Origin of the sequence: Nocardia sp. NPDC051981, assembly GCF_040680715.1 — a bacterium.
In the GTDB taxonomy this organism is placed as follows: domain Bacteria; phylum Actinomycetota; class Actinomycetes; order Mycobacteriales; family Mycobacteriaceae; genus Nocardia.
Map to the genome: position 1 here is coordinate 57,672 of NZ_JBFAXK010000027.1, position 57,671 is coordinate 115,342.

Genomic DNA, 57,671 nt, shown 5'->3' on the forward strand with positions numbered 1-57,671 from the left:
GGCGGAGCCGTGTCCTAGCACGGCGGCCGCGTGCTCGCGGACCAGGTCGAGCACCACCCCGGTACGGTCGGCCTCGGGTACCCGGCTCAGGCGCGCGCCCAGCGAACTCGACGGGGCCGCAGCCTGAGTCGTGGTGCGGGGCAGGAAACCGTGGAGCACCGACGGCACGGCACCGGTGCCCGCTTCGCGGCGCAGTTCGGCCGGGTCGAACCGGATCGCCGCCAGGTGCGCGGCGGCGCGGCCGGTGGCCGCATCGAACAGCCGCAGGCCTGCGTCGTGCGCGAGCGGGTGCAGGCCGAGCCTTTCCCAGCGGGCGAGGGCACTGCGGTCCAAGCCACCGGTCATGCCACCGGCGGAGTTCCAGGGCCCCCAGGCCAGGGACATCGCCGACAGCCCTTCGGCGCGGCGGCGGTGCGCCAGGGCGTCGAGGAAGGCGTTGGCCGCCGCGTAGTTGCCCTGTCCCGCCGAACCGATCGTTGCGGCGGCCGACGAGAACAGCACGAAGGCGGACAGGTTCCGGTCGCGGGTGAGATCGTGCAGGTGCCAGGCGGCGGCGGCCTTCGCGGTGAACACGCGCCGCAATTGCTCGGCGGTCAGGCCCGCGAGGGTGCCGTCGTCGAGGACGCCCGCGGCGTGGATCACGGCGGTCAGCGGATGATCGGCGTCGAGGGAATCCAGCAGCGAGCCGATGGCCTGCCGATCGCCCACATCGCAGGCCGCCACGCGCACGGCAGCACCGGCTTCCGACAGCTCGCGCACCAATTCGGTTGCGCCGTCGGCGGTTTCGCCGCGCCTGGACGCCAGCATCAGATGGCGGACGCCGTGCGTGGTGACCAGATGCCGAGCCAGCAGTGCGCCGAGGCCACCGGTGCCGCCGGTGATCAGGACGGTGCCGGTGCCGAACGCGGATCCGGGCGCGGCGTCTTGGTCGGCGCGCGTCTTCGCCAGCCGGGGCACGAGCAAGGCTCCGGCGCGCACCGCGACCTGCGGTTCGGCTGTCGCGATCACTGCGGCGACCAGAGCTTGGTCGACAGCAGGCGCGTCGGCCGACGGGTCGGTGTCGAGGAGAACGAATCGGCCCGGGTATTCGGTTTGGGCGCTGCGCATCAGGCCCCAGACGGCTGCCGCGGCGAGATCCGGTGTCTCGCCGGTCAGCGCGGCGCCATTCGAGGTCACCACGACCAGCCGGGTGTCGGCCAGACGGGGTTCCGCGAGCCAGGACTGTACCGTCGCCAGTGCCGATTCCAGGTAGCCACCGACGGCCGTGGGATCGCTGTCTCCTTGCAGAAGCCAGGTCACGATATCTGGAATCGATTGTGCTGCAACAAGTTCCGAGGGAGTCGACGCATAAGTGGCGATACCGGCGACCGGCGCTGAACCGAGCACAGCCATCCGGTCCACGGCGGGATCCGGTGTCGCTGCTGCTGTCGGCGTCCACTGGATGTCGTAGAGGTCGGAGTCGTCGGCGGCGAGGGTGCCGCGCATCTGTTTCACGTCATAGGGCCGCATGACGACCGCGTCGACGGAGACCACGGGCCGCCCCGAATCGTCGACGGTCGCAACGGAGATGGTCTCCGGGCCGCTCTCGACCGCGATGACCCGCAGCGTCGTCGCCTTGACCAGCGGCTGGTGCAGTCGCGCGCCGCCCCAGCGGAACAGCAATCGGCCGGTGTCGGGGTCGCTGTCCTGATCGCGCCAGATGAGCCCGGCCAGCCCGGCATGCATCACCAGGTCGAGCAGGGCCGGATGCAGATCGAATCGCTCCGGTTCGGGCGCGGCGGCCGTATTCAGGGTGATCTCGGAGAAGACGGCCCCGTCCCGCTGCCAGGCGGCGTCGACACCGAGGAATGCCGGGCCGTATTCGAGTCCGGATCCCTTCGCGATTCGCTCGGGAATCCATGCGGTGTCGAGGGTTTCGGCGTCGGCCGGCGGCCATGCCTCGTCGCGCAGCTGGTCCAGCAGGGCGTCATCGCCGTCCCAGGCGGGGGCCAGGACACCGCTGGCGTTGCGAACCCATTCGCCCGCGCGGCCGGCCTTGCGGAAGTAGAAGCTGAACTGGCGTCGGCCGGTCGGTTCCGGCTCCTGCACCGACACCTGAAGTTCGACCTCGTCGGTTTCCGACGGGAGGATCGGAGCCTCCAGGGTCAGCTCCTCGACGACGCCGCAATCGATTCGGCTGCCCGCGACGAGCAGGAATTCGATCAGGGTCGCACTGGGCAGCACCACGGTGCCGTAGGTCATGTGGTCGGCGACCCACGGGTCGGTGGGCAGCGAGAACCGGCCGGTGAAAACGAACTCGTCCTTACCGGCCACCGGGAACACACCGGTGAGCAAGGGGTGAGCTTGGGAGTCGCCGGTGGCTTCGCGACGCGGCGGCAGCCAGAATCGCTGATGCTGGAAGGCGTAGGTGGGCAGGGGAATTCGCCGGTTCGACCGGCGACCGAGCAGGGGTGTCCAGTCGACCCGCACACCGGCGGTGTGAGCTTGCGCCAGCATCGTCGAGAACTGTCGGGGCTCATCGTGATCCCGGCGCGCGGCCGCGGCCACCACCGAAGCGGACTCGGCGTCCTCGGGAAGGGCCTGCCGGGTCAGCGCCGCCAGCACCGCGTCGGGGCCCACCTCCAGGAATCGGCGCACCCCCGAGGCGATCAGCGTCTGGATACCCGGCGCGAATCGCACCGCGCCCCGAAGCTGGCGAACCCAGTAGGCGGGCTCCATGATCTCGTCTCCGGCCAGCTGGCCGGAGACGTTCGAGACCACCGGAAGCCGGAGCGGGTTGTAGGTCAAATCCTGTGCGACAGATTCGAATTCGGCCAGCATCGGCTCCATTCGATGCGAGTGGAAGGCGTGGCTGACCCGCAGCCGGGACGTCTTCGCGCCGCGCTCGGCGAAACGGGCCTCGATCTCGGCAACGGCGTCCTCGTCACCCGAGACCACCAGGGCCTGCGGCGCATTCACGGCGGCGACCGAGACGCGGCCCGGATAGGCGGCGACGACCTCGTTCACCTCGGATTCGGGCGCCCCGACAGCCAGCATCGCACCACCCTCGGGCAGCGCGCCCATGAGACGGCCGCGCGCCGCCACCAATCGGCAGGCGTCCTCGAGCGACCACAGACTCGCGACGTACGCGGCCGCGATCTCGCCGATCGAATGACCGATCAGCACATCCGGGGTGACGCCGAACGACTCCAGCAGGCGGTACAGGGCCACCTCGAAGGCGAACAGGGCGGGCTGGGTGAACTCGGTGCGATTCAGGACCGCTTTACCGCCATCGGCGGAACCGTTGAACATGACGTCCCGGAGCGAGCACTCCAGCAACGGATCGAACTGGGCGCACACCGAATCCAGGGCTTCGGCGAACACCGGGAATGCCTCGTACAGCCCGGCTCCCATGCCGATCCGCTGTGCGCCCTGCCCGGTGAACAGGAAGGCCGTCGTCCCTGTACCGATCGCGCCCGTGACGACACCGGCGCCGGTCCCCGATTCGGCGAGATTCGCCAACTGCCCGAGCAACTCCGCGCGATCGCGACCGAGGATCACCGCGCGTGAATCCAGCTGCGCCCGCGAATTCGCCAGCGCCTCGGCCGCATCCGCGATGTCGATGTCGGGCCGCTCGGACAGCCAGGCACCCAATCGGGCGGCCTGCGCGCGCAGACCCGCCTCGCCCTTACCCGACACCAGCACTGGGATGGGCGGTGCCACGCTGTCCGGCTGTGTCTCCGCACTGTCACTCTCGGCAGGCGCCGCCGGTGCGGCGCTGCCCGGCTGCGCCTTCGCAGTGCCGCCCGCGGCAACCGGTGCGGCAGGCGCTTCCTCGAGGATCACGTGCGCATTGGTGCCGCTGATCCCGAAGGACGACACACCCGCCCGGCGCACCCGATCGCCCGCGGTCCACGGTTCGGCGGCGGTCAGCAGGCGTACCGCGCCCGCGGCCCAATCCACGTGCGGCGACGGCATTTCGGCGTGCAGCGTCCGCGGCAGGCGCTCGTGCCGCAGCGCCTGCACCATCTTGATCACGCCGGCCACACCGGCGGCGGCCACCGCATGGCCGATATTCGATTTCAACGAGCCGATCCGCAGCGGTTCCCGCTCGTCACGATCCTGGCCGTAGGCCGCGATCAACGCCTGGGCCTCGATCGGATCGCCCAGGGCGGTGCCGGTTCCGTGCGCCTCCACGGCGTCCACGTCGACCGCGGTGATGCCCGCATTGGCGAGGGCCTGGGCGATCACTCGCTGCTGGGACGGACCGTTCGGCGCGGTCAGGCCATTGCTCGCGCCGTCCTGGTTCACGGCACTACCGCGGACCACGGCCAGGACATGGTGGCCGAGTCGCTGCGCGTCCGAGAGTCGCTCGAGGACGAGCACACCCGAGCCCTCCGACCACGCCACACCATCGGCGGCCGCCGAGAAGGCCTTGCATCGGCCGTCCGGCGACAGGCCGCGCTGGCGGGCGAAGTCCACGTACAGGTACGGGCTGGCCGCGACGGTCACGCCACCGGCTAGCACCAGCGAGCTGTCGCCCTGGCGCAGCGCCTGGCAGGCCAGATGCAAGGCCACCAGCGAGGACGAGCACGCCGTATCCACCGTCACCGCCGGGCCCTCCAGGCCGAACGCGTACGCGACGCGGCCGGAGATGACGCTGTGCGAGGTGCCGGTCAGACGGAAGCCCTCCAGGTCACCGGTCACCCGGCCGGCGTATCCGGACGAGCAGGCGCCGGCGAAGACACCGGTGTCGCTGCCCCGCAACGACACCGGGTCGATGCCCGCGTCTTCTAGTGCTTCCCAGGAGGTTTCGAGCAACAGCCGCTGCTGCGGGTCCATCGCCAAGGCTTCGCGCGGGCTGATGCCGAAGAATCCGGGATCGAAATCGCCTGCGCTGCCGAGGAATCCGCCGTGGCGGGTGTAGACCTTCCCGGGCTTGTCGGGGTCGGGGTCGAACAGCCGATCAAGGTCCCAGCCGCGATCCTCGGGGAATTCACCGATCGCGTCGCGGCCCGCCGCGAGCAGGTCCCACAGGTCCTCGGCGGAACGCACACCGCCGGGGAATCGGGCGGCCATGCCGACGATCGCGATCGGTTCGTCCGTATTCGCGCGCCGCGAGACCCGGCGCTCGCCCCGATCGGTCCCGGTGACCCGGGCCTGCAGTAGCGCCGCCACCGCAGTCGCGGTCGGGTGGTCGAAGATGAGCGACGACGGCAGGGGCACACCGGTGGCGCGGGTCAGGCGGTTCTGCAACTCCACGCCGCTGACGGAGTCGAAGCCGAACTCGGTGAAGGGCAGGTCGGGGTGGATGGATCGGGCCGACTCGTGGCCGAGGATGGCGGCGGCCTGCTCACGGACCAGGTCGAGAACGACGGCGCCGCGCTGATATTCGGGGGTCGCCTGCAGTGTGCGTGCCAGCGGGCTGTCATCCCACGCCTGCTCACCGCCCTCGGGCGTGCGGTCTTCGGGGACCTCGACGATGTCGGTCGGGCCACCGGAAATGGCCGGCGCGCCGGCCCAGAAGTTGCGACGCTGGAACGCGTACGGCGGCAAGTCGATCCGCTCCCCGCCGGAGACCAGCGCACGCGGATCCACCTGCACGCCCGCGCAGTACGCCTGTGCCAGCGACGCCAGGAAGCGGTCCGGGCCGCCCTCGCCACGCCGCAACGAGCCGACAACGGCGACGCTCTCGGCCGCGCCGGCGGCCTCGGCGGTCACGCCGATGCCCATCATGAGCACCGGATGTGGACTCGACTCGATGAATCCGTTGATGCCGTCGGCGATCAGCGCCGTGACGGCATCGGCGAATCGGACCGGTTCCCGCAGGGATCGATACCAGTATTCGGCGCTCAGTTCCGCGGTATCCAGCCGGTCGGCGGAAACCGTGGAGAAGAACGACACCGACCCGGATCGCGGGCGGATGGGCGCCAGTTCGGCGAGCAGGCGATCACGCAGCCGCTCGACCGCCTTCGAATGCGACGCGTAATCCACCGGAATCGGGCGGGCCCACACGCCGTCGCGGGCGCAGGCGGCGAGGAAGTCCTCCATCGCGGTGACATCGCCGGCGATCACGGTCTGCGCCGGACCGTTCACGGCCGCGAGCGAGAGCCGATCCCCGTACGCCGCCAACCGTTCCCGGACCGCATCCGCGCCGAGTCCGATCGAGGCCATACCGCCCTGACCGGCCAGTTCCTCGGCGACCGCCCGCGATCGGAGCGCGACCACACGCGCCGCATCGGACAGCGAGAGTCCGCCGGCGATATAGGCGGCGGCGATCTCGCCCTGGGAGTGGCCGATCACCACGTCCGGCTCCACGCCGGCCGCTCGCCACATCCGGGCCAGGGAGACCATCACCGCGAACAGCACCGGCTGCACCACGTCCACGCGATCCAGCGGGGGCGCGCCGGCCTCGCGGCGCAGTACCGCGGTCAGCGACCAGTCCACGTACGGCGCAAGCGCCGCTTCACATTCCGCGATCGATTCCGCGAACGCACCACCCGCGTCCAGCAGGCCCAGCGCCATACCCTCCCACTGGCTGCCCTGCCCCGGGAAGACGAACGCGATGCGACGCTGCTCGGCCCGCCCGGTGGCGGGCTCGATCGCCACGGCGGGCGCGGTCGGGTCGGCCAGGGCCGCCAAACCGGCCAGCAGCTCGGAGCGATCCCGGCCGACAACGCTTCCGCGCCACTCCATCTGGGCGCGCGTGGTCAGCAGTGAGTACGCCACATCGACCGCGGTCGAATCGGGATGGCGGAGCAGCCACTCCCGCAACCGGGCCGCCTGCGCACGCACACCGGCCTCGCTACGGGACGACACCACCCACGGCACCGCACCGGCCTCACCGGCGGCTGCGGCGGACCCGATGGCGGGCGCCGCCTCCACGATCACGTGGGCATTCGATCCACCCATGCCGAACGACGACACGGCCGCCCTGCGCACATCGGTCACGGGCCAGTCCTCGGTGCCCGTCACCACCCGTAAACCCAGGTCCGCGAGCGGAATTCGCGGATTCGGCGTCTCGAAGTTCAGGCTGGCCACCAGTTCCTGATGGCTCAGGCAGAGCACCGTCTTGATCAGGCCCGCGATACCGGAAGCACCTTCCAGATGCCCGATATTCGTCTTGACCGATCCGACGGCCAACGGGGCGTCCTGCGCCCGGCCTACACCGTAGGTCTCGCCGAGCGCGGCGGCCTCCACCGGATCACCGGCGGGTGTGCCGGTGCCGTGCAATTCGACGTACTGCACCGACGGCGCCTCGACGCCCGCCGCGGTCAGGGCATCGCGAATCGCCGCGGCCTGCGCATCCCGGCTCGGGGCGCTCAGCACTCGGCGTTCATTGCCGGTGTTGATCGCGCTGCCACGAATGACGCCATGAATACGGTCACCGTCCGCGATTGCCTGCGCGAGGGGCTTCAGCAGCACCATGCCGCCGCCCTCGCCACGCACGAACCCGTCGGCGCGCGCATCGAAGGTGTAGCAGGCGCCGAGCACCGACTGCGCGCCGAACTGCTCGATCCGCTCACCGCTCGTCGGCGACAGAATCAGGTTCAGACCACCGGCCAGGGCCACATCGCTCTCGCCGCTGCGCAGGCTCTCACAGGCCAGATGCACCGCGACCAGCGATGATGCCTGGGCGCTGTCGACCACGATGCTCGGGCCGCTGAAACCGAAATAGTTCGAGATGCGGTTGGCGATAATGCCGCGCCCGACACCCCACAGCGAGTGGCGGCTGACCCCCGGGCCGCCCCGCGAGGCCAGAATTTCGGCGAAATCGCTTCCGGTGCAGCCTAGGAACACACCGCAGCGCCGAGCCTCGCGCGCCGTGGCGGCCAGGCCGGCATCCTCGAGCGCCTCCCAGCTCAGCTCCAGCGCCAGCAACTGCTGCGGATCGAGTGCCCGCGCCTCATTCGGCGAGACCCCGAAGAAATCCGCGTCGAACTCCCCTGCGGTGCTGACGAATCCGGCTCGCTCGGTAATACTCCCCCGGCTCTCGGGAGCCGCGCCGATCGCGGCGCGCCCCTCCGTGAGCAACTGCCAAAAACTATCGAGATCGGCCGCCCCCGGCATCCTGCAAGACATACCCACGATAGCGACGGCAAACGCCGATCCGGTCACCTCTGCAAATCCTTCCTCATGGCACGCACCCACTTCGCGCCCTCATCCACCGCCGAACAGTCGAAGACGACCGCGGCCAACAAGTTCCGTTCTTCTACCCTGGCCAACCCGTGGCCAAACACCATCGCACCGAGCGCTCAGCGTCCGGATCCCGTCGACAGCAAAGCGACGACACAGATGATTCCTCTTTCGACACAACGGATTTCGATGCGACAGCGACCTAGAGAAGAGCCCGCATGATATGGGGTGCTTCCACAGGGACCCTGGCCGAGGAGATGTTTCAGACCAGGTCAACTGACCCAGCTGTGCCGCCAGGATCAGTGCAAAAAAAATTGATCAGCAACGAATGCTGAAGACTGCCACGCTACGTGGCCATGCCAACCCAATGAGGCATGTGTACCAGGGGTTTTCGAGCGGCGGGGGTCATCGTACTGAACAGTAGTTCGAACGATCTTGACTTGTCAATCGTCCAATTGCCCCCGAAACCACCGGCAGCACAGCCGAGGCAATCCACCCCACGCGACCCCGAGAGCGGCGATGAAAACCGCACCCTTTTGCACTTTATTACCCTGCGGCACAAACGATTTCGAACATATGTCGAAAATATTGCCGTCCCATGACCGCCGCCGCAGGCACGCGGGTCCCGGCCGACACATCGAGCACCCATGCCGCACCCCTCCGGCACATGGAACCGCCGTCGTTCGCCAAGGCATCCGACCACCTCGCCGGCGAACGATCGCGCGCCACACCGAAGCCTCGGATCACTCTCGGCTCGGTATGCCCGCCCGACACCGAGACCATCCAGGACGACGGGACCACGCGGTGCGCGCAACCCGAGCACCAGGAGCCCAACCCGGTGACCACTCGACCCCCGGTCACGTCCGTCCCACCACCCCCACCACACGCCAAGTACCAGCCGATTTGGATGTTGAGGGGGGTCCTGGGGTAATCTCATCGAGCACGAGCGAGAGCGAATGCAACGGGCTGTGGCGCAGCTTGGTAGCGCACTTGACTGGGGGTCAAGTGGTCGCAGGTTCAAATCCTGTCAGCCCGACAGGCAAAAAGCCCCTCTGACCTTGGTCAGAGGGGCTTGTGCTTTATTTCACAATCCTGAGATGGTGGCCATTCGGTGGCCGTTGGGGCGCTGCCAGGTGCAGTGAGAGCAGATTTCCGGCCTGCTGCAGCGCCGCAGTGTTCGGGTGGAGATAGAGCTGGGTGACGCGGGGGTCGGAATGGCCGGCGATCTTCTGTAATAAATGGCCGCTCACGCCAGCGTCGGCGAACCAGGTCAGCCCGGTGTGCCGAAGACTGTGCCGCCGGAGATGTTCGTAACCGAGCTCGGCCACCACTTCGTCCCAATGCGTTGCGCGCCGCAAAACGGTGATCTGAATACGACCACCACGCGGTCCGATGAACAACCGAGCATTCCGGTACGCCTTGGCACGGGTGGTTACGTCGGCATCCTTCATCGCGGGGTCTGCGTCAACGCGCGCCCGTGCCCGAGCGATTGCCCTGACCACAATGGGACGAAGCTCCTCGATGATCGGAATGATCCGAGCACGTTTGCCTTTCGTACCTTTGTCCTTCAATCCACCTGGGCCCGGCGTCGTTTGCCGGCGCAAAGTCCATATCCATTCCTCGGTGTCGACGTCTCCGACGCGGCAGCCGGCCACCTCACCGATACGGGCCGCGGTGCAGGCCTCGTAGATGACGACTTCGCCCCAGACCTCGTACCGATCCGATGACGCGGCGACCAGGGCGTCGGCCAGTTCGGTGAGTGTCTGCCAGTCCGGCAGCGCGAGCGCGCGGGGATTGTTCAGCTCATCCTCGTGCCGCTCGTACTGCCGTTGCCATCCGGGAACTTCCACCCTGTTGCGATCGATCACCTCGTCGCGCACGGCCTGGTCCATGATCCGCCCGAGAGCGGCCAGGGTGTTCTTGATCGTGGACCTGCCATTGCCCTCGGTGATCCACATGCCGACCGCGCGATCGGCGACACCGGCCGTGATCATCGTGATCGGCAGATGCCCGAGAGTCGGAACGATGCGCCGGCGCCACCCCGCCCGGTATGGGTCGAGAGTTTTGGGCTCTACGCCGCGCATCGCGAGGTCCCAGTTCGCATCCCCATAGTCCTTCAGGGTCGCTGTGGCCATCTTCGGATCGACACCGCGCGCTGCGGCGTCCTGGATCCCTTCGATCCACGCTTCGGCGTCGGCACGGTTCTCGAAGGCTTGCGACTTGCTGTCTCGCTTCCCCGTAGCCGGATCCGTCCACCGGACCCGTGCCAGGAATGGCCTGGCGCGCTTCCGTTCCTCGATGCTGCCGCGGATCTGCACGCCCAGCGGGATCCGGCTCACCGCGTCGGCCATTAGGCCACCGCCGGATCGATGCGCTTGCGCATCAGATAGGCGATGACGTCGGCGCCGCTGTACCGGGTGACGCGGCCGGAGATCTGGACGAATGGCGGGCCTTGCGGTGGCCGAGCCGTTCGCCACCGTCGAAGGCTCGACGGGTCGACCTTCAACAACGAAGCGACCTCCTCGGTTGTGTACCAGCCGGATTCGAGAATCTCGTCCGGAGACCATTCAATACCGGTCATGACGCGGTTTCCTCCCCATTTGCGCGGGTCTGGATCAACCGCAACCCCGACAGGGTGTCGCGGATGGTGTCGCTGCCGCCGTAGCGTGCGACGACTCGCGCGACAGTGGAGTGATGGACACCGATTTCGTCTGCGATCTCACGTGTGGAACGGCCTGCGGCGTGCAGCGCCAGGATGCGCTCGTCGCGTGTGATCGGATCGTCGCTGTCGCGGGTTGTCGCAGGACTGTCGCCTGGTGTCGCGCCCGTCGCGTCGGGCTGTCGCAGCGTCGCATCCTGGTGTCGCACAGGCAATTCCGACCCGAGGACACCACCAGCGAACACTTCAGCGCTGTCATGGGGGCTTACCGCGTTGACGGATGCGGCAGACGGTTCGCCTGCCTCCGCGGCCGGAACTCCGCCGGGTACCGGGGGCGCGGGAACATCGACCACAATCGGAGGAGTGGGTGCGGCATCGCTGCCGGTGGCGGAGGAGCTGGATTCGGAGAGCAGGGCGAAGCCGCAGGCGACCATCAGCCCGTCCAGCACCAGAGGGCCGACGGCGGAGCCGACGGTGCCGTACTCCCAGCTTTGCAGGACGTCGTGAACGTGGCCGTAGGAGATGAGTGCCGAGCCGGCGGCGACGGTGCCGACGCCGCCGTAGCGGGCCAGTGACCATGCCAGGCCAACCTTCCAACGTACGCGTGAGAGCGCTTCGACGGCCAGCAACAGCGTGACTGGCCATACGGCGGAACCGATTTGCGGCCACACTCCCGGCGACCAGCCGTGCGGCTTGGATGCGGCGGGCAACCAGGTGTGCAGCCAGTTCATCACGATCGACAGCACCGACCCGAAGATGAATCCGGCCCATGCGACGACCTTGCCACCGCGGTCTGTCGCATCGGTGTCGCGTGTGCGACGGCTATCGTGCGGCTGCTGCGACATGGTGTCGCGGTTGTCGCGGGTGGTGGTCATGATCGCCTCCTCGCGGAAGGTCGTGAGCGCCTCGTCCGGCTCTGGGCGGGGCGCGGATGGGGTAGTGTCGCGTTCGTGCTGGCCGGTTGCTGGTGGTGCGACAGTGTCGACGCGGGGCGCGCCGTGGGGCGCAACGGCATTGGTGCGCCCCACGATCGAACCGGCGTCGTTGCCGGTCACCTGCCACCGCCATTCGCGAGTACGGCGGGGGTGTACTTGGCGGTGTAGAGGCGGGCTTTCTCGTTGTCGGGGTCGGGTCCGGTGTAGGTCACCGACAACGTCGCGCCGACATCGAAACTGGTCGCGCCGGCGGAGTTCATCGCCTGCCCGATGGCCTGTTCCATGCGGCTGGTCGGGTACAGGTTCTTTGCCCCGGTGGGGGTTTCGAGGGTGATGAACAGCTGCATGACGGTGTTGCCGTACTCGTCGGTGTCGATCTCACCCGGGGCGCCGCCGTACTTGAGCTTGGGCTGCTCGCCGATGGAGTGGATCCGCCCGTAGACGGTGGTGCCGGGGGTGCTGTTCTTGCCGAACGCGGACGGGATCTTGTTGGCGGCGTTGGTGAATCGCTGGCCGAAGTTGGTGCCGGACATGGCGGGGTTTCTCCTTTGTGGTGTATCTGCGATAGGTGGGTTCAGCGGCTGCGGGTGGTGTGTCGCTGTTGGGTTCGGGGTTGGCGGTAGTGGCGGTCGAGGTAGGGCACCATTTCGAGGTCGGCGAGGTCGTGGCCGGCGTCGACGTGGTCGGATAGGTCCTTGCCTGCGGCGGCTTGGAGCACGCGGACTTCCCCGACGTGGCCGTGGAGGGTGTCGGCGACCTTGGCGGCGTGCAGGTAGCCGGGACGGTCGCGGTCGGCGACCACGATCACCCGCCCGGCGCCGTGGAGCCATCGGGCGTGTTCGGCGGTCCAGGAGCCGGTGCCCATGGCGTTGCAGGTGGCGATCTGTCCGGCCTCGATCGCCCGCGTGACGTCCTTCTCGCCCTCGCATACGTAGATCTCGCGCCCGCTTGCGATGCCGTCGAGGACTTCGGGTAGCCGGTACGGGATGGGCGCGAATCCGGTGGGTTCCCAGTCGGTTCCGTTCCAGTGGGCTTGGGTGAACGACTTCTTGTCCCCGTACTCGTGCGGGGTGGTTCTGCGGGTGACCGCGCCTTCGACGTGCCCATCGGCGCGGCGGTAGATGTAGGTGCACACGTTCTCCGTCGGCCCGATCGCTTCTCCGAGATCGGGTTTGGACGGGACCGGCAACCGCGCGTAGTCGATCGCCTTGTCCACCAACGACACCCGCTGCTGATGCGCCCGCGCGGCACCCGACGATGGGCGCCGCTGCCCATGCTGCTCACCCTGACGCGGGCCGCGTTCGGGTAGCCGGTCCCACATGTCCCGTACGCGGAGTCCGACGCGGTCGAGGACTTCTTTGTCGTCGCAGTGGGCGAAGCATCGGACGATGGTTTTGCCCTGGGTGGCGTCGTAGCGGACTCCGAGGGAGGGGGTGTGGGGTTGTCCGTCGGCCTCGTGGACCGGGCACAGGAACACTGTCCACCGTGCCCGGTCCCGGCCCGGACCCATGGCGGCGGTCAGGGCAGCGGTGATCAGCTGCCATGAACGCCCCTGAGCCGGATCATGATCCATAACCGATCAGCGCTCCCGCTGGCCCCGGCCGCGCGGACGTACCCGGTGCGGCTCGGTCAACTCGCGGGCCTGATAGAGGCTGCGACGCTGCACCTCGTCCAGGCCGAAGTCGTCGTAGCCCTTGGCCCGGTTGAACTCGATGTTGTCGATGAACCGGTCCATCGTGTCGGGGGCATCGCGCCAATCGGCGTAGGCGTCCGACAGATACCGCCACTGATCGGCGTGCGGGCCGGCGTTCCATCGGTCGTCGATCTGGCGGGTCTTGGTGTAAACTTCGTTGATCTGGTCTTCGGTGACGTCGGGCTGGTAGGCGGAGTGCTGCAGCGCGGTCCGTTCCCGGAAGTCCGACCGCATGGCTTCCTCGTGCTCGGCTTCCATGGCTCACCGCCCCCACTGCATCGGCTGACGCTGGACCGGCGGCTTCAATGCCTGCATGGCGCAGCGTTCTTCGCGGGCGATGTTGTGGGCCTGGTCCAGGCTGCGGGACTGGATGTCGGTGAGCCCGTGGTCTGCGTACATGCCCGGGTTGGCGCGCACGTCGGCGACCAGCTTGGCCATCGCTTCGGGCTGATCGCGCCAGTCGGTGTAGGCCGCGTGCAGGAACGCCCATTCCTGGGCGTGCGGACCCGACAGCCACCGCTGGTCGAATTCGCCGACACGGCGGTAGATTTCGTCGGCTTGGTCGTCGGTGAGCCCGGGTGCTAGAGCGGTCAGGCTGATCCCGATGCGTTCGGAGAAATCCGAGCGCATCGCTTCTTCGTGTTCGCGGTGCATGATCAGCGCTCCCGCTGCAGGGGCGGACGCGGCTGGCTGGCACCGTTGGCCGGCGGGACGGTCGAATCGGTGCCCTGCTGCTCGCGGGCGATCCGCTCGCTGCTGCCGTAGCGGTCCTGCTGCGGGGTCGCGTGGGCGAGCTTGCGCACCGCCTCGTCACGCTCCCCGCGGTAGCGGTCGCGTTCAGCGGTGGCGGTGTCACGCGCGGTGCGGGCCTCGCGCAGCTCCTGAGTGGTGCGCAGCTGGGTGTTCTTCAACCCCTCCAGCTCCGCCCGGACCGCGTCGATCTGGTTCTTGTGCTTGTCACGGTCGGCGGTGACCGCGTCCAGGCCGCGCTGCAACAGCAGTACCCGACGCTCCAGATCCTCCGAACTTGCTGCGGCGGAACTGTTCTCCCGGGTTCTGTCCTGGTCGGGAGGCTGGGTCTGCTCCCGGGTGGTCACGCGCTGCCACTCGCTGGTGCTGTGGCCGACCTCGACCTGATTGCCCTCGGCGATGTAGAACGGGTGCCGGCGCCCGGTCTCGCGCGCCCGCACACTCAACGTGGTCCCGGCCTTCCACTCGTTGTGGTGCACCACATCCCGCGTCCACGCGGCGGCCTCGGCCTCGGACGGGTGATAGGCGCGCATCAAGTGCTGGGCGCCGTCAGGGGAGCTGGAGCCCACGGTGACCTGGCAGCGGAAGTTGGTTTCGGCGTTGGCGAACTCCCACCGAATCTCCTCCACGCTCATTCCCGCCTTGGTGGCCAGCTCGGCGGCCCACCGCCGCGACAGGCCCGCGCGGGCGTTCGGTGTGCCGTGCGCCTGGTCCCGCAGCCACGTGTACTGGGCGTGGCGGATCGCCTGCACCGCGTTCGTGCGCGCCAGATCGCGATCCAGCACCGCCTCCTGCTCGACCGACGACAACGACTGCGGCCCCACCGATTCCCCGCGCCCGCGGTCCTGGGTCTGTGTGTCGGTCCGGGCCGTGGGCTGGTGCAGGGTCATCGATTCCACCTGCTGATCGAGTTCGCGGGTGCGGGCGGTGACCCACTGTTCGGACTCGATGGCAGCGGCGCGGGCCTCGCGCATCTGCTCGGCGTCCATCACCGGGAACACGGCCTCGAAGCTCGGATTCATCTGGTAGGGGTGGCGGCCGGCGCGGTCCAGTGCCATCACCACCTGCCCGCGGTGCTCGATCCGCAGCGGCGAGGTGCCCAAGCTCTCCTCGATCCGCAGCCGCATCGCGTCCAGACGCTCCACATCGGAGGCGGCGTCGCGGTTGGTGTAGAACGGGTCGCACTCGCGCCGGAACTGGGCCATCACGTGTTCGGTGCGGTAGTCGGCGACCCGTTTGGTGTACCAAGCGCCGGTGACCTTCTCGGCCTTGACCTGGGCCATGATGTGCTCGCCCAGCTCGCGACGCTGCTTGCGAGTCAACCGGCCCGTGGCGCCGTCGTGGCTGCGCAGGGTCCGCAGCCACTGCCCGGCCACGGTCAGCACGTCACGGAAGGTGCGGCCGGTGTCGCGGGCGATCTCATCGATTTCAGACATGAGGGTAGGGATTCCTTTCGGTAACAGAGGTTTTCGTCACTCGGGCTGCTCGGCGGTCGCCGTGCAGGTGGTGGTCAGATCCTGGATTTCGGTGTCGGTGGGCTCGTCGAAACCGTGCACGGCGGTGTAGGCGGCCTGCCAGCGCAGCCGGTCCAGCCGCGACAGGGATCGACCGGCACCGGCGTTGCGGCGGTCGAATTCACTGCGCAACGCGTCGAGATGACCGGCCCACCGGGTTCGTACGGCGTAATCGCCTTGGCCGGTCTGCGGATCGATGCCGAATCCACCGGCGAAACCGGCCCGGGCGTAGAGGATTTCGGTGATCAACTGCGGCAACGTCAACGCGGTCAGCTCGCTGTCGACACTGGTGAGCAGGTCGTGGCAGAACTTCGACCGCTTGTCGCGCTCGGTCTTGTCGCGACGCGCGCGCCGCTGTTCGTTCTGATGCGCCAGCAGAGCCTTGGTGGCGTCCAGGGCGATGCGCTCATCAGGAGTCATCTGCCACCGCGTGATGGCCTCGGCCACACGGGTATCGAGATCCCACTCGTCGACCGCGATGATCGTCGCGATGACAGCGACCCCGGCGGCGATGCCAGCGGCGGCACCGAGACCGATCACCCGGGAGGTGTTGATGGACATGGTGTTTCCTTTCCTTTTGGGGGTTGTGATGTGGGTGGTCAGTGGGTGTTGCGCTGGGCGCGGGCGGCGCGGTGTTCGGTGAAAGCGGCCAACGCCAGCGCCAGCGACGGGCGCCGCGCGGCGTTCCAGCTCAGATAAGCGATCCAGCCCAGCCCGTAGACGACGACGGGGACACCGACCTCGGCGGGCTGTCCCCACGCCGCTACCGCAGCGAGACCGACCACAACGAAGGAAACCGCCGCGCTCGCACGCCAGATCTGGCCCCGCGTATGCGGTTTCGCTGGCGCCGGTGCGGGTTCGCCGGTTTCCACGGGCGCGGCCGCGGTGGCCTGCTCCGGCGTGGTGAGCGGCGGGACCAGCCGCAGGGTCGGTGTGGCCGGTGGACGCTGGTCGGCGTCATCGGCGGTATCGGATAGGAATTTGGCGATCTCGTCTGCGAGGCGGTCGGCTTGGTCGGCGATCTCGTCGCGACCGAAGCTCTTGCGGGGCTGTTCATCGTCGTGGTCGTCGGCATGGTCGCGGAAGATGCGCATAGTGGTTGTGCTCCAATCAGATTCGTGTCGAAGAAAAGGTGTTAAGCGGTGGCCGGCGTCGGATCGTCGCCGGTGCGCAGGGCCGGGGCGGGTGAGGTGCCGGGCAGGCGGGATTGTTCGGCCTTGTTCAGTGGCACGACACGGCCGAAGCGGGCGTGGCCGCGTTTGAAGAACACGAAGTCACCGGTGTCGAACTGGCGAACCCGGTCAGGGTCGACCAGCCACTTCTCACCGACCGACACCTGGCCCTCGTCGCCGTGGCGCTGGCCCTTGATCAGGTGCCGAGACGGCAGCATGACCGGGATGGATCCGGCGTGTTTGCACAGATCGCCCGCGTTTTCCAGGTAGCCGAGGATCACTCCTCCGGCGCAGGTTTTGAGGAGTCGTCCCAGCGACCAGGCGTCGGGGGCCACCGATTCGGGGGACTGGCCGCAGAAGACCATGGCGATCTTCTGGGAGCGGCCGCGCTCGGCGATGTCCTCGACCCCGATCGATCCCTTCTTCGTGGTCAGCGCGGAGAGTTCGTCGATGAACAGGATCACGCTGCGCCGCAGGTCTTTCGCGGTCCGCCCGGCCCGTTCGAGCAGCAGCTGCAGGGTGGTGGCGACCTGGGCGCGGGCGGCGTCCTTGTCCAGGGCGGGCACGGTCATGAACAGCACGTCGAGGTCGTTGATGTCGTGGCCGCCGTCGAACACCATGCGCCCGCTGGTGTCCTTGAGGTTCTCGAACAGGTTGGTGCACTTGATCAGCGCGTCATCGAGCTGCGGCACCTTCTCGGCCTGCATCGCATCGATCTGACGCACCACATCGGGAGCGTTGTTCCAGATCTCCTTGAGCTTGGTCTCCTGCAAACGCTCCAACAGCTCGATGTGATTGCGCGGCTTACCCACCGGCGCATCCACCACCAGCGACGCGATGCGAGTCTGCATGCTCTCAAAATGCTGACCCTCAGCGGTGGTGGCCTCCGCGGACGCCGCCAAAAGAGCACCGACCATGGCCCGCAACTCCCGCGCCGGCGTGTTCTCCCAGATATCGAGGGTGTCCATCTCCGGGATCACCAGCGCGATCCGCTTCGGGTCGACGCCCTGGGCGAGCATCGATTCGCGCAGGCTCAACCCAAGTTCACGGTCGTCCTCGCCGCCCTTGCACGAGATCATCACCAGCAGCGGCCGCGCATGCTTGCCCGCCATCCCCGGCACCCCGGTCCACTTCTGCCAGGCCCGCCACTCGAAATCGAACAAGGCGGCGGCATACCGCTCCATCAGCACGGTCTTGCCGCTACCGGTCGTGCCGAACATGGCCTGCTGCTTACGGGCATCGGCGTGCGGGATAGCCAGCCACGGTTCGTGACGCTTCGACAACGACCGCCACACCCCCGGCGCCTTGTGGCTGGTGGTGTCGGCGAGGGTGCCGAGCACGATGTCGTGCCCACGGTGCAGGGGCGCACCACTTTTCGCCGCGCGGGCCGCAGCCTGCTGCCGGCGAGCCGTCAGCGAGTCCCGGACACGCGTGGTGCTGCGCAGCGACTTCAACCCAACGGTCTCGGTCTTGATCAGGAAATGCGCCCACCACAGCGACGCCACCACCATCGTCGACGGCAGACCCAGGACCAGCATCATCGACAACCCACCCAGCTGCCCGTGAGCGAGGTGTTCGGCGCCGTCCCACAACAAGCTCAACGGCGTCGACCACGACCCGCCCGCCAGCACCGACGTCAGCGGCAACGCCCACGCAGCGGCAGCAAAGTTCCGCAGCCGGTGCGGCTCAACGGGTTTGATCGCAGCCACGGCCACGATCAGCACGAGCATCGCGGCCAGCACCGCCCCGCACACCAGCGCGGTCTCCGCGGTCGCGCCGGCGTGGGACAGGCCGTGATCGGACCAGTGGGTGAGAGGGTCGGTCACGTCCCGAACGACGGTCGGGGTTCCGGGCGGCGCCTCGGCAGTGATCGGCGGAATGGTCGTCGCTGGCGCGTCAGCCGGGCCCGGCGCGGTGGCGAGGGGGCCGCAGTCGGTGGGGGTGATCAGTGGGGTGCAGTCGGTGGGGCTCATGATGCTTCCTTGGAGATTTCGAAGATGGTGTGGCGCTGGCGTTTTGCCTCGCGCGCCGATCGGCGGGCGGCCAGGAATGCCTTCCACTGCTTGTCGAAGTCCTGGATCTGCAGATCCAGCGGCAGCGAGGCGAGCTCGGCCGGAAGCCGCCCCGCAGCGGCCTCCACGTTGTTGAGGACCGCGTCGGACCGGCACAGGTAGAGCAGGCCGACCATGGTGTAGGGGTGGGCGTCACGGGCAGCGCGGATCGCGCCCTGCAACGCGGTGTCCATGTGCGCCTTGTCCTTGACGCTGAGCTCGACTTCGAGTGCCCACCAGCCGTAGTTGCCGCCCACCACGCCCAGGAACCGGCCGTCATGCAGGTGCGGGCGCCCCGGCAGCGGGTCGATGCCGGTGGAGAACTCCAACACTGCTGTGCCACGCCGCTTCTCAGCAGCGATACGGACGGCGGTGGTGGCTTCGCGACGCAGAGCGCGTTCGGAGATGAACGCGGCCGGGTCGTTGCCGACCAGCATGATCCGGGCCTGGGCGACCGCGCGGTAGTGCTCGGCGTACATCAGCGGCGGGGACCAGGCCGCCGGCCGCCACCCCAGATAACGGGCCTCGACCCGCGGCGGCGCGAACACCCACGCCCGCCCGCGCTGCACCTTCTCCAGCTCGCACAACAAGCCCTTGGCGATCAGCTCCCGCACGATCGCATACGCGCTGGACTCCAAGACGTTCAAATATTGGGCGAGGACATCGACCTGCATGCCGCGCATGTCCGAGACCGCGCGCAGTACCTCGGACTGGCGTTCGGTGATCGTCGCGCGCCGCGTCGGCGGCAGGATCCGCCCCAGCGATCCTGCGGGCACCCCGAGCTCGGCGGCGATCTCCTTGGCACGGAAACCACTCGCCCGCAACGCTTGTCCTTCGCCCAGGACGGTTTCAACCTGACGCAGACTGACCCCGAGCAAGGTGCGGATCTGGGTATAGGTCAGCCCAGCATCACGCAGGCCGCCGATGATCCGGGGCCGGTAGCGGCGCTCCAACCCGGCATACCGGGTGTTGTCTTTGTTGTGGTTCATCGGGTTCGCTCCAATCCCCTGCCCCGTCCGCGCTGACGGCGCGCCGCGATATCGACGCGGGCCTGGGCAGCGAGTGCGCCCATCGCTTCGACCTCGCCGCGCGAATACGGTTTCCGGGCAGCTGATTCGGCCGCAGTCGCGCCGGTGGGGTCGGTGTGCGGCGTGGCGCGGTGGTGGGCTCGGTCTCGTTCGACCAGGCGGGTGTTGATTCCGAGCCGGTCGGCGATCTCGTCGTTGGTCAGCCCCTGGCGGACCAGCTCGTCGACGTGTTCTCGGCGTTCTTCGCGCGCGGACGCCGGTGTCCAGCGCGCCTTTTCGGGGCAGCTGTTGGGGTCATCGATCGCGGTTTCGTCCCACTCCATCGGCAGCGCCCACCCACGCCGCTCCCCCAACGCGCGCGCCTGAGCCGACGGACCAGGCACCAACTGCAGGCGGTCGAACAGCTCCTTGACGGCCCGCTCCCGATCCGCGGCGATGTCGTGGGTGAACCGGCCGGTCTTGTCGGCGCGGTTGCCCATCAGTGACCGGATGGTGCGGCTCCGCTCGCCGACGCCCAACTCCCGCGCCAGCTGCGCCGCCGGATACCCCGACGCCACCAGCGCCTGGAACCGGCGCCGCGCACCCAGGATCGGGACCAGCGCGGTGCCGGTGGTGACCTCGGCGGCACGCTCGGGCACCTCGACCGCCAACACGGCCTGTTCCAGCCACGCGGCGACCTGCTTGTCCGGGCCGGCCGCCATGATCTGGCTCAGCCCGGACTGACTGACACCGGCCAGCTTGGCCAGCTGGTTCGGCTTCACCCCGGCCGCGCGCATCGCTTCCATATGGGCCCGCACCGCATCAGCCGCAACCCTGGGATTCCAGCGCCCGTAGGCGATCTCACGGCTGCGGAACGCGGCATAGTGCCTTGCGCACAACCCGCGGCCCTGAGCCTCACCGGTCCCGCAACCGCAACTCACCGCGATCGCCTCCGATCACGCCCATCAGCCGAACCGCTGATCTGACGGCGGGCTGCCAGCTTGGTGCGGGCCGCCTCGATCAGCTCCCGCATGTCGGCCGCGTCGATCCCTCGCCGTTCGCACGCGTCTGCCGAGCGCACCCAGCGAGCGATGCGCAGCGACTCCAGCTGCGCCGGTGAGCATTCGCGCTTGGGTTTCGCCTGGGCCTCGTCGTACAGGTACGCCTGCACCTGCCCGAAACGACGGCTGGTACCCAGCACCTGGGCCTGCGCCTCGTCACCCGGGCGCCGATTGTTCTGCGCCAGTTGACGTTCGGTCCGCAGATGCTGCGGAGCCATCCGCCACGGGAATGTCGGAATGCCGTACTGGCGGCCCTCGGGATCATGGAATCGGGTACTCACCGCGACCGCCGCCGATCACGTTCCACCGGCTCAGCAGACTGGTGGCGCGCCGCCAGTTCCGTGCGGGCCTTCACGATCAGCGCACGCATGTCCGGGTCGTTCGCGTAGGCCCGTTCGATCGCGGCGCGGGATTCGGTGACAGACTCGCTGCCCCATCGCGCCTCGCGGTAGGCATCCCCGGCGGCGAGAAACTCGGCCAGGACGGGTTTGTGAACCGCCTGCCAGTGGTCACGTTTGGCATCCTCGGCAGCGCAGTCTCGGTAGCCCTTGCGCTGCGCCATGTCGCAGGCGGCGTTGACGATGTCGGACAGGACGGCGGCCACCGTGTCCAGACGGTCGCGTTCAGCATGCAAAGCAGCGAGTTCCGCAGATTCCCTTCGCTGCGCGGTCATCTCGGCTCCGGGAAGTTCTCGGAGGTGAATCCCCCCTTGGGGCGCTGCAGCTTGGTGACCGCGCGTCCACGACGCCACAAGTTCCAGGCGGTGACGATCAGCCCGATCTGCTCGCGGTCGCTGATACGCAGCCGGTTGACGCGGATGGAATCGAGACGGTCGCGCAGCGCGAGGATCGGGGAATCAGCGGCCAGGCCGGCGCCGCTGTCCCACAGCCGCACGAACTCCGCCGCGGCGGCCGCATCGATCTCCGACAGGCGCATCGCGACCGCACACGCCACCGCCGGACGAGCCTTCAACCGCTTCGCGACCACGGTGAACCGGTCGGCGATCGTGACCAGTTCCGGGTAGGCGGTGGCGAATTCGACCACCCGCGTGGTGGACACACCGGCGCCGCGCACGATGTCGCCGAAGAGGTTGCCCTCCATCCACACCATGTAGACCCGCAGCGCGGCCGCGACCATCGACGTGTTGTGGCTGGTGATCCCGGTGATGGTGAGCTGGTCGCTGGGGGTGCGTTTGGCGCCCTGGTCCATGGTGACCTGGCTGTCCGGGGACAGGCCGCGCACGATCAGCAGCGGGAACCGCATGCCGGTGGTGCGGGCAATGGCCTGCAGGCGGTGCTGGCCATCCAGCAGTTCCCCGTCGGGACCGAACTTGATCGCTTCACCGTTGAAACGCCAACGGCCCGAGACCATGTCGTCGTAGTACTGCTGCACCCGCGCCTGCCGGATCGGCCGGTTATTCGGATTACGTTCGAGCCAACGACGCGCCAGGGCGCTGTCGACATCCATGACCTGGCTGGTCACGGGAGTGTGATCGGGGTCGACCAGATGCATGGGTTATCCCTCCTCGGGACGGTCAGAGAAATCGGAGAGCCGGTCGATGACCTGGTTCAGGGCGTCGCGGGCGCGCAGCAGATCAGCCAGGAACCGGTGCGAGAGCTGCCCGGCGTGCCGGTCGAACCGGTCGTCACCGGTGAGGCGGACCAGCGTGTTCGTCTTGGTCAGCAGCTCCCCGCGCGCGGTGTCGAACGTATCGGTGATCGGACGCCGCCGGCGCGACGACGCTGCTGACTCACCGGTTTCGGTGGGGCTCGACTCGACGCCGTCGGCGGTAATCGGCTGGCGGTCAATGGGTTTCGGCTGGTAGGTCCGGCCGTCCAAACCGACCACCGAGTCAGGTGATTCATTTGAATCACTCGACGACAGCTCCCGAGACACCGTCGGCTGGCTCAAACCGGTCGCAGCCGCGATGGCGCGGGTGCTCATGCCGATGTCGCGCAGGGAGGCCACGACTTCGGCGCGGTCCTCGCGCGGGATACGCAACTGCGCGCCGTCGAACTCCGCGGCACAGTAGGCGTCCCAGCTGTCGTAGCCGAGCACCGTCCAGACCTGACCGGTATAGGCGTGCCGAACCAGCTCCCACACCTGCGCCACCCGGGCACGGATGTTGTCGGTGAGCTCGCGCACGGCCTCCTCGGTCAGCGGCTGGTGCTCGGTCGTCGTCTCGACGCTCATCGTGACCGCCTCCGATCCGGCGCCACGGACACATGCGCGGCAGTGGAATCCAGCTCCCGCAGCCACGGCCGCACGCTCACCTGCGGCGTGACAGCGCGGACCTCACGGTCGACGGGTGCGAGGTGCTGGGCGCGGCCCTGGCCGACCCGGTCGAGCACCGCGGCCGGTGTCAACCGCTCATGCGGGGCCGACAACGAGTGCAGCTGCTCCCGGTCCAGGGCATCGTCCAGCGCGGTCGACAGCTCGGCGACGCGGGCATCCCGCTCAGACAAGGTGCGGCGCAGACGTTCGTTCTCGGCCTCCAGCACCGCTTTCGGCCCGAACAAGGCAGTCCAGTTCATCGCGCCACCCCCGGCGGGGTCGGCGCGACCGTGGCGGCGTGCACGCAGTCGATCCGCGAAACCTCGTCCGCGCGGCACACATTCGGCGAAACCTCCCGCGTGCCGCCCTGACCGAGCATTACCCCGACCACCACGCCGGCGCCGAACACCACAGCGACCCCGGCCAACACCAGCCGCCACCGCAACGACGCCACGTACGCGTCCGGATCTATCAGGCCGGCGGGGTCGTAATCGCGTCCCGACAGCGCCGGCATCCCGGAATGGGAGCGGGCGAAATCCAGAGGATTCATCGCCGCCACCCCCTCCGCGACGACCGTACGAACCAGCGCAACCCGAACACGATCACGCCCGCACCGATCAGCACGCTCATCACGAACTGCGGCGCGATCAGCAGTCCGACACCCAGGACGACCAGAGCAAATAGGAAAATGTCGAAGCGGGTCATGAACGTTGCTCCTGCCCGACTTCGCGGCGCAAAGACAGATGCCTGAGATCCGCACTTACCTCGCCCAGGTCCCGCACAACCATCGACATGTCGTCGCGGGCCTCGACCAGCCACGACGCGACCTCCTCGGTCGCGGCCACCGCACGGGTGACGTTGGCGCGGTCACGGTCATCGGCCAGCGCGGGGTTCTCGGTGAGCCGCTGCGCCCAATAGGACAGCTGACCCAGCACCTGATCCGCGGAACGCATGCCGGCGACGAAGTTCCCGACCGCCACCGACACGTCGGCCGGATCAGTGAGCGCCTCTGCGGTGCTGTAGCGGGTGGCGTGGGCCAGATACCGCCACAACTCGGCCACCGCCATCGACGCGGCGACCACCGACTCCCCGGTGTGCGGGCCCTCCAGTGGGAACAGCGCATGCACCATGTCAGTGCGATCGATCTTCCGCAACCCGCTCACGACGCCACCGCCTCGCCATCGGGCTCGACTGTCGGAATCTCATGCACCGCATCGTGTTCGACAAGCACACCGGGCAGAGCCTCCAACAACGCGCGGGCGTGCTCGATATGCAGCGCCAGGTAGCCGGACGTGCCTTTCAGCGACACGTACACGTAGGCGGGGATCTCCAGGCCAGCGTCCGCGGTGTGCGCGGTCTGGTACCGAACCTCGATGCCTTCCACGGCGTAGCCGGGAGACGAAACCGAGACGTACGACATCAGGCCACCCCCTGGCCATTGACCGGGGTGGCGAGTGCCAGCAGCTCCTCGCGGTCGACGCGGATGATCTTCGGGCCGAATCGGTAGCCGGTCAGGAGACCGTTGCTGATCCAGTTGCGAACCGTGCGTTCGGTGACGCTAACGGTCTTCGCGGCCTCCTGGATGGTCACCAGTGGCGCGCCCCCAGGCGTCGGCTTGATGGGGACTTTCAGGGAACTTCTCGAACGGGTCACTGCCTCGGCTCCTTCGGTACCAACGAGCGAAAACTGTTGGTATTCAGGAGAACTCGGGGGCGATGTCTTGAATCAGTGCGCAAGGTGAGGCGCGCGGCGCGCAGGGGGGCGCACGCACCCTACGTCCGTGCGCCCCCTGCGCGCCCCCATTGGATCGGCGATCCGAACAAGGGGGAACACGTATGTTGGTCAGGTGAGGGATCTGCTAACGACCGCAACGTCCGAAGATGTCCGGAACCTTGAAAGGCACATCGCCGTGCTGCCTATCGGCAGCCTTGAGCAGCACGGCCGATTCCACCCTTTGACCACAGATACGGTCATCGCCTGCGCTATCGCACAGCGCATCGCCGATGACTACGGTCTCTTTCTGCTCCCACCGATCACCTTCTCCTGTTCGCATGAGCACGCAGCCTTCGCCGGGACGGTCAGCATCAGTCCTTCGACGCTTATCGCCGTGATCGAGGACATTTTCAGCTCGCTACGCACATCCGGCATCCGCAAGATCGTGATCGTGAACGGGCACGGCGGGAACTATGTGCTTCAGAACGTCGTCCAGCAGGTCAACGCCAGCGGACCACAGATGACCTTATTCCCCGGCCGGAGCGACTGGGACGGCGCGCGCACCGACGCCGGGATGCAGACGAGCGGCCACGAAGACATGCATGCAGGCGAGCTGGAGACTTCGATCCTGCTCCATACGGCACCTCATCTGCTTCGCCCTGGCTACGAGACAGCGGATTGGCGTGCAGATGAGCGACAGTTCCTCCTTGTGGGAGGGATGCAGGAATACACCGACACTGGCGTAATCGGTTTCCCATCGCTAGGCACGGCCGACAAGGGAGGGAAGACCTTGAGTTCGCTTTCAGGGGCGTTCAAGAAGCATCTTCAGCGTTTGGTCGACTGAGCGGACAATAGATCGACTGCGGCAGACTCGAACTCGCGAAGAGCCTCATTCCGCACAGGCCGTACCCGTTTCGATAGCTCGCGAAGAACTCCGATGGCACGTGCCGACGGGGCGCAGCGAATCAAGCTTGCGGCCTTCATCCCGGTTTGGGCCGCCAGCTCGAATTCGTTGGCGTCGATGTACGCAGACGCGAGCCTGGCCGCGCAGAGCCCCTGATCGCGACGCTGCGACTTCGGCCATTCGTCAAGCCCCATCGTGTAGGTCTCGATGGCACGGTACGGCTCACCAAGCCTCGCCCAGCTGTGCGCTGCTTCCATCTCGATGTAGGAAGGCGTGCAGTACAACGCCAGTGGGCTTGGGTCATCAATGGCCAGAACCTGCTCCATCGCTCGATCCAGCGCCTTGCGGCATTCGTCCGCCTCCCCGGTCATTGCATAGGCATTCGCCTGTTGACGCAGCGCCACCGCGCGCAGCTCCGGAGTGATTTCGTCCCATCCACGAAGTGCGGCATTGGCCAAACCCAATCCTTGTGGTGCATAGCCGTTCTCAGTGGCGATGTTGCTTCGCCGCTGAAGGATGTACGACATGAGATGCGGGTCGCCGATTTCCTCGGCGTAGTCCATCGCGTTCATCGTCCAATGTCGCGCGCACTTCAGGTCACCCGAGTCTTGGTACAGCCACCCGGCGAATTCACAGAACCGAGCACCCACTTCCAACAGCTCCGAACGCATCTCGCCGCGGGCCTTGCCACACAAGTCCTGAACCAGCTGGAGCTCGCTCTGGAGAGTTCCAAGTACGTAGCGAGGGCCGGTAAGTGCGTCCATACGGGCCCGCGCGTCCAACATCTCCTTGAGATGATCGACATACTCCGAATCGACGGTTTCGAAGGGCAATGCGATGAGGTCCGCCGGCGGCGCCGAGGGCTTGACTTCGTCCTCAAGCTTCCCCGACGGCTCGTCGAGATAGCCGATATCAGCGGCCGAGAGAGGACGGCGGGCTTCGATACTAAGCACGCTGAGCATCACGTCCAGACTTCGCTGGCTCGGCCGGTTCACGCCGTCGATGTACCGGCCGACATTGGTGTGCTTTGGATGCACAGGACGGCCGCCATCCTGCTCGCTGTACTGCCGCATCCTGTTGGCAAGCCCTTTGGGTCGAAGCCCCACCTCGGCCATCACGGCAGCCAACCGCTCGTTCTTTTGCCCCGCAGCAGATACGCCTAGACCTGCCGCCGAATCTCCTGTCGCCCAGGAGCGAATATCGCTGTCCTGCATAGGATTTCTCCAGGATTCCTGGCGTTTCCACCCGTTTCAGGCATCGTATCGCAGTAGGCCGACAGTCGTGCGTGACCGCGACCGGAGACCCTCAAGAAGTCCTGCGCGATGTGCTGGAGGTGGAATCCGCTGCAGGACAGTCGGTTCCCTCAACCACCGCGCCCAGGCACCTATGCATTGGAATGACGAACCAACCCACCGGTCCCTGGCGGGTCGTCGCGGACAAGCGGGTGCCTCGGAAGTTAAGCGGGGTGGCCAACCTCCAACGCGGAGCAGGTTCGAATCCTGCCGAGGGCACACCTTGACCTGCACATTTGCACACAGGCGCGCCTCAATGCCAGATACGTGCCAGTTCCACGTGTTCGACGGCCGCAGAACTGGACATTCCGGCACAAGGCGGAGCAGTTCCGTGCCAATGGCGGACATTCGCGTGTCCGCAGCAACGCCCAGCCATCGCCCGCCGTCAAACCAACCATGAACGACGAACGGAGCCAGCGCCTTCGGCGGGCAGGACTCGACCCGACCGACCCCGTGCACCGGTGGCGATTCCATCAGATCCGGATCCTGATCATCACCACCATGCCGGGCGGACTTCGGTGCGGACGGCGATGGCCGGCGCCACCCGGTCGGCATCGGTAGCGCCGTGATGCCTTTCGGCGCGTTCAATACCGGTCGGCCAGATCCTCGTCATCGGCCGCGCGTACGTCCTCGGCGAGGCGCCGCAACCGCGCAACCACGGTCTCGGTCGCCGCGCCGGTCCGATAGACGCCGTCGCACACCGCGACGACACCGCCGAGCATCGGCAAGGCGAGCAGCGCGAGCACCTCGTCAACCTCGTCCAGGCCCGGCGGCGGGTCGACCGCCGGGCGGACCGCGCGCAGCACGTCGCGCCTGTCGAACATCTCGGTCGGATCGACCTCGGCGAGGACGTCGAGGACCGCGGTGAGCAGGTGGTCAGATGTCATCGTTGACACCGTCCCGGCCGTCGAACGCCAACGGGCTACACCCCGGGCCGAGTTCCGGCTGATACACATGCGCCCCGCACTGGCCGAGGTGTGGACGAGATGACCGCGGGAGCATCCCGCGAGGCGACACGCGGTCCATCCGAGGACCGACCGGCTCGCCGCAAGTACGTGGCGTTCTGGGCCCGAGCAGAAAATCGGCGTCGGCAGAACCCACCCACGCGCAGTCTGCACCAGCTCGTCGTTCTCGATGGCGTAGCCGTCCGGGTGCAGATACCAGACACTCCGGTTATTCGAACCCATGTGCGAATGATAGCCGAGCGGTCGCTTATGATCTGCGCGTGTCGGACGATCAGAAAATGTGCCAGATCTGCGGCGAGCGCCCGGTCGGCGAGGGCTACATGTCGATGATGTGTCCGGAGTGCCGGGCACGGATCGAGGAGCAGAACCGCACGCGGCCGTACCCGTTGCTGCCTCCGCCAGAGGACATTATCTAGCGCGCTGACGTAACGCCCTGGCCGGTTCGGTCAGCGCGGTATGCGGCAATGTAGTGTGTTTCCCGGAAGCGTTCCGTCGCGCGTGACGAGGACCCATTCGTCCATCTACAGGCTCTTTAGACCAGCTTGCCATCATTCGGCGGCTCGGTGATCTCATATCCAAGACGCCGCAACACCTTGACCGCCACCTCTGGGTGGTTCCGTACCGCGGCCCGCAACTGGATCTCCTGGAACTCCTGACGCGACTTCTCAAGAACCTCCTCCCAGCCGCTGCGCCCCTTCGCCAGCTTCTCAACGATCAGAAATTCGATGACATCTTCAAGCGTCGGCCGGAATCGGCGGCCACCCACTGGTAGATGCAGCTTGAGGAGCGGCTTGTCACGGCCGGCGAGGGCACCATCCCAGTCGACGGAAGAGGCTTTGACCTGCACGTGGGCTTCCGGGTAGCCGTGCTCCTTGTTCCGCTCGTAGTCGTAGTGGAGCAGTTCGCGCTCACCGCAGGCGTCGGCGGCGAGCATCATCACCGATGATCTGACCATCAGAAATTCGCGTGATTCATCGGGCTGCAGGTTGATCTGCACGCCGACATAGAGCGTGGGGTTCTCGTTTCCAATCCGGACGGGCACGCAGTTCATGCGAGGGTCATCCGGGTCATTGATCTTGCCGGCGAGACTGATCTGGGCTTGGCCGCCATCGTCGATCTGTGTGACGAGGCGAGCGTTGTTGCAGATCGTGCCGTTGAGCAATGTATTCATGTGGGCCGTGAACTGCTTCGCTTCGGGCACGAACCTGAACCTGGCCAACCCGAACCCCTATGACTTGTAGTAGCCGCCTATCCGGCCCCATGCGAGACGGTGCCGCATGGTCGGGTAGTCGCGGGTGCGGGCCATGTCGGCCAGCTCATCGAAGCTACACCCGAGGTTTGCCAGAATCCCCTCTATCATGTCCTTGACCTGGGTTTCGCTGAGCTTTACGACTTCTACTTCCGGTTCCAGTGTGGCGGTCATCACGTGTCCCTCCTGGTGGTAGCCGCAGTCTAGGGTGCCCATATGACAAGGGAGTCTCGTTCCGGCGGGCCCATCCGTATCGTTACGTTTGGCCGCAATTGGAACCTTCGGTGTCACGCCATGTTGCGACACGCCGTCGACACGCTGACCGGGCGGTTCTCCTTGGGGACGCTTCGGAATATGTGCCTTAGATCACTGTCAATGTGACTACCGACACAACAATTATGCGTAAACCGAATCACTATTAGACACACCACAGTCCTGCGGCCGGCCACCCCGCCTCCCCCGCTGTGGCAGATACGGGGACCGGAGGACGCGGGGTGCATCACTCATCACGAACCTGCAGAATGCGGGTTTCAGTTCAGCGATCACGGCGCGCCGATCACGGTCGAGGCCCGGATCGATCCGGTACCCGCCAGGCATCACGGTCCCGGATCTCAGATCCTCAGCGCGGGCGCCGCGCCGAGGCACGCCGGAAAATCGGGTGTCGGCCGGTACCCAAGTACGGCATGATCGCCGCCATGTTCTCCACCGCCCGGCAGTGGGAGCTCGCCCATTTCAGCGAATTCGACCAATGGCGCAGCCGCTCAGGCGGTCTCGCTAAATGGCAGCTGGCCACATTGCTCGACGCGGTACGCACGACGACCTTCAGCTGGGGATCGGTGCGTGAAGGCCGGGCGCTCTCCGACTGCTTCGACGATGTCCTGACCCGCTGCAACGATCTGATCTTCGACGACCCGGCCGAAACCTCCGCCTATGCGCTGCTGCACCTGGCCGACCGCTACGGGCGCGCGTGCCAGGTCCTCGAACATCTCATGAGCGCCGGGCAGCTGCCGTTGCGGCGTAAGCACCTGAAAATCCTCGACGTCGGATGCGGTCCCGCACCCAACCTGTACGCGGCCTTGGACTTCTACACCGGGATCAACGACTGGGTGCGCCACAGCGGCCAGGACCTGACCTTCGCCTCCAACATCACAGTCCACTCGATCGACCGCGGCCCCGGCTGGAAACGCCTGATTCACTACCTGTCCGAGCACCTGCTCCTGACCCGTAACCACCAGACGGTGCCCGGCATCGTCCCGCCCTTCGGAATCACCTTCGACGACCTCACCGGATTCGCGCCCCGCGAGAACACTCGCGAGGCATACCGAGCCGCCGTACGTGCGGTCGACCGTTTCTGCGGCTACGACGACGAATACCTCACTGACGCCGAAGTCCGCGCCATCGCGTACCACAGGGTGGCCGATAGCGCCTACGACCTGATCTTCGCCTCCAACTTCCTAACCCAGCCCCACATGATCGACACCTTCGAACACGAGATCGTCGCGCTGTCCCGATCGCTTTCACGTGGAGGACTGCTGATTATCACCGGATCGGCTAGCCATCAATACCAACCGATCTGGGACCGGCTCGCCACCCAGATGAGAGCCCCTGGTCTGGTCCGCCTGCACGATTTCGCCGAACCAATTGCCACCGCGCGAGGCCGTTACGCTCGCCCGGTCCGCGAGCACACTCTCGCCTCGCTCGATCTTCTTCGCGCCCAGGGTCTTCCGGTCAGCGACACACTCTATGTCCCCCGCTTCCCTACCTTCCAGGTCATGGCCTGGAAACGGGTATATACGCCACGCAGAGCCGCTGTTCACCGCACGCCCTTTTCCGACGCGATTCGACCTTGACGATTATCAAGGCCGACCACCTGCCGGTGTGGCGAACCGGAAACTGCGACGGTGGAGTTCCAGTCGCTCGGCGAGACTCCAAGCCGAAGCCGCCCCCTTCCTCTCCTCCGTCGCCGCCGGTTTTCCCACTCGTGACAACTTCACGGTCCCCGGAGGCATCGGTATCCACACCCACCCCGACGAGTAAGCCCTCCCGACCCCAACCGACGTAGACACGGCAAACGGAAATCGGCAGTAGCGGATGTTCCTGCGCCGCAGTCGGTCTCGTCGGCGTCTGCCCCGCGCTGGCCGGTTCGGTCAGCGCGAGTCGCGGCCTGACAGGATATTCGGTTCCGCGATCGCGGCAGGAAAACGGGTCGCTCGGCTCCGATCACCGGTCGATACTCTGTTCGTGAAGAAGAAGACCCGCGCAGCTGCAAACCGCGGCGAATCGGTTGGCGGATCGCTGCAATCGACCGTGGCGAACGCTGCGCTTCTGCTCGAGGAGGCGATGTCGGCCGCCGATCACGCCCTCAGCATCGACCTCCGCCCAGTTATCGCGTTGGACGGCGAACTTCTCATCCGCCGTGAGCCGCTACCGGATCGCATACGCCGCATCATAGCGGAGCCCATCCTCAATATCCGAGTGATACAACCAGTTTCGCGCTGGTCGGAGTACTTCCGAAGTGCCGTCCGGCGGATGGACCCACCGCGAGGACCGAAAGCCCATACCGCCGCGCTGGACGCCCTCATCGACGACTTCACCCGGGACATCGAGAACCTGCTCGGCACAGTCGGATTCGCGGCACAGGTCGAGACCCGACCGGAAGGCTACTACGCAAACATCTGGGACGATTTTGTCCTGATCTCTCACACGCACCTAGCCCGCTTGTCCCTGACGGTCACCGATTGACGGCCAGTGGCATGGTCGGCTCGAATCCCCGTGCGACCGTCACCAGTGCACGAAATTCGGCAATAGCGTGCGTTCGCCGGCTCCGAGCCGCGGATTTGAGTCCTACGCAACAATTTTCGCTGCTGGCATCAAACGACGTCCCTGCCTTCAGCCGGGCTGCCCGATCAAGGTTGCCGGATCGAGCGCCAGCAGCGGCATGGCGGCAATGGCCGACCGCAGCGAGTCCACCGCGTCCTCAGCCTGCGCGCCAATCGCGGCGACCGTGTCGGTGACCGACTGAACGACGGGACTCACAGGTGTCGGTTCTGGCGAATCCGGCACCGGGACGGCAACATCGATCAGCGGCGGCACGTCTGGTTTCGCCACGTCGACACCGCCACCGAGCGCGCCGGCGGCGGCACCGCCGAGCACAGCACCGCCGGCGGCACCGACTGCGATAGCGGGCACGGCAGCGGCGGCGATACCTACCATGCATCCCAGTCCGGCTCCGATCCCGGCACCAATGGGCATTCCGACTCCGGCTGTAGCGGTGCCGATCGCGCCGCCGGCGATTCCACCGGCGACAGCCCCGATTCCGCAGCCGATGCCTGCGGCGGGCACGGACACGACTTCGGCGCCCACGATCGCGGCGATGGTTCCGCCGGTGATGGTCGAGGCTGCGCGTCGATCCGATTCTTCGCGGGGGAATCCGAGTGCGTCGTATCCGGCGGCGATCTGCCACTCGGCGTAGTCCAGGTACGCCTGGGCTTTGTCGCGGGTCTTCGCGTCCACCCAGTACGGTACCGCTAACACCGTGTCGCCAGCTCGGACGGTATGCGGATCAGCTTGTGCCTGGGGAGGTTCCGGCTCGGTGTGCTCGGCGTCCGGATCAGTGGCTGCGGGCTGCTGGATCACGGAGTCGTTGTGGGGGCTGGGCTGTTGGCTGGGTCGTGGGCGCGCCGGTGGTGGGGGCGGATCGGGAATGTAGTCCGCGACGCTCGGCGCCGGGGCGGTGCTGAGGCCCGGTTGTCCGTCTCCGGGGGCTGCCAGACCGGGCTGGCCTGTGGCCGCTGCGATGCCGTGGCTGGCGGTGGCCAGCATTGGTAATGCGGCGAGTGCCGCGATTATGCGTGTCATGGTCATCTGCTCACACCTCGATCCGACCGGATACCGCCGGATCGATCCTCGAGAGCGGAACCGAACTCGCACGGTGATCACGCTGTGGGCGAGCCTACTCGGAACCGATTGGGCGGCAACCACGCCCGCGAACCTGGCACGGAAGGTCAGAGCCTGGTGCCGCGGCGTCGGTCGCTACTCGGGTCATTGCTGCGTCCGTGCCCGGGCCGGTCGTTGAGGAAGTCGACGACGTCGCGGGTGCGGTAGCGTCGGCGCGCGCCGCGGTCCTCGTAATCGGCGACTTGGTCGATGAGGGCGCGGTATTGGGTGACGGTCGCGCCGGCGACGCCGACCAGGCGGGCGATCGCACCCAATGTCCGGTATTCCTCAGGGTTCTCGGGCATCGCGAGCCGGGCGGGCCGGCCCTCGGCGTGCCAGCGCGACAACCAGTCGTCCAGGTGCGCCAGGTCGTATTCGCGGCTGCGTCCACCGCTCCCGGTGCCCGCGGCACGGTCTTGATGCCCCACGGGCTCAGGGAAGCCCTGGAGGTAGACCCATTGGTTGCGAACCGTGGTTAACGTCAGCCCGTGCTGTTTCGCCCATTCGGCAAGGGTCACCAACTGTGCCATGGCTTCATTGTCGGCGGCTGGCGCCCCTGTCCGCACACCGGCGGACCGCGGGTGTCCGATCATGGTGGGCTCCTGGGGTTGTCGCGCCAGCGCTACAGTGGCGGTGCCTTCCTTTCGTGGGGGCACCCGGGCGGCTGGTATGTCCAACCGTGGCCGCACGACCACGGGTTACCAGCCGCCCTCCCCCACACTCAAACAGCCCAGCGGTCGATGTCCTCACCGGTCACGGCTTCCACCAGCGCCGAGACCAGGATCTCCGCAACCGGAGGTGTGACGGCGTTACCGTACTGGCGGACCTGCTCACGCTTGGTCCCCAACACGGTGTAGCCGTCGACAAACGCCATCGCCGCACCGATCTCGCCCGGCTGGAACATCCGGAACCGAACATCGGCGATATCGCAGTCGGTGAGCGCCTCGACCACCGCATAGCGGTCCCGCGTCGACAGCGCGCCCATCGGCCGGTCGACCGGGTACGCGGCACCGGTGCCGTAATACGGGATCATCAGTGCCCGCCACACCTGATGCGGCACATCGGTGGGCGGGGACACCAGTCCGTGGTGGTTGCCGCTGGCGGTCACCGTCGAGAGGGCATCGGTGACAGGGCGGGCGTCGCTGCTGCCGCCACGCAGCTCGGTCACGAACGGCAAAAACGCCAGCCCAGTCTCAGCACGGGTGGTCTGGGTGCGCAGCGGAACGCTCACCGGCTGAGGCTCTTTGCCGTCACGTCCCTCCATCGGCACCACCAACGCCGGTGGCATCGTCGCCGCGTCGGTCGTCTGTAGGCGCTGGAAGAAGCGGGGCGGGATCATCAGCCCGTCGTTCTCGCGCGTCGTGCGCGCCGGAAGCGGGCTCGTGACAGGTGTTGCCTCGTCACGCCAGGTGCCTCCGGCGGGAACCGTCATCGGCAGCTGGGCGGCGTAGCGGCGCAACCCGGTCATGATCCGCGCCATCGTCTTGTCCGCCAACGGTTTCACACGATCCCCGATGCCCTGCCCGGACAGGGTCCAGTCGATCGCTGCGGCGGCCGGAAGGGCGGGCGGCTCGAGGACCTGGTTGCGGCAGCGCACGCGCGGGCAGCGGTAGAGGTACTGCTGGCGGTAGCGGCCCATATCGGCACCCTCGGTCTTGAACACCTGCATCGCCGACACCCACTCCCCACAGTCGGCGCAGAATGCCAGCGGGCGCAGCCACTTCGACCAATCCGGGCTGCGCCCCAGCGACGCGTCCCAATACGCCACATACAGCCGGTCGCGGCTCTGCGGCGCGACCGGGGTACGGATCGGCTGGGCGTGCATCGAATTCAGCGCGATCACCCGTGTGTGATAGCCCAGGGCACGGATCTCCCCCAGCCACCGGTTCCACTGATCCCACGCCCGAACCTCGACCACGTTCTCGACCACCCCGGCACGGACCCTGCCACCGCGCTCGATCACCCCGCGCAGATACATCGGCACCTCTTCCATCAAGGCGCGGCTGCGGTCGGCCTCCTCGTCACGCGGGGTATCGAACAGGTCGCCCTGCATCGTGTGGTCGTAGTCGCGGGCCTTGCCGCGTGCCGAGGACCACTGCGGGCATTCCGGGCTGGCCCAGAACAGATCCGCCGCAGGCCACCTCTCCACCGGCGCCTCACGAATATCACCCAGGTGGTGATCGGTCTCGGGGAAGTTCGCCGCGTGCGTCTCGATCGCGCGCGCCCAATGATTCGCCGCACGCGAGACCCGCACCCCGGGCACCGCGTGCGCACCCTGACTCGACCCACCCGCACCACAGAACCAATCCATCAGATCCAACATCGCTGTCTTCCTTCGACTTTCGTGGGAGAGAGGAAGTGGCCGGAGTGTCCAAGGCCCGACCAATTCCACTTACTAGTTTACTCGTTTTGATCGAATATGACTGGCGGCAAGCATGATCCGGAATCCTCGCTACCTCATCGGCTGTGCGCCCGCTATTGATGCGTAGGCATCAACGCGTTGATGCTCAGCCATCAACCCTCGTCGGCAGTGGCGGCGGTGAAGGGTTCGCGGCACACGCCGCACAGGATCGGGCCGGCGTCGATGGTCTTCTGCGCAGCCCGCACCCGCCGCACCGGCGTGCACGTACAGACCAGGGCGCGCCCGTTACGCGGGGCCTTGCCAGACTTGCCACCGTCCTCGCCGTCCTCTCCCTCGCCTTCGACGGGCTCGTGCTCGCCGCGGCGATAGGCGACGATGGCCGCGTCGAGTGTGCGGATCTGCCGCTGGTAGGTGTCGGCAGTGGCATCGGGCACGACCGTGACCGTCCAGCCCCGAAAGCGGTCGCGCTCGACCGTGAGCCCGAATTCGCGGGCGATGTCGCGGAACTTCCCGTTGTGGTAGGCACCGGCGCGGCTGGTGTCGTCGATCCCGCGGGTGCGCGCGGCACCGTGCACGGCTTCGTGCAGCAGCGTCCCGAGCACATCACGCGCGCCCATCGCCAAACCCTCTCCACCGACGAACAATTCGGGCATCACCTGCTGGCCGACCTTCCACCGGTCGGGGCCGAAATGTCCCAGCTTCAGCACGCCGCGCCGGCCCATCGATCCCGACGCCATCGTCACCACCACGTCGGGGATATCGGGATGACGGGCGCGCAGATCCGCCCACACCGATTCGATCGCTACGACAAGAGGACTCGAGATGGCATTCATGCCACACCTCCGAGAATTGATTACTATGCACCAATTCTACCGAAATACACTGCGCCACACCATGTTTGACCTGCGGAAATCATATTCAGATTGATGCACAGGCATCACCGGATTGATCGCTATGCATCAAATATGTTGTCGCACAGCATCAAATTCCGGCGCGTGCCGAATCTCCCTGTTGTGGTCCATCTTCAGCACCGAGCCCCATACCGACGTGATGTCCGCGCTCGCGCCCCTGCTTGTGGTTTCGTCACTCGACGCGCCCCGTTCCCAACGCACCGTGCCATGCCAACCCCGCCCCTTGTGGTCCTCTCTTTGTGGTCCCCCTTGTGGTCTCTCTTCCTTGTGGTCTCCCTCTTCTGTCTCTTCTCACCTTCTCCTCTCAACTGTTTGGTGGTGGTTTGTCTCCTGCCCGATCCCCACTATCTTCAGCGAAGCGGGAGATAGTGGGGATCGGGCAGGAGGCGGACCACCACCAAACCCACAGGTCAGGTCGATTTCGCATCGCACTTTCATCGCACAACTTGTGTGCATTCATTGTGCATTCAGTGTGCATTCATTCCGCATTCGTTCCGCATCGAAAATCGGTGTATGGCAGCGGAAATTAGGCATCCGCGATCGATCAGACCTGATCCTCACACCCTTTTGCGACACCACTGGCAGACGCATGCCCGAGCACGAGGAACGCGCGGCGGTACCGCGCGCCAACGAAAAGCCTTACAAGCTACCGGACGCTCCGATATCGCCTAGCCCACACCGGGCAAACTTGTTCTGTACCTGTACACCCCAGCTAGATTGCCGCAGTGATTATCGCTCAACCCGCAACATCCAACATTGGCATCGAGTCAGACAACACCGCACAGCTGCACCCCCGCATGGTCCGGCCGAGGAAGTACCAGGATGCCGAGCTTCGCAAGTTGATGGGCGGGCTAATCGCTGACGCCGACGACGACGCACTACTCGCCGCGTACATCTGGGCCACCGAATCGCGTATTGCACACCACGTTCTGAACGATCTGGCCACCGATCGGAAGATCATCGAAGGCTGGGTAGATGGTTGCACGAATCGGCTGAAATCCCCTGGGCCGTGGGGCTGGACCTGCACACATACTCTGCGCGAGGCCAAGGATCTCTTGCAGTCGATGATCGAGCTATCGAGCCGAACGGCCGCGATGCTCAAGGAAGCCGAAGAGGCCGTATCTGCGCAAATCGGCGTCCTTCGCGACACTTTCGGCAAAGACCCGACACACCTGTATCCGATCAGCGACGACAGCGTCTCGCCTCTCGACAGCATTTTCGCTACCTGGCACCGCACGTTCACTGCGATCGTCGACTTCATAGACAGTGTCGACAAGTACCGTGCTGCTCACACTGACCTCGAAGAGGTCGAGGCGCGGCGCGCGGCCTACGTAGCTTCCGGCAACAGCATATCCAACCAGACCATCCAGCGATGCGACGGAACGGATTTCGAGAAGCTGACAGCTTCACTTCTGCGCCGCGACGGACTGACGATCATCCGCGGCGGAGGAGGCTCGCGCGACCAGGGGGCCGACGTCATCGCTGTGACCCCAGACGGACGGCGCGTTGTAGTCCAGTGCAAACTGCGGCAACGCGGGCCGGTTCCACCGGCTGTTCTGCACCAAGTCAACGGCACCGCACGACAAGTCCATGGTGCCGATGTCCCGCTAGTCGTCACCAACAGCACGTTCTCGGCCCAGGCCACCACATTCGCCAGTGAGTACGAGATCCACCTCATCGACGACCATGGGATTCGCCGATGGGCAACCTGGGGCGAGAGCATTTATCACATACTGGGACTGAGCAGCCCTCCGAGCGAAGCCGACGATGCAGCCTGATAGATGCCACACAGCGGCGTTCAACCTCCAGCGGGACCCTACAAACTCCCACCAAATTCGCTGCCCGTCAACACTTTTCGAAATTGCGTTCGATCGTGCGGAGTAGTCGTTTGGTTCGATTCCCGGCCGAGGGGAATTTGGTGGATGAAGAGGACCCGCCAAGCGTATCGCTGGACGGCAGCGGAACGAACCATGGGGCTTCTGACCCTCAGCCGTCAGGCCTGCGGACCGCTCCGAACAGAGCTCTGTGCTTGACGTGCAGCCTTCCTTCGGTCAGGCCACGCCGGCCCTTGGCAAACCTTGTCCACCGATCTGGCGTACTCATCGGAATCGGTTGGCGCCTTTGGCGTCACATGGAGCGCTGCCCCGGACCCTGCTCCTCACCGGAGAGGCAGGTCTCTCAAGGCCGCCGAGGCCAGCAATCGCAGTGCGCTGGTGGCGTCGCCGTTGCCGGTGTCAGATCGCTCGCGAGTCACGCCCGCCCGGATCGGGGGAACCAGGCACACCGAGAGGTTCACGGCACGGATCGCCGTTTGTCGGCGCCGGCCACTCCTTCGCGTGTGGCGAAGCCTGGAACTCAAGGCTCCTGGAACGAATCTGTCTCTGTCGCTGATCGTCCCAGAGGTGGCTCACTGGTTTTTCGCCCTCAAGATGCCCCATCCGCGCGAAGTCGTCGTCGAGGCCGATCCGATCTCGTCTTCGATCGCTGCGGCGCGGCGGCCCGCCAGGAATGCCCGCGGCCAACGCCTGGCAAACATCCCCGCCCTCATAGAGTCATTCAGGACTCAGCGAGGCTGAGATACCGTAGTGTCTGTGCGATGGCCTGGCTCTTCCGCCGTACCAAGCGCCCCCAACCTGAGACATCTACGGTTCAACCCAACTCACCTTACGTTCGCTCTCCAGCCGACTACGCCGCACCGTCGAAGTCCCTACGACTAAACGGAACTGCCGTTTGGCACACAGTTACCGGATGGGAGAACACGCAAACCCTCATCGGCGCGGCTCGCGAAGGTGGCTTGGTCGAAGTCGAAGCGATAACAGAGCCGGGAAATCCTCACGACCACACCGCGATAGCGCTGGATCTCAACGGCACTCGAATCGGGTACCTCCCACGCGGGATCTCAGGAAAACTTTTTTTATCCATCAAACAGCTGAACACCGCAGGGTTCCGTGTACTCCTAGTAGGTCGAATAGAGCCGAACAGTACCGCCCCGAAGTTGGAAGTTCGTGGATCATGGCCCAACGAGATCCACACGTGGTTGAGTCTCCCGCGCGGTGTGCGTCCGACGGAATACTTCGAACTTGACTGGGTCAAGACCGACTATCAACGCTTCCATCAGGCTGTTCGACATTCCCTCTTAGGCGGATCGGTGTATCAGGTCCTCACCTGTGAATTTCACACCGAGGCCCGTCGGATCAACCCGTACCGAGGAGCTGACGTCGGCCCTGCAGGCGAACCTGCGGTGCCGCGAGTCGGAACCTACGTCGATATCTTCGCTTCCGACCGGCAGATCGGTGAGATTCGTGGCGTAAATCCACTGGATGAATCTCCCGCCGGACGAAGAATCCGAGACGGACAGATGACAGGGCTAGCCCGACTGGCGCAACGGGAAGACTATATCGATCTACAGGTGTGTGTTCCCTGCCAAGATGGTACCCACCCCCGAACAGCAAAAACCTTCATGTGGTTCGATGAAATACAAGCGCTAGAGAACCTCGAAAGCGTGCGGCACGCTCGCGCGTGGGCCGCGGAGAACGTCGACGGAAAACCCTACTATCAGCATCGAGGTGAGGTAGACGCCCTGAAGCGGGCAGGTGATCTTGAGGCCGCTGCAACACTTGGCACCAAACTCATCGACGCCGTTCTTGCCGCAGCCGAGATCCGACATCAAACCCCGGGGCCCACTCTCATGTTCCTCGAAGTCGCAATTATTCTCAGGAAACTAGGACGCATCCAGGACGAAGTGGCAATGCTCGAAAAATACATATCACACTGTCCCGAAGGTACTACACCTGATAGAAGAATCGTTGACAGAGCCGACAAGGCAAAACGAATCCTCCAGCGACGAGGGTGATTCCGCCCCCACGTTTCTCGACACCCGGAACGACACTGAGGCTGCCGGTGGTGTTAGCGTCGACAATGGGGGCACCAACACGCGCTGACGCCACGTCCTCATCAGCGATGACCACTCCACACATGGAGCGGCCCGAGTCAATTGCCGCTGTTATAGCTGGTGCAGGCGGAATTCGAGGAACGAACGATCGACTTCGATGGGCTCGTTCAGCCACCAGCTATTGCCCTTCTTGGCGAGATCCCCAGTTGCAGCGAAGGGCAGTTTATCCCTGAGCGCCGCGATAGCCCATCGGAAATCCTCGGCCTCAAGCGGGATCGTGACTTTTCTTGTGCGTCGTCCGATATCGGCATTGATTACGATCGCGCCTCCTTGATCCTCCTCGGTTCCGGCGCCATCATCTGCCACCTTCAGTTCGATGACTGGGCCCACGACGGTCACTCGCTGAGGTTCTTCTCGGCGGACCAGGCGCGACTCTATCTCGGGAAGTTCGTCAATGATTGCTCGATCGAGCGACACATGAGACGGCACCGGGGCGTTCTGAGGTTCGGCTGCGGCCCATTCGAAGGACAGGTCCAGCCCGTGTAATCCTTCTGCTGCCCCCATTTCTTGCAAGGCCTGCACGACCGGGAGTTTCAATCCCTGGTTGACAGCATCATCGACATCGGTGAAATCTCCTCGGTCGGCGGCGAATCGGCGAGTGACCTCGAGACTGCGGGCGAGCGTGGTCATGACCCGGCGGGTAAAGCTCGGCATGCCCTCGTTATCGGAATCCTCAGGCCTGTCCGCTGACAACGCTTCCACCGCAGCATCATCGAGTCGAGCCGCGACGGTGATGATGAAGCTGCCCTTCTTGGTGTGCCCCATCCGGATGTCGTCGTTGAGGAATTCGTTGACATAGTCAGGAACACGACCGCGTCCGCTGGCCTGCGGATTGTGCGTTGCGACGGCTGCCGCGCGAATCAGCTGACCAATGTTGTCCAGCAACGACGCAGCCTGCCTGAGCGGGATCGTTCCATCGCGCATGGTCTGATCGACACGGACGAAGAACAGATCAGCGTGGACCGAGGCGACCTGCTCGGCGAGCTCGGACATCGCGAGGTCGTAGGTGCCCGAGATGGCTGTCACCGCTTCGCGCAAGCGCTTGGCGTAGTCGACGAAGGACGGTTCGCGAGGAAGTAGAACTGATATCGATCGGCCGCCGTGCCCGCCATCGAGCACCCATACCTGATCGAAGGTCCGATCTACCTGCTTGGTCCAGTGCCGGCTTGCGAGGAACTGCGCAACGTTGTCGGGGGTGAGGATGTCACCGTAATCGGCCATGGAATCAGCTACGCCAATACGGGCACCCATTGGCTCGCCTCCTTCATCAATTCCAGCAGCGATTGTGGCGTCAGCAGGTTCGTTCTAGGGAGGTGAACGGTCTGGTTTTCCTGCCCCTCCTTGAATGGGGCGAACCTGTGCCCCCATTGCCAGTACATGTGGCAACGCGCGAGCATCCCTTGCTTGTCGAGCTTGATCCAGTGTCCAACGTCTTTGGGTATCACCAGTACACACAGCAGGGTGGGAATGTGCCGATTCCGACACGCCATCATTTCGTAGGTCCGGCTCTCGAGAGACCATGCGATCGTGTCCTTGCGTTGGATTGCGATCTGACCCGTACATTTGAGCTGGATGTCGATCTGCGGAGCGTACATGTCCGGCGCGTAGTTGACTCTCGAGCTCAGCGAGGCGTCCTTCCCGTCGTAGTCCTGACCCCAGGATCCGAGAGTCAGACCGCACGCGCTCGCGAGCATGTGTACATACGACTTGCTCAGCTCTTCCTTCATTCCGCCGAGCGGCATCGAACCATCGGGAACCTCATGCGACCGTGTGAGCGTCGCCACATCCGCCCCAGATAGAGCATGGTCCATTGAACCATGCTGGCCGTTGGGCCGCTCCTCGTCGGATTCCCCAGAACTACTCACCACCGCCCACTCTCCGTCGAGTATCCGCAGTCCGGACACCCCGCGCCCGAACACCAAAAACGATCTTCACAGCCGGATTGAAACACCTCATGCCACCAGCGGACTACCTCCTGGATCTGGGTGTGCACGCGATGTCGGATGGTTGGCACAGACCGTCGGAGCTCGCGGACGCGGGTTTTGCAGCGGGAACGTCGGCGCAGCGTGGATATGCCCGCTCCTGGTCATAACCCGCGTCCGGTGCGTCCGGTCCATTGGTGCCGACTCGATGGCACCGGAATCGGCACTATTGCGCGCTCGCTGGACGCGCCCGAACAGCGGGGTCGAGAAACCGATCCGCTCTCGCCGATGAGGCTGTACCAATCAACGTGTCACAGCGATGTACGTGGCATGCACTTCATACCGAGGTCGAGGTAGCAGCAACGATGACAACTCGCGAAATTCTGTACGGCGACTGGTGGCTGCCCTCCGCCCCGGACCGCACCGTTCCAGGAACGCTGACCCTCGGCGAGACCCCTGAGCCGGGCCTTGAGCTCTATGACGAGCTCATAGTGTTCGATGCAGAGGAAGGGCCGCTCACCATCCATGGCGATGCCAGCGGCCGGAAGGTGTCGCTGTTAGGCGTGTATCCGACACAAGAGACCTCGACCATTCGCGGCGGTAAGCGATACCCCGTCCAGCTGTTCGACATCAATTTCGGGGCCCTCATCGGCGATGCACATGTCGCTGACGAGGATGAATCGAAGTTCTCGGAGTCGGCCGTAGATATCGACTATCTGACCTTCATTTCCCAGGATATCGACCATTCCGAAACGGCAATAAAGGACAAACCGGATGGCTCCAGTGACTATAGCTTCACGGTCACGACCGATGGCCGACGGTCAGGACGGTACGGCAACGTCGACGCTACAACGATCCCCGAGGCGTCTTTCAGTCCGGACGCGGAGTTTCACACCGCTGAGATGCGTATTCGCGCATCATTCAAAACGCATGTACGCCTCACCAGCACCCAACCGATCTCCACCCGCGAACATGTGGAGACCGCGAGGCGGCTCTCGGACCTTGTCACGCTCGCTATGTACCGACCAGCGGGAGTTCGCCGGATCGTCTTCAATGTCAGCACGACCGATAAACGCCATCGCTACGAATGGTGGGGTGCAGATCCAACTTCTGCGAACGAGCGTCTGGACGGGCCGACACAGCGCGCCATCGCGTTCGATCTGGGGAGCGTCGACTTGGCAACCTTGCTGCCTGCCTGGCACACCCTCAACACGAAGGCCGTTTACGGCGTGCAGTCGATCATCGGTTTGCTGCGAGAGACCAGCACCTACCACGAAACCAAGCTGCTCGGCGTATGCGGAGCCATAGAGGCCCTGCACCGAGGCCTGGACTCCGGGAACTGGACCTACCGCCAGCGATGCGAGGCGCTCGCAGCGATCCCCTCGAGTGCCGCCGTCGCGCAGATAATTCCTGACGTTGCCAAGTGGGCCGGCTACGTTGTAAAAGCCCGCAACTCCCTTGCCCACGGTGACGAACCGAACAACCGAAAGGTGCCCGAGGACGTGTGGTTCGCGCTCCACGGGCCGACCTTGGCCTTGCTGGTCCTAGTACTGATGGCTGAACTGGGAATATCCGATGAGGCACAGGTACACGCGGTAACCCGAGGGGCTTTACGCGCGGCTGCGCGAATCGGAACTGCACTCCTGAATTGAGCTACTCCTCTGCCAGACATCCGCTCGTCTTGCATTCGGAATGAGCGGACGTAACCATCGGGGTGTATCTCGGCTACTGGACCTGAGACTCGTGCACCGTTGGCGACTCGTGCACCGTTGGCCCGATCACGACGTGTGCGAGAAGCGCCGGCAGGTCGATACCCAGATGCCGGGTGACCTCACCCAGCGCGTTGTCCAGTGCCGCCCGCGTGGACCCCGGTCGGGGGTGTAGCCGCACAACCGTGTCCACCTCGCAGATTTCGACTTGGCAGACCTCCTCACCGCGGGCACACCCGGCGACCGGCCGCGGCGGACCGATCACGACATGGGCTTCAACGCCACAGCGGCTCAAACGGCCACTGATGAACATCTGCACGCCAGCGCTCCCCCTCGACCGATTACGGAACCGTCAATAGTTCGATGCCGCCACGCCAGCGGATTGCTCGACCCGAACCACCATCTGATGGCCGCTGACCCAGAAGTGCGATTCCGCCGTCCATGTGATATGTGTGTGCATTACCAGGAGAAGCGCATCCCGCGGCGACACCAGACAGTTTGTACCGCAGTCGATCTCACTGCTCACACCGCTGCGCCGTCCAGCCTCTTTCGCCCCTTCAGTTCCCTCGCTCTTCGCCCCCCTTGTTTGCCCCCATCAGAAGATGAAACAAGAACGCGCTAATGATCGCCTGTTTGGCCGGGCAGCCAGCGGCTACGACTTCCGCCCGGCGTGGCACGAATTAAAAGGGAGGCTCGTCGTCGTTCTGTTCGGTTTCGAACAGTGCATCGCCGTGCGCCTCACCCGATTTCGCTGCATCATTCGTGGCGAATTCCTTGAGCATGACCCACGTGCGAGTCTCGGTGCTGCTGCTAGATTTCGGACGCGGTACGGCAGTCCACTGGTCCGGATAGAGGCGGTCTAGAGCCTCCTTGACCAGTTTGAAACCCCAGCCCGAATCAGTCTTCGAACGTTTGGCATGCTCAGGTGCCTTCTCGGCCAACAGGAAGCCAATCCTTCCCCATTGGATTCCTTCAGGTGTTTTGATCCTCCGCTTGAATTCAGACTTGTCCCGAAGATGCGCGATGGCGATGGCGGCATCGTCGGCCGGCACCACGTCGCTGGATGCGCTGTCGCCGTCGTGGGGGTGGCTGGCAGCGAGACTTGCAGCGGCTTCGCGCGCTTCAGAACGACGCTCCTCGACCGCGGCGCGGGCCTTGGCTGCGAAGCTGTCGGGCACTGGGGCGTTGTAGTCGGGATCTGCCATCTCGTAGGAGTCCTCGAAGCTCAGGACACGTACGGAGACAGGGTAGGGACGCGAGTGGCGGTCAGTGCCAGGGGCGCTGGACCAATAGATACCGTTACCGACGAGCGGCTCGTTCAGCAGCGTGGCCAGCAGATCGTCGGAGAAGTGAGCGTTGGCCTTCTTCAGAGAGACGAGGTCTCCTTGAGACAGCAGATGAAAAACAAAGAAGTTGTCGCCCTGGCTTAGAAGTTCCTGGGGCAGGCTGCCAGGCTGCTGAGTAATCAGGAGGGCACCAAGGTCGTACTTGCGGCCTTCTTTGACCCAAGAAACGAAGGGGCCATCCTCGCTCTGGCTTGAGCCGCCAAGTACAGACTGTGCCTCCTCAATAACGGCGATGGTCGGAATTGACTTCGGATCAGCCTCGGTGAATTGAGTCTGGTTGTGCTCGAAGATGTCGCTGAGGAGAACACCCGCGAGCTGCAGTCCCTGCGCGCCGCGCATTTGGGAGATATCAACGACGCAAAGCTTGCCCTGCGAGAGGCAGTCCTTTAGGGCGCTCAAGAGCTGACTCTCGGGGTCGTGCAAGGCGTTGACGACACGGGTCATGTTGCCGACCGCAGCTTGGGTTTGCGCTTCCTCGCCTGAGTCGAGATGAAGAAGCTCCTGAATCTGGGAGCGGTCGGCTCCATACTTTTCGCGATAGATCAGGTCGACGAGGCGACTCCAGCTGGGACCATCGAGGGACTTGAGCTTGACGACGTTTTGCTGGTCCTGCTTTTCCGGTGGCAGCGCGATACCAAGGACTCGAGACGGACTTAGCTCCTTGATGTTGAGCTTTACCCCATTGACAACAAAAGAATCGTAGAACTCACTGGGGCCTCTGCGGTTGGTGAAGACTACCAGCTTGTCACGCAGATGCGGCACGTCGCACAGTGCCGGACGACCCTTGAAGTCAGGCCAGAAATACTCACCGTCCGGGTCGAAGATAATTGTGCCAACAGGAGCTTTTCCGATGCGGCGATCTACAGTGGGCTGCTCCTTGTACAGGGCGGAAAAGAGCAGCTTAACCAGGTTCGACTTGCCGAATCCGGCGCGGGCAAAAACGAAGCTTCGACGAGCAACCAACTTGCCGATCTGGAAGGTTGGCATGATCGTGGGATGCTGGACCTGCATCCAGGATGTATCACCCACACGCTTATCATCGCCCGCATAGACGAACTCGCCGAATGCGAGGTACCCAATGGGAACGGCCCCGTTGTCTGTGTCATTGGCATTGACAACTTCGGCGAGTAGGTCGTCGCCAAGAAGTGCAACCTGGGCGCCGACGTGAGGCAGGCGCCGGTGGCTGGGAACAAAGATATGCTTGTCGCCATCCTGACGAAGCACACCGAGGATACGGATATCGACCTTGTACTTCAGATAGCGCTCGCGCAACTCGTCAGGTATCGGACGCTGGTCCCGCACCGCACGAGTAGCGTAGTCCTCACCGATAGGAGAGACGAGGCGTCCTTGAGAAGCGATGGTCGTGATCCGGCCGAGGATGGCTTCGCGCTCGTGTTCGAGCTGGACAAGGACGAATTGACCGTGCATAGCCATGCTCTGAAAGTCGTCATGGTGTGGCAGGACAAGATCGGCGTGGAACTCCATGCCGCTCTCGGAGAAGCCGCGGAAAGTGCCTACAACTTTTTCACGCTCAAACAGGCTCATATGTGTTCTAGCTCCACGAGGGTGGGGACGGGCAGAGTGAGGTGTTACTCGTAGCGACGGGCAGCGACGTCGGAGGCCAGCCGCAAGGCGTCGATGACCGGAGCCTTGTCCTCACCGACCTGGTCGCGAACAGCATCGACAAGCTGATCTTCAATGATGTCTAGGTCTAGATCAGCAACGCGGGAAAAGCTGTCCGCCTGCTGAATACAGTTCGGGTAGAGCGGAATCGGGAAGCCGGCCACCGCATCAGCCTGCAGGTAACCGAAGATGGCCTGGGCTTCTCTGTCCTGACGGGACATTATGTCGACAGTCCAGATGGGATCGCCTGAATGCGGACCGAAACGGACGAAGTACATCGAGCCGAAGTTGAACTTCGGCTTCTCGCCCTGAGATTCGTCCTTGACATCCCGCGTGTACTCGTCCCACACATACGCCTTGTCGAGCATTTCGGCGGGAACCTTCGCGAAGCTGGCGGCGCCATTATCGAACACCCCTGACAGCGAGATCGCGAGCCGGTAATACTCAAGGACCTGTGTCTTCTTTGCCAGCCCCACCAGCCACACTCTGCGCCTGTCTCGCTGCCAGATCCGCTCGATGGCATCGTACATCTGCTCGCCGAGCTTCACGAAAAGGTCGCCGCTGAAGATCTTGCTGCGGAGCAAGCCGTCGCGGACGATCAGAGTATCCACCGCATAGTCACGATGGCAGACCAGATCATACAGCGTGGCCCACTCACAAAGGTCGCGGAAAACCAGGACCCAGCTTGACGACTTCCCGGACATCATCGGCGAGAGGCCCTTCAGCGTGTCCACACCGAGCCCGTGCATCATCTGCCCAAGAGCTGTGCGCGGGCTGCCGTCATCATCAAACTGACGCCGCCCCAAGTCCTCGATATCGGAGATCGGGGAAACGACCTCCAGACATAGCTCCTTGCCGTTGGAGTCCACAACGCGGACCACCTGAAGCTGGAAGGGGTTGAAAGCGACCCTGTTGTTGCCGCCGTCGGAGGCCATCAGTGCCACAGACGTCGCCGCCCGTGGCTTGATCACCTTGACCGCGGAGCGGATGGCGTGGGCCTGCTCAACCAGCTTGTCCAGCTCCACGCGACCAGCTTCGACTTGATCGCCGATCAGCTGCTTGAGCTGCTTGATTTGGTCCGCGTCAAACATATCCCACCCTGTGCTCAGTTTTCACCGATAAGCAGCCAACTCGTATGGCGCATAGGATGATACGCGCCGCCGCCAGTTCTCCTCACGATGCTGTGAAACGTCCGAGTTGCTCTCTAGTGGGACACTCCGATCAGCTTTGCAACGATGTCGATCTCGTCAACTGCCGAGCCAGCCTTGCCGAACTGCTCGGCCTGCCGGGCCCGCTTGGGAGGTATGCCAGCCTGCCGCACGTCCTGAACGATCCATCCCGCCTTCGCGTGCTTTATCGAAGCCAACAGCATCTGTGTCGGGTCGGTGCGGGCCGACGGAAGAGCGCCGAACCTGATCGCAAGGTGCGCACCCGGACTACATCTGCGAGCGGTGGCCGCCCACACGTCCGCCAGGGCCTCGATAAAGGCTTCCTGGCTTGGCTGACGGGCGATCTGGCCGTGAGTACCGTAGAGAACCTCCGCCGGACCGCCAAGGAACCAGAGGCGCAGCCACTGATCGGGCACGTAGGTACGCATGCCGTAGTACGGAGGTGAGGTGACTACGAGATCGAAGCGCTGCCGCAGGCCGTTGAGGGTTTCGACGGAATCGCCCAGGTAGACCCGTCCGCCACGGGCGATGGGTGCTGCGTCCAGTAGCCGTGCCGCCCGCCGTTCGATCACTTCCAGGGCAGGAATGCGCACCGGCTCCATATCGCGCTGTTTCCAGAACCTCACCGCGTAGGCAGGTTTGGAAGCATAGGTCCGCGGCATTTGGTTCGACAGATATGAAGGGAGGACCTTGTTCCGAGGACCGTGCAGAATCCCCAGTAGCACCGCACGCAGCATCGCAGCTGTCGGAGTGGTCATCTGAAGCAACGCCTCCCGCAGCGTTACCAGTTCGCGTAGCGTCTCTCGCTCGTAGCACCACTGCCAGAACTCACCTTCGGGCTCATTTGCTGGCGTACCGCTGTCCAGGATTTGCCGAGCGAGGCGAACTACCGCACCTGGAGTGACCTGGATGAGCTTGGCCTGTGCGATGGCGGCCGCGACAGGGTTGATGTCGATACCGACAGCTGGCAGCCCAGACAGACGGGCGGCGTAAAGCGTTGTGCCCCTTCCACAAAACGGGTCGAGCACCCGTGTAGCCCCCGGCGAGGCGGCCAACTGCTGGAGGGGGAAATCCAGCGGAAACATCGTGTAGTACGGGCAGATGGCATTCAGACGCAGCGAATCTTCAGACCAACCGAGAGCAGGAGGTGCTGCGGTACCCGTCATAGTTATTATCATACAGGTATAGTTATACCCATGTCACGCAGGAGGCTCGACGCCGTCGCCCAGCGCCGCGGGCAGCAGCTTGCCTCCTGCCTGAAGCAAGCGCGTTATGCATCAGGTCGCTCGGCGGAAGCCGTCGCGTCTAGCGCAGGAATCTCGGTGGAAACCGTGCGTAGCATCGAGAAAGGTCGCACGCCTACACCGGAGTTCTTCACCGTCGCCGCGCTGGCCACCGAGCTTGGATTATCACTTGACGAGCTGTACGCGTCCGTCCGCCGGTCGACTGTGCCCTCTGAACATCGTGGCGGTCCGCGCTAGATCAACCCGGACGCGGATTACAAGCCCCACAGCTCGAACGAGACGGAGCCGACCAAGGCTGATGCCGAGTGAATACCTAGACCATCGGTGTCGGAACCTACTGAGCGGTTGGATCATCCCCGACACCACCAACTTTCGCTATCGCTTCCAACGAGCGAATTGCCTGGCCAGCTCACGTCATTAACGATTCGTCGACCATAGTCCGTATGCCCAATGATCGAGAATGACGAGCCTGAAGCCGTTCTGTCCCACTAAGGCCAAGGCTCGCGGCGGATGCTACTCCGTCGGCAACCCGTCCGCAGTAGCATCCGACGCCGCCAATCTCGCCAACGTCACCAGCGAAAAAACCGCCTGGTCAACTCACTTGCCCAATGCTGGCCAACGCCAGTCCGATTCATCCAAACGTCAAGATCGGCGACCTTAAAATCCGCCCAGGTGACGTTCTGCGCGCTAGCCGAACACGCGGTGCAGCGGGATCGCGGCGGTGGCCATCTGGTGGCCGCACGGCGTGCGCGCCACCGAACGATGCCTGGTCGCAAGGACGCTGGGTGAACATGCCTGATGTGTGTGACGTGCGCGGATGATCCAGATGCGAATCTGGGGGTCAAGTGGTCGCAGGTTCAAATCCTGTCAGCCCGACCAAGAAATCCCCTCCGACCAGGGTCGGAGGGGATTTTTTCTGCCACCGAACTCGACCAAAATCGGCCGTTTCTCACAGAAATCTCACGTTTCGGCCGCTCTCCCCGCGCCCACCGCTCGAGAACCTCGCGGTTGTCGGGTGCGGTTTCGGGGATGTCGATGTAGTGAGCCTTGGCCACGATCTGCCCGCACCCGCCGCAGATTCGTCGACCGCATGGCCGCCAGCGCGACCGATTGGGCGTCGACCGGGTCGGTTTTGCGGCCGTTGCCGGTCGCGAAAAAGCGCACCTGCGCGGACAGTTTCGCGGGGACGTCGATCACGGTCTCGCCGTCGTGGATCAGCCGGTGGGCCAGATGCCGGCCGACACCGTTGCATCCCTCGACCGCCCAGACGCGATCTGGGAATTGTTTTGCGGTGGTGACCATCTCGCCGTAGCCGGCCGCGTCGGTGCCGTAGCGGCCGGTCGCCAGTATCGTCGCGGACTGGTCGATGATATCGATGGTGGCCGACCGTTTGTGGGGGTCCATCCCGATGATGACCGTCACCGGCATTCTTCCTGGATCTTCGAACGAACAGGTGTCCGTGCAGGAAGGCACCGCTACTTCGAGCCAGGGCAGACCCCTTTCCAGCCACGCCCGCACGGTAACCCGGTGGGACGCAAGCCATGAGCGAGCCACAACCAACCACTGGCGGGCAGCCGATTAGAGAGCCTCCCACCGGGTACCTGGACTCGATCCTGGCCGGAACCAAGCCCAGACACCAGTCTTAAGTAGCCGATGACCGAGTGTGTGCGTGCCTCACCATCCGCCGTCGAACAGGGCCGAGAGGCCGGGTACCGGGTCCGCTGCGTTGGTCGTGTTCGCCACCACGACAGCGATTACGATCAGCGACAACAACGCTGACAGAACACCGAATGACGCCAACACGCACCTCGTTCGCCTGTCGGACTGCACCGTGTCCGCAAACCTCTTCCACAACACCACGCTCATAACGACGAGAACGATCGCCACGATCGCGGCAACCACGGCCATCGCCACGTGATATCGAGAGAAGTCGGTGATCATTACGTCGAGGGCAGGCGGGGTTCGGCCACCCGCGCTCGGGGAGTCGGCCAGCCGGTGCTTGACTTGGTTGAGCGTATCGGCGAGTTCTCCGTCGGTTGCGCCGCCCGTCAGCATCGGCAACAGCGAGGCGAAGGGCGCCACCGCGCCCTGGATGTTGGCCATCGCCATCATCAGGGAAAGTAGCGCGAATGTCGTGGCAAGAATGCCGGCCGACGCGAGGCCGAACCTCATGCCCACCCCGAGACCGCTGGCCTTCAGGAATACCTTCCAGAGAAGAATACTGAGTACGACGAGCACGATCAGCAAGATTGCCGCGATCACGGCCTTGGCCGCGTGGTAGCGGAACCAGTAATCGATAATCCTCTGCAAGCTCGGAGAGAAACCGGATTCGCCGGACCTCCAATACTCGACGAACGCCGTACGGAATGCTTCACGGAGGTCGCTCTCATCGCCGAAGCTATCGCCCGGCCCACTCGCGGCCAGTATGCGCGGGGCGATCACGAAGGCTATGCCGAGGACCGCAGCAAGGGCGACGAGCATTGCGAGTACGCGACCGGCGATACCTGTGGACAGCGACGGGGCTGGGGGACTGGACAAGGAGATACCCTCCGGTTCTATCGAGTGCGCAGACAGCGCGTAAATCTGCCGAGGCGTCTCGCTGACATCGCGGCGTCCGGCCAGCGCCGGCCCAGCCCGGAATTTGCCCGGACCTCTGCACAACTGCCAGCGATCCTGCTTCTGCGCGGCGCGCCCCCGCCCCTGCCGGCATGATCCGACCGCGCTGGTTCCGCTCACGTCGCGACGACCACCGTGTTTCCACCCAGCTGTTTCGCGCGGTACATCGCGGCGTCGGAGCGGCGGATGAGGTCCTGAAGAGTGGGGCCCACTGGTCCGCTGTCGACAGAGACCCCGACACTCGCGGTGACCGGACCGCAGTCCGATTCAATGGGCACATTCGCTCGGCTTCGGCCAGGCGCGTGAGGATAATGAACTCCTCACCGCCGCTGCGGGCGACTACCGTGCCCGATGGAACGCTTGCCCGAAGACAAGTCGCGACCCGAACCAATGCCTGTTCACCGGCGGAGTGGCCGAAGGTATCGTTCAAGTTCTTGAACCGGTCCAGGTCGACGGTTATCAAACCGAGCGGCCCGCAGGCGCGAGGCTCGATGTACTGTCGAGCAGCCGAGCAGCGCTACCGCGGTCCCAGCGCAGAATCCAGTGAGTATCCTTCGTGATCGCATGCGCCGAAGCTATCGACTTCCAACCGAACCCGGCATCCGGGAAACCCCCGACCTCAGCCCTGAACCTGGCAACATGCTGTTCCTGGCGATGCAGACTCCGCGACACGCGAATCACCTACACCAGCAACTGATTTCGGCCGACTACAACGTCCGCCATCGACGGTATATCCGGCTTCGGAGAAGCGAATCCGCTTGAATCGTCAGTGTTCCCCACGAAAACCTCTGGTCACCACCATTCCCATCCCTATAGTGCCCCGCCGGCACCCAGGAGTCGCCGATCGGAAGCCGACCTGAGGGTTTGGTGGTGGTCCGCACCGAGGGATGGCGCGGATCGTTATCTGCTGCGTGCGCATGGGGTGGCGTGTCTTGCGCGGACGCGTGTGCAGGTCACCGCCTGGTGCGGATGCCCGGGATCGGTGCGTCTGTGGAATGAGGACCATCAGTGATCCCGCCTTGGTGACAGCGCGCCCAGGCACTCCGAGGACGGCCTGACGCCACGCAACGATGCAGCTGGGAGACGAGAATGTCCCGGCAGCAATGAGAACTGTAGGAGCCCCAAGCCCGATCGGCCGCGTTCTCAACTCAACTGTTGCCTTCCCATGGCCGTGTCGACGCTCGTCACGACGATCGACCAGCAGACCCAACGCGACCAGCTCCGGATCCGCCTGTACACGACGCAGATTCGGTGACCCGCAACGCTGCCAGCGCGACAGAATGCGCATCGACCGGGTCGGTTTTGCGTCCGTTGCCGATGGCGAACACCCGCACCTGCGCCGACAGTTTCGCGGGCACGTCGACGACGGTCTCCCCGTCGGCGACCAGCCGGTGCGCCACATGCCGGCCGACACCGTCGCAACCCTCGATCGCCCACACACGCTGCGGGAATCGTTGTGCGGCGGTCAGGCCCGATGAGGGGCCCGGTGTTGAGGTGGTTGTAGACGGTCTCGGGGCTGATGCCGAAATGCCTGGTGCGGGCCGCTCTTTCGGGCATGTGACCTTTCGTGCCAGAAACTGTTGTTTTCGTGCCGTCACGGTATGGCTGCTGTAATCGGCCGCGTGGCACTGGCTACGGTCTCGAGCGGATGGCCGGAAGGACGCTGGTACGAGCTGGGATGAGCAGCCGTCCCAGCTGTCCTTGGGGCTGTCTGGACCGCCCGCCCTGGCGGTCCTGATCGGTGCTGTCCTGTTGAGCCCAGGGCTGTTGCCGTACACGTAAAGTGCTCGGAAGGGCGGCGGGACAGCCTGCAGGCGGAAACGTCCTGTGCCGCCGCCCTTCCCGGGCGTGCTCAGCACTCGACGACCTACCCTGACTGTTCGTCCGTGTGGACCTCGGGGGCCGACAGCTCGCCAGGAGCCAGGAGCCAGGAGCCAGGAGCCAGGAGCCAGGAAGGCTACGGTCGTGGGCCTTTCGGTGTCGAAGGTCCCGCATCGGGGTGTCGTTGGCATCGTGTGGACCCTGCCGCGGTTGGTGCATCGTAAAGCGATGACCAGCCCGTCCGGTCTCGTCGGCCCGTCCTCGTCTCGGCGCCATCCGATCCGCGTGGTGCTCGTCGATGCCCACCGCACCGTCCGTGAGGCTGTCGCCGACCTGCTCGAGATCGACCCGGTCGTGGCGGTGGTCGGCCGACACCCTCGACCGGGCTCTCGTTCTGATGGCCGGCCTCGAGCCCGACGTGGCCGTCATCGACCCCCGCCTGCCTGACGGCGACGGCCTCGACCTGTGCCCGCACCTGCAGGCCAGCGGGGCGGGGACCCGTTGCCTGATCCTGACCTGCGATACCGAACCCGATGCGATGCTGGCCGCTGTCGAGGCCGGCGCGGCCGGATACATCGTCGAGGACCTCACCGACCTGGCCCCTGGGCGACGTGGTCAAGGCCCTCGCTGCCGGCCGGTCACACCTGGCCCACAGCCCGGCTGTGCGGCATGAAGCCCGCCGCCGCCGCGGCGACCAGGTCCCGGCGTTGACGACCATGGAGACCGCGATCATGCTGCTGGTCGCCGACGGGCTCACCGACAAACAGATCGCCGACCGGTTGTTCTTCACCGAGCACACCATCGACGGCTACATCACCCAGGTGCATCGCAGACTTGGCCTGAACACCCGCGCCCAACTCCGCGCCCACGCCGGGATAAAAGCCGGGTCCCGCAGAGGTGGGCTGCCAGGTGTTTCCGTCGCGCGTCGCCCGCGCGGGCGACTCCGGAACTCATCTGTGGCAGCACGCTGGATCGATAGCCAAACCGGTTAGCGAACCCGTCCCATCCTCACGACCTCCCAGCCACTACCGCAGATCGTTTCCCGAGTCGCCTCGCGTGGAAGCGACGTCGCGCCAGCTCGTCACCGAGGTTACCGCACATAGTGTGTCATTATCTGCGGTAAATCCTTTGCACCGGATTTCACGAAAATGGGCGGCAGCGCCACGACACAACATTGAAAGTCGTTGTTGGACCGGGAGAGTGACCATATGCGGCGGCCTAGCGCCGGATTTCACACACTTGGACCTCAACCCCCGATTACTACCGGAACCCCGGCTGGGACAGCGATGCGCCCGATGTCCTTGCCCGTGCGATGGCCCGGATCCGACGCCGGGCTTGGCGGGTCATCTGGCTCAATCCCCGTGCCGGCGACTCCCGATTCCAGCCGACAACCGGTGCGATGGCGGCGGCCCTGCCGTACTGCGACATCATGATGCCCGCGCACACGCTGGCGGGTATGCATGCGTTCATGCAAGCTCTGGCATCGACGATTGTCACCTGATGCGAGACCGACCCGTCGACGGTATCGCTCGGCTTATGATTCTCACGGCATCGTTTTGGACCGGTGCATTTGGTGCCCGATACCGTTCGAGAATTCCCGGCGCGGCTGCCTCGATCCTGTTGCGGTGAGGTTGCCGACGCCGCCGCTTCCCAGGGAAAGCGAGGATACCGATGTCCACTCATCAGGCTGTTCACGTGGAGTCCGCCGGTGCGGCGTTGAAACTGGTCGATGTCGAAACCACGTCACCGCCTCGCGACCACGTGCGCCTCGCGGTCTCCGCGTGCGGGATCTGCGGCACCGACCGTGCGTTCGTCAGCGGCGGGTTCCCGAACTTGACGTGGCCGCTGACACCGGGGCATGAGATCGCGGGCACGATCGCCGAACTCGGTCCAGGTGTCGACAACTACGCCGTTGGAGACCGTGTCGCAGTGGGCTGGTTCGGTGGGCATTGCGGCAAGTGCGTCCCATGCCGGAAAGGCGACTTCATCAACTGCCGGAACATTCAGGTCCCCAGCTGGCAGTACCCCGGCGGATACGCCGAGTCGGTGACCATTCCGGCCAATGCACTGGCCCGCATCCCTGATGGGCTCTCCCTGGCCGAGGCCGCGCCGATGGGTTGTGCCGGAGTCACCACCTACCACGCGCTTCGCGAAACCAGGGCGGTGCCCGGCGACCGCGTCGCCATTCTGGGGATCGGTGGCCTGGGCCACCTCGGCGTGCAGTTCGCCCGCGCGATGGGCTTCGAGACGATTGCGATCGCCCGCGGCGCGGATAAGGCCGAGGACGCCCACGCGCTCGGCGCCCACCACTACATCGACTCGACCGCAAACGACGTCGGTAAAGCGATGCGCGGGCTCGGCGGTGCGTCGGTCGTTCTGGGAGCCGTGGGCAGCGCCACCGCGATGGCCGAAACGGTCGGTGGACTGCTACCGCGCGGTGAGCTGATCGCCATCGGCATCAGCGCCGAGCCACTGTCGATCAGCCCGACACAGCTGATCATGGCCGGACTCAGCGTCACCGGCCACGCCTCCGGCACTGCCCGCGATATCGAGGAAACAATGCAATTCGCGGTCCTATCCGGCGTGCGCACACGAATCCAGGAACGGCCACTGGATCAAGCCGCCGAGGCATATGCCGCAATGGACCAGGGACGGGCCCGATACCGCATGGTCCTCACGGTCTGACCGATCAGGGTCGGCCGCAGCACAGTGCCGATCCGACAGCGGCTGATCGCCTGGGCCCCGGCATCCGCGCGGCCTCTCTCGCGTGGTCCCGCTCAGGAATCGGCCGTCGGTTCGCCGTCGTAATCGTCGACCAAAGTTATGGTGACTATCTTCGCCATGGACTGCCCTTCCGTATGGAACGTGGTCGGGGCAGCGAGCGGTGCCCGCAATCCACCCCCGATCCCAGCGACATTACAGCGCAGAAATGATTTGGCACCCTTCCTTCCCGGCCGCGACCTCCGCAACCATGGTGCATTTGCATTCGTGGTATGGATCGCTGAAATTGCCTGTGGCGGACTAAATTTTGGCTCGATGAACTGCCTCCGGTGACAGCACCTCCACCCGACTGCACGTGATCCCGCCCGAGTGCCGGGCTGCTAGGTGGCACACCGTAACTCGGTGCGCAGGGTTGCTCGGCGCGGCAGCGGTGGGCACGCTCCTTCCCTGGGCCTCTGTTCGCCTTCGGTGTCCAGCTTCCGTCGGACCGCGGTCCCGGCCGCCGGGAGCCAGCGCGGTGCCGCGCCGGTTCAATCAGTCCGCCAACAGAATCCGAGCGCCACCGGGTTGGGCCTCGATTCGGCCGGTGAGCGTGTCTTCTCCGTGTCGGACCGCGCGTCATAGCCAGCGAACGGTCCACCGTGCCGGGCGTGCGTGATCGTTGTCGACGAGCCGTGATCGCCTTGGCGGCGGCGAGCAACCTACGGTACCGTAGGTTCCGGCACTATTGATGATGTGCTCGAGCCGAGCGTGCCTCACCCGCCGGTGAGAACGCAGGTGGCGAAGCTGGACGCCGGTAGCGACAGCGATTCGACCAAGACGTCCGAAGATCGCGGAATGTCTTGTCGACCAACGAAATTCACGCGCTGACTGCCTCGTGCCCGTAGGCATCGGCCGACCATGTCGTACCGGTGTTCAGGAGAACCGCCTTGAAAAGAGCCCTTGTCGTCGCCGCAATCGCCGTCCCGATCGCATTCGGAGCGGG

General features: G+C 65.2%; 53 protein-coding genes, 1 tRNA gene and 1 pseudogene (1 of these 55 only partly in view). 14 read left to right on the plus strand and 41 right to left on the minus strand.

Annotation, left to right across the window (positions count from 1 at the left end; all coding sequences use genetic code 11):
* A protein-coding gene (locus tag AB0L60_RS33980; protein ID WP_364622692.1) for a type I polyketide synthase crosses the window boundary here: on the minus strand, positions 1-8,130 show its 5' portion. 5,694 nt of this gene lie to the left of the window's left edge; only the first 8,130 of its 13,824 coding nucleotides appear in the window; the start codon lies at positions 8,128-8,130; its stop codon lies off the left edge, out of view.
* 947 nt (positions 8,131-9,077) lie between these two features.
* Between AB0L60_RS33980 and AB0L60_RS33985 the strand changes: the two genes are divergently transcribed.
* A tRNA-Pro gene (locus AB0L60_RS33985) sits at positions 9,078-9,151 on the plus strand.
* 43 nt (positions 9,152-9,194) lie between these two features.
* Here AB0L60_RS33985 and AB0L60_RS33990 read toward each other — a convergent pair.
* From AB0L60_RS33990 to AB0L60_RS34100, 23 genes are all read right to left on the minus strand, one after another.
* A complete protein-coding gene (locus AB0L60_RS33990; protein WP_364622696.1) occupies positions 9,195-10,466 on the minus strand; it encodes a tyrosine-type recombinase/integrase in 1,272 nt (423 codons plus the stop codon).
* Positions 10,466-10,696, minus strand: a complete 231-nt coding sequence (locus AB0L60_RS33995; protein WP_364622699.1) for a helix-turn-helix domain-containing protein — start codon at positions 10,694-10,696, stop codon at positions 10,466-10,468. The genes AB0L60_RS33990 and AB0L60_RS33995 overlap by 1 nt, the downstream gene beginning before the upstream one ends.
* A complete protein-coding gene (locus AB0L60_RS34000) occupies positions 10,693-11,649 on the minus strand; it encodes a helix-turn-helix domain-containing protein (RefSeq protein WP_364622702.1) in 957 nt (318 codons plus the stop codon). The genes AB0L60_RS33995 and AB0L60_RS34000 overlap by 4 nt, the downstream gene beginning before the upstream one ends.
* Positions 11,650-11,825: 176 nt before the next feature.
* On the minus strand, positions 11,826-12,242 hold the full coding sequence (locus AB0L60_RS34005) for a hypothetical protein (protein ID WP_364622705.1): 417 nt from the start codon (positions 12,240-12,242) through the stop codon (positions 11,826-11,828).
* Between the two features lie 41 nt (positions 12,243-12,283).
* Complete coding sequence (locus AB0L60_RS34010) at positions 12,284-13,282, minus strand: toprim domain-containing protein (protein WP_364622708.1); 999 nt, start codon at positions 13,280-13,282, stop codon at positions 12,284-12,286.
* Positions 13,283-13,288: 6 nt separating this feature from the next.
* A complete protein-coding gene (locus AB0L60_RS34015) occupies positions 13,289-13,660 on the minus strand; it encodes a hypothetical protein (protein WP_364622711.1) in 372 nt (123 codons plus the stop codon).
* Positions 13,661-13,663: 3 nt separating this feature from the next.
* Positions 13,664-14,056 carry a hypothetical protein gene (locus AB0L60_RS34020; RefSeq protein ID WP_364622714.1) on the minus strand — a complete coding sequence of 131 codons (393 nt, stop codon included), beginning with the start codon at positions 14,054-14,056 and terminating at the stop codon, positions 13,664-13,666.
* Between the two features lie 2 nt (positions 14,057-14,058).
* Positions 14,059-15,588 carry a hypothetical protein gene (locus AB0L60_RS34025; protein WP_364622717.1) on the minus strand — a complete coding sequence of 510 codons (1,530 nt, stop codon included), beginning with the start codon at positions 15,586-15,588 and terminating at the stop codon, positions 14,059-14,061.
* A gap of 36 nt (positions 15,589-15,624) precedes the next feature.
* Positions 15,625-16,227, minus strand: coding sequence for a hypothetical protein (locus tag AB0L60_RS34030; protein ID WP_364622719.1), 603 nt, complete (start codon positions 16,225-16,227; stop codon positions 15,625-15,627).
* A 38-nt stretch (positions 16,228-16,265) separates the two neighbouring features.
* A complete protein-coding gene (locus AB0L60_RS34035; protein WP_364622723.1) occupies positions 16,266-16,760 on the minus strand; it encodes a hypothetical protein in 495 nt (164 codons plus the stop codon).
* Positions 16,761-16,801: 41 nt separating this feature from the next.
* Positions 16,802-18,811: a hypothetical protein gene (locus AB0L60_RS34040; protein ID WP_364622725.1), complete on the minus strand. Its 2,010-nt coding sequence runs from the start codon at positions 18,809-18,811 to the stop codon at positions 16,802-16,804.
* On the minus strand, positions 18,808-19,878 hold the full coding sequence (locus AB0L60_RS34045; protein WP_364622728.1) for a hypothetical protein: 1,071 nt from the start codon (positions 19,876-19,878) through the stop codon (positions 18,808-18,810). Before AB0L60_RS34045 ends, AB0L60_RS34040 begins: the two co-directional genes overlap by 4 nt.
* Complete coding sequence (locus AB0L60_RS34050) at positions 19,875-20,702, minus strand: hypothetical protein (RefSeq protein WP_364622730.1); 828 nt, start codon at positions 20,700-20,702, stop codon at positions 19,875-19,877. The genes AB0L60_RS34045 and AB0L60_RS34050 overlap by 4 nt, the downstream gene beginning before the upstream one ends.
* A gap of 131 nt (positions 20,703-20,833) precedes the next feature.
* On the minus strand, positions 20,834-21,238 hold the full coding sequence (locus AB0L60_RS34055) for a hypothetical protein (RefSeq protein ID WP_364622733.1): 405 nt from the start codon (positions 21,236-21,238) through the stop codon (positions 20,834-20,836).
* Complete coding sequence (locus tag AB0L60_RS34060) at positions 21,235-21,630, minus strand: hypothetical protein (RefSeq protein ID WP_364622736.1); 396 nt, start codon at positions 21,628-21,630, stop codon at positions 21,235-21,237. The genes AB0L60_RS34055 and AB0L60_RS34060 overlap by 4 nt, the downstream gene beginning before the upstream one ends.
* Positions 21,627-22,469, minus strand: coding sequence for a hypothetical protein (locus tag AB0L60_RS34065; protein ID WP_364622739.1), 843 nt, complete (start codon positions 22,467-22,469; stop codon positions 21,627-21,629). Before AB0L60_RS34065 ends, AB0L60_RS34060 begins: the two co-directional genes overlap by 4 nt.
* A gap of 3 nt (positions 22,470-22,472) precedes the next feature.
* On the minus strand, positions 22,473-23,150 hold the full coding sequence (locus AB0L60_RS34070) for a helix-turn-helix domain-containing protein (protein ID WP_364622742.1): 678 nt from the start codon (positions 23,148-23,150) through the stop codon (positions 22,473-22,475).
* A complete protein-coding gene (locus AB0L60_RS34075; RefSeq protein WP_364622745.1) occupies positions 23,147-23,491 on the minus strand; it encodes a hypothetical protein in 345 nt (114 codons plus the stop codon). Before AB0L60_RS34075 ends, AB0L60_RS34070 begins: the two co-directional genes overlap by 4 nt.
* A complete protein-coding gene (locus AB0L60_RS34080; protein ID WP_364622748.1) occupies positions 23,488-23,781 on the minus strand; it encodes a hypothetical protein in 294 nt (97 codons plus the stop codon). The genes AB0L60_RS34075 and AB0L60_RS34080 overlap by 4 nt, the downstream gene beginning before the upstream one ends.
* The gene (locus tag AB0L60_RS34085) at positions 23,778-23,936 is read right to left on the minus strand and encodes a hypothetical protein (protein WP_364622750.1); all 159 of its coding nucleotides are present in this window, start codon (positions 23,934-23,936) and stop codon (positions 23,778-23,780) included. The genes AB0L60_RS34080 and AB0L60_RS34085 overlap by 4 nt, the downstream gene beginning before the upstream one ends.
* Complete coding sequence (locus AB0L60_RS34090; RefSeq protein WP_364622753.1) at positions 23,933-24,394, minus strand: hypothetical protein; 462 nt, start codon at positions 24,392-24,394, stop codon at positions 23,933-23,935. Before AB0L60_RS34090 ends, AB0L60_RS34085 begins: the two co-directional genes overlap by 4 nt.
* Entirely contained in the window at positions 24,391-24,651 is a 261-nt protein-coding gene (locus tag AB0L60_RS34095) for a hypothetical protein (RefSeq protein WP_364622755.1), read from the minus strand. Before AB0L60_RS34095 ends, AB0L60_RS34090 begins: the two co-directional genes overlap by 4 nt.
* A complete protein-coding gene (locus AB0L60_RS34100) occupies positions 24,651-24,884 on the minus strand; it encodes a helix-turn-helix domain-containing protein (protein WP_354843918.1) in 234 nt (77 codons plus the stop codon). Before AB0L60_RS34100 ends, AB0L60_RS34095 begins: the two co-directional genes overlap by 1 nt.
* Before the next feature lie 193 nt (positions 24,885-25,077).
* Between AB0L60_RS34100 and AB0L60_RS34105 the strand changes: the two genes are divergently transcribed.
* Positions 25,078-25,788: a creatininase family protein gene (locus AB0L60_RS34105; protein WP_364622759.1), complete on the plus strand. Its 711-nt coding sequence runs from the start codon at positions 25,078-25,080 to the stop codon at positions 25,786-25,788.
* On the opposite strand, the gene AB0L60_RS34110 is transcribed toward AB0L60_RS34105, so the two are convergent.
* Positions 25,770-27,062 carry a hypothetical protein gene (locus AB0L60_RS34110; protein WP_364622762.1) on the minus strand — a complete coding sequence of 431 codons (1,293 nt, stop codon included), beginning with the start codon at positions 27,060-27,062 and terminating at the stop codon, positions 25,770-25,772. The genes AB0L60_RS34105 and AB0L60_RS34110 overlap by 19 nt on opposite strands.
* A 662-nt stretch (positions 27,063-27,724) precedes the next feature.
* Positions 27,725-28,027 (minus strand): hypothetical protein, encoded by a 303-nt coding sequence (locus AB0L60_RS34115; protein WP_364622765.1) that lies wholly within the window; start codon positions 28,025-28,027, stop codon positions 27,725-27,727.
* 338 nt (positions 28,028-28,365) lie between these two features.
* Between AB0L60_RS34115 and AB0L60_RS34120 the strand changes: the two genes are divergently transcribed.
* Positions 28,366-28,521, plus strand: coding sequence for a hypothetical protein (locus tag AB0L60_RS34120; RefSeq protein ID WP_364622768.1), 156 nt, complete (start codon positions 28,366-28,368; stop codon positions 28,519-28,521).
* Between the two features lie 116 nt (positions 28,522-28,637).
* On the opposite strand, the gene AB0L60_RS34125 is transcribed toward AB0L60_RS34120, so the two are convergent.
* The gene (locus AB0L60_RS34125; RefSeq protein WP_364622771.1) at positions 28,638-29,306 is read right to left on the minus strand and encodes a hypothetical protein; all 669 of its coding nucleotides are present in this window, start codon (positions 29,304-29,306) and stop codon (positions 28,638-28,640) included.
* Between the two features lie 27 nt (positions 29,307-29,333).
* On the minus strand, positions 29,334-29,528 hold the full coding sequence (locus AB0L60_RS34130) for a hypothetical protein (RefSeq protein ID WP_364622774.1): 195 nt from the start codon (positions 29,526-29,528) through the stop codon (positions 29,334-29,336).
* A gap of 509 nt (positions 29,529-30,037) precedes the next feature.
* Here AB0L60_RS34130 and AB0L60_RS34135 point away from each other — a divergent pair.
* Together AB0L60_RS34135 and AB0L60_RS34140 are read left to right on the plus strand one after the other, a co-directional pair.
* The gene (locus AB0L60_RS34135) at positions 30,038-31,204 is read left to right on the plus strand and encodes a hypothetical protein (protein WP_364622777.1); all 1,167 of its coding nucleotides are present in this window, start codon (positions 30,038-30,040) and stop codon (positions 31,202-31,204) included.
* Positions 31,205-31,595: 391 nt separating this feature from the next.
* Positions 31,596-32,096: a hypothetical protein gene (locus AB0L60_RS34140; RefSeq protein WP_364622779.1), complete on the plus strand. Its 501-nt coding sequence runs from the start codon at positions 31,596-31,598 to the stop codon at positions 32,094-32,096.
* Between the two features lie 147 nt (positions 32,097-32,243).
* Here AB0L60_RS34140 and AB0L60_RS34145 read toward each other — a convergent pair whose 3' ends face one another.
* From AB0L60_RS34145 to AB0L60_RS34160, 4 genes are all read right to left on the minus strand, one after another.
* Complete coding sequence (locus AB0L60_RS34145; protein ID WP_364622782.1) at positions 32,244-33,218, minus strand: hypothetical protein; 975 nt, start codon at positions 33,216-33,218, stop codon at positions 32,244-32,246.
* A 140-nt stretch (positions 33,219-33,358) separates the two neighbouring features.
* Positions 33,359-33,820, minus strand: coding sequence for a hypothetical protein (locus tag AB0L60_RS34150; protein WP_364622785.1), 462 nt, complete (start codon positions 33,818-33,820; stop codon positions 33,359-33,361).
* Between the two features lie 191 nt (positions 33,821-34,011).
* A complete protein-coding gene (locus AB0L60_RS34155; RefSeq protein WP_364622788.1) occupies positions 34,012-35,613 on the minus strand; it encodes a DNA cytosine methyltransferase in 1,602 nt (533 codons plus the stop codon).
* A 191-nt stretch (positions 35,614-35,804) separates the two neighbouring features.
* Positions 35,805-36,485, minus strand: a complete 681-nt coding sequence (locus tag AB0L60_RS34160) for a hypothetical protein (RefSeq protein ID WP_364622790.1) — start codon at positions 36,483-36,485, stop codon at positions 35,805-35,807.
* A gap of 803 nt (positions 36,486-37,288) precedes the next feature.
* On the opposite strand from AB0L60_RS34160, the gene AB0L60_RS34165 reads away from it, so the two are divergent.
* Both AB0L60_RS34165 and AB0L60_RS34170 read left to right on the plus strand, forming a co-directional pair.
* The gene (locus AB0L60_RS34165; RefSeq protein ID WP_364622793.1) at positions 37,289-38,341 is read left to right on the plus strand and encodes a restriction endonuclease; all 1,053 of its coding nucleotides are present in this window, start codon (positions 37,289-37,291) and stop codon (positions 38,339-38,341) included.
* Positions 38,342-39,357: 1,016 nt separating this feature from the next.
* Complete coding sequence (locus tag AB0L60_RS34170; RefSeq protein WP_364622796.1) at positions 39,358-40,416, plus strand: hypothetical protein; 1,059 nt, start codon at positions 39,358-39,360, stop codon at positions 40,414-40,416.
* 150 nt (positions 40,417-40,566) lie between these two features.
* Here the strand turns inward: AB0L60_RS34170 and AB0L60_RS34175 are convergent, their stop codons facing one another.
* Positions 40,567-41,766, minus strand: a complete 1,200-nt coding sequence (locus tag AB0L60_RS34175) for a hypothetical protein (protein ID WP_364622799.1) — start codon at positions 41,764-41,766, stop codon at positions 40,567-40,569.
* Positions 41,745-42,326: a DUF4365 domain-containing protein gene (locus AB0L60_RS34180; RefSeq protein WP_364622802.1), complete on the minus strand. Its 582-nt coding sequence runs from the start codon at positions 42,324-42,326 to the stop codon at positions 41,745-41,747. The genes AB0L60_RS34175 and AB0L60_RS34180 overlap by 22 nt, the downstream gene beginning before the upstream one ends.
* A 476-nt stretch (positions 42,327-42,802) precedes the next feature.
* On the opposite strand from AB0L60_RS34180, the gene AB0L60_RS34185 reads away from it, so the two are divergent.
* Positions 42,803-44,089 (plus strand): HEPN domain-containing protein, encoded by a 1,287-nt coding sequence (locus tag AB0L60_RS34185; protein ID WP_364622807.1) that lies wholly within the window; start codon positions 42,803-42,805, stop codon positions 44,087-44,089.
* Positions 44,090-44,162: 73 nt separating this feature from the next.
* Here the strand turns inward: AB0L60_RS34185 and AB0L60_RS34190 are convergent, their stop codons facing one another.
* The 4 genes from AB0L60_RS34190 to AB0L60_RS34205 form a co-directional block, all read right to left on the minus strand.
* On the minus strand, positions 44,163-44,465 hold the full coding sequence (locus AB0L60_RS34190) for a hypothetical protein (RefSeq protein WP_364622810.1): 303 nt from the start codon (positions 44,463-44,465) through the stop codon (positions 44,163-44,165).
* 361 nt (positions 44,466-44,826) lie between these two features.
* Positions 44,827-47,037 carry a DUF87 domain-containing protein gene (locus AB0L60_RS34195; RefSeq protein WP_364622813.1) on the minus strand — a complete coding sequence of 737 codons (2,211 nt, stop codon included), beginning with the start codon at positions 47,035-47,037 and terminating at the stop codon, positions 44,827-44,829.
* A 44-nt stretch (positions 47,038-47,081) separates the two neighbouring features.
* Positions 47,082-48,206, minus strand: coding sequence for a hypothetical protein (locus AB0L60_RS34200; protein WP_364622816.1), 1,125 nt, complete (start codon positions 48,204-48,206; stop codon positions 47,082-47,084).
* A 113-nt stretch (positions 48,207-48,319) separates the two neighbouring features.
* Positions 48,320-49,450: a site-specific DNA-methyltransferase gene (locus tag AB0L60_RS34205; RefSeq protein WP_364622819.1), complete on the minus strand. Its 1,131-nt coding sequence runs from the start codon at positions 49,448-49,450 to the stop codon at positions 48,320-48,322.
* Between the two features lie 30 nt (positions 49,451-49,480).
* Between AB0L60_RS34205 and AB0L60_RS34210 the strand changes: the two genes are divergently transcribed.
* The gene (locus tag AB0L60_RS34210; RefSeq protein WP_364622822.1) at positions 49,481-49,765 is read left to right on the plus strand and encodes a helix-turn-helix transcriptional regulator; all 285 of its coding nucleotides are present in this window, start codon (positions 49,481-49,483) and stop codon (positions 49,763-49,765) included.
* 723 nt (positions 49,766-50,488) lie between these two features.
* Here the strand turns inward: AB0L60_RS34210 and AB0L60_RS34215 are convergent.
* From AB0L60_RS34215 to AB0L60_RS34225, 3 genes are all read right to left on the minus strand, one after another.
* A complete protein-coding gene (locus tag AB0L60_RS34215) occupies positions 50,489-50,950 on the minus strand; it encodes a transposase (protein ID WP_364622825.1) in 462 nt (153 codons plus the stop codon).
* A 252-nt stretch (positions 50,951-51,202) separates the two neighbouring features.
* Positions 51,203-52,009: a hypothetical protein gene (locus AB0L60_RS34220; RefSeq protein ID WP_364622828.1), complete on the minus strand. Its 807-nt coding sequence runs from the start codon at positions 52,007-52,009 to the stop codon at positions 51,203-51,205.
* Positions 51,927-52,607 carry a GGDEF domain-containing protein gene (locus AB0L60_RS34225; RefSeq protein ID WP_364622831.1) on the minus strand — a complete coding sequence of 227 codons (681 nt, stop codon included), beginning with the start codon at positions 52,605-52,607 and terminating at the stop codon, positions 51,927-51,929. The genes AB0L60_RS34220 and AB0L60_RS34225 overlap by 83 nt, the downstream gene beginning before the upstream one ends.
* An 817-nt stretch (positions 52,608-53,424) precedes the next feature.
* Between AB0L60_RS34225 and AB0L60_RS34230 the strand changes: the two genes are divergently transcribed.
* From AB0L60_RS34230 to AB0L60_RS34250, 5 genes and pseudogenes are all read left to right on the plus strand, one after another.
* Entirely contained in the window at positions 53,425-53,622 is a 198-nt protein-coding gene (locus AB0L60_RS34230; protein ID WP_364622834.1) for a hypothetical protein, read from the plus strand.
* Positions 53,623-54,263: 641 nt separating this feature from the next.
* Entirely contained in the window at positions 54,264-54,638 is a 375-nt protein-coding gene (locus AB0L60_RS34235; RefSeq protein ID WP_364622838.1) for a response regulator, read from the plus strand.
* Positions 54,628-54,957, plus strand: a complete 330-nt coding sequence (locus AB0L60_RS34240) for a helix-turn-helix transcriptional regulator (RefSeq protein ID WP_364622841.1) — start codon at positions 54,628-54,630, stop codon at positions 54,955-54,957. The genes AB0L60_RS34235 and AB0L60_RS34240 overlap by 11 nt, the downstream gene beginning before the upstream one ends.
* A 275-nt stretch (positions 54,958-55,232) precedes the next feature.
* Positions 55,233-55,466 (plus strand): annotated as a pseudogene (locus AB0L60_RS34245) (VWA domain-containing protein); the annotation flags it as partial.
* A gap of 170 nt (positions 55,467-55,636) precedes the next feature.
* A complete protein-coding gene (locus tag AB0L60_RS34250) occupies positions 55,637-56,650 on the plus strand; it encodes an alcohol dehydrogenase catalytic domain-containing protein (RefSeq protein ID WP_364622844.1) in 1,014 nt (337 codons plus the stop codon).
* Positions 56,651-57,671 lie beyond the last annotated feature (1,021 nt).

Excerpts from the sequence above, each read along its gene's own strand:
- AB0L60_RS33990 (WP_364622696.1), bottom strand. The coding sequence starts at position 10,466 with ATGGCCGACGCGGTGAGCCGGATCCCGCTGGGCGTGCAGATCCGCGGC.
- AB0L60_RS33995 (WP_364622699.1), bottom strand. The coding sequence starts at position 10,696 with ATGACCGGTATTGAATGGTCTCCGGACGAGATTCTCGAATCCGGCTGG.
- AB0L60_RS34000 (WP_364622702.1), bottom strand. The coding sequence starts at position 11,649 with ATGACCACCACCCGCGACAACCGCGACACCATGTCGCAGCAGCCGCAC.
- AB0L60_RS34005 (WP_364622705.1), bottom strand. The coding sequence starts at position 12,242 with ATGTCCGGCACCAACTTCGGCCAGCGATTCACCAACGCCGCCAACAAG.
- AB0L60_RS34010 (WP_364622708.1), bottom strand. The coding sequence starts at position 13,282 with ATGGATCATGATCCGGCTCAGGGGCGTTCATGGCAGCTGATCACCGCT.
- AB0L60_RS34015 (WP_364622711.1), bottom strand. The coding sequence starts at position 13,660 with ATGGAAGCCGAGCACGAGGAAGCCATGCGGTCGGACTTCCGGGAACGG.
- AB0L60_RS34020 (WP_364622714.1), bottom strand. The coding sequence starts at position 14,056 with ATGCACCGCGAACACGAAGAAGCGATGCGCTCGGATTTCTCCGAACGC.
- AB0L60_RS34025 (WP_364622717.1), bottom strand. The coding sequence starts at position 15,588 with ATGTCTGAAATCGATGAGATCGCCCGCGACACCGGCCGCACCTTCCGT.
- AB0L60_RS34030 (WP_364622719.1), bottom strand. The coding sequence starts at position 16,227 with ATGTCCATCAACACCTCCCGGGTGATCGGTCTCGGTGCCGCCGCTGGC.
- AB0L60_RS34035 (WP_364622723.1), bottom strand. The coding sequence starts at position 16,760 with ATGCGCATCTTCCGCGACCATGCCGACGACCACGACGATGAACAGCCC.
- AB0L60_RS34040 (WP_364622725.1), bottom strand. The coding sequence starts at position 18,811 with ATGAGCCCCACCGACTGCACCCCACTGATCACCCCCACCGACTGCGGC.
- AB0L60_RS34045 (WP_364622728.1), bottom strand. The coding sequence starts at position 19,878 with ATGAACCACAACAAAGACAACACCCGGTATGCCGGGTTGGAGCGCCGC.
- AB0L60_RS34050 (WP_364622730.1), bottom strand. The coding sequence starts at position 20,702 with ATGGAAGCGATGCGCGCGGCCGGGGTGAAGCCGAACCAGCTGGCCAAG.
- AB0L60_RS34060 (WP_364622736.1), bottom strand. The coding sequence starts at position 21,630 with ATGACCGCGCAGCGAAGGGAATCTGCGGAACTCGCTGCTTTGCATGCT.
- AB0L60_RS34065 (WP_364622739.1), bottom strand. The coding sequence starts at position 22,469 with ATGCATCTGGTCGACCCCGATCACACTCCCGTGACCAGCCAGGTCATG.
- AB0L60_RS34070 (WP_364622742.1), bottom strand. The coding sequence starts at position 23,150 with ATGAGCGTCGAGACGACGACCGAGCACCAGCCGCTGACCGAGGAGGCC.
- AB0L60_RS34075 (WP_364622745.1), bottom strand. The coding sequence starts at position 23,491 with ATGAACTGGACTGCCTTGTTCGGGCCGAAAGCGGTGCTGGAGGCCGAG.
- AB0L60_RS34080 (WP_364622748.1), bottom strand. The coding sequence starts at position 23,781 with ATGAATCCTCTGGATTTCGCCCGCTCCCATTCCGGGATGCCGGCGCTG.
- AB0L60_RS34085 (WP_364622750.1), bottom strand. The coding sequence starts at position 23,936 with ATGACCCGCTTCGACATTTTCCTATTTGCTCTGGTCGTCCTGGGTGTC.
- AB0L60_RS34095 (WP_364622755.1), bottom strand. The coding sequence starts at position 24,651 with ATGTCGTACGTCTCGGTTTCGTCTCCCGGCTACGCCGTGGAAGGCATC.
- AB0L60_RS34110 (WP_364622762.1), bottom strand. The coding sequence starts at position 27,062 with ATGCAGGACAGCGATATTCGCTCCTGGGCGACAGGAGATTCGGCGGCA.
- AB0L60_RS34115 (WP_364622765.1), bottom strand. The coding sequence starts at position 28,027 with ATGACATCTGACCACCTGCTCACCGCGGTCCTCGACGTCCTCGCCGAG.
- AB0L60_RS34130 (WP_364622774.1), bottom strand. The coding sequence starts at position 29,528 with ATGACCGCCACACTGGAACCGGAAGTAGAAGTCGTAAAGCTCAGCGAA.
- AB0L60_RS34135 (WP_364622777.1), top strand. The coding sequence starts at position 30,038 with ATGATCGCCGCCATGTTCTCCACCGCCCGGCAGTGGGAGCTCGCCCAT.
- AB0L60_RS34145 (WP_364622782.1), bottom strand. The coding sequence starts at position 33,218 with ATGACCATGACACGCATAATCGCGGCACTCGCCGCATTACCAATGCTG.
- AB0L60_RS34150 (WP_364622785.1), bottom strand. The coding sequence starts at position 33,820 with ATGGCACAGTTGGTGACCCTTGCCGAATGGGCGAAACAGCACGGGCTG.
- AB0L60_RS34155 (WP_364622788.1), bottom strand. The coding sequence starts at position 35,613 with ATGTTGGATCTGATGGATTGGTTCTGTGGTGCGGGTGGGTCGAGTCAG.
- AB0L60_RS34160 (WP_364622790.1), bottom strand. The coding sequence starts at position 36,485 with ATGAATGCCATCTCGAGTCCTCTTGTCGTAGCGATCGAATCGGTGTGG.
- AB0L60_RS34175 (WP_364622799.1), bottom strand. The coding sequence starts at position 41,766 with ATGGGTGCCCGTATTGGCGTAGCTGATTCCATGGCCGATTACGGTGAC.
- AB0L60_RS34180 (WP_364622802.1), bottom strand. The coding sequence starts at position 42,326 with ATGGACCATGCTCTATCTGGGGCGGATGTGGCGACGCTCACACGGTCG.
- AB0L60_RS34185 (WP_364622807.1), top strand. The coding sequence starts at position 42,803 with ATGACAACTCGCGAAATTCTGTACGGCGACTGGTGGCTGCCCTCCGCC.
- AB0L60_RS34195 (WP_364622813.1), bottom strand. The coding sequence starts at position 47,037 with ATGAGCCTGTTTGAGCGTGAAAAAGTTGTAGGCACTTTCCGCGGCTTC.
- AB0L60_RS34200 (WP_364622816.1), bottom strand. The coding sequence starts at position 48,206 with ATGTTTGACGCGGACCAAATCAAGCAGCTCAAGCAGCTGATCGGCGAT.
- AB0L60_RS34205 (WP_364622819.1), bottom strand. The coding sequence starts at position 49,450 with ATGACGGGTACCGCAGCACCTCCTGCTCTCGGTTGGTCTGAAGATTCG.
- AB0L60_RS34210 (WP_364622822.1), top strand. The coding sequence starts at position 49,481 with ATGTCACGCAGGAGGCTCGACGCCGTCGCCCAGCGCCGCGGGCAGCAG.
- AB0L60_RS34220 (WP_364622828.1), bottom strand. The coding sequence starts at position 52,009 with ATGCTCGTCGCCCTTGCTGCGGTCCTCGGCATAGCCTTCGTGATCGCC.
- AB0L60_RS34230 (WP_364622834.1), top strand. The coding sequence starts at position 53,425 with ATGCGCATCGACCGGGTCGGTTTTGCGTCCGTTGCCGATGGCGAACAC.
- AB0L60_RS34235 (WP_364622838.1), top strand. The coding sequence starts at position 54,264 with ATGCCCACCGCACCGTCCGTGAGGCTGTCGCCGACCTGCTCGAGATCG.
- AB0L60_RS34250 (WP_364622844.1), top strand. The coding sequence starts at position 55,637 with ATGTCCACTCATCAGGCTGTTCACGTGGAGTCCGCCGGTGCGGCGTTG.